Here is a 56,937-nt window from a genome sequence, read left to right as displayed (position 1 = left end):
AAAGGATCTAGCATACTTGTCGCTTCATCTAGAATTAAAATTTTAGGATCAAGCACAATTGCTCCTGCAATTGCGACCCGTTGCTTTTGTCCACCAGAAAGACTACTAGGAATCTCGTCTCGATATTCCCACATTCCTACCTTTTCTAACGCCGATTTAACTTTTGGCTTCATCGCTTCTCTTGGAACCGCCCTATTTTCAAGTCCAAACGCAACGTCACTTGCTACCGTGGCACCAACAAATTGATCATCTGGATTTTGAAAAACTAAGCCAATTGCTTTTCTTGTTTCGCGGTCATTACCATGAGAGTCCAACCTGATCCCATCTACCACAATTTCTCCCTCACTAGGAGTTAGAAGACCATCAACCAGTTTGGCAATGGTACTTTTACCACTCCCATTGCGACCGATTAATGAAATATATTCACCTCGTTCGCACTGAAAAGAGACATCATCTAATACCTTATGATCATCTTCATTATTATACCTAAAAGAAAGATTGGAAACATTAATGATTGGATTCATGGAATCAGCTCTCCTATTATTAAAATTATGTATAAAAAAATCACTAAAAGATTAAGGCGCATGGAGTTAACCACATTCAAGCTAGACTTGGAAAATCCATCATCGTAACACTTTATACCTTTAACCTTAGTGATTCCTATAGTGAAATATTTATTATTCTTAACAAATATCGAAATTATTCGACAAATTGCAAGATTACCATTGGTGCACCGTCACCACGACGAGGCATTGTTTTAAGAATACGTGTGTAACCACCGTTTCGGTCCGTATACTTTGGTGCTACTTCGTCAAATAACTTTTGTAATGCACTAGTTACTTTGATACTATCTCCGTCTTCTTTTACATCAGCAATGGTGTTTTGCAAGTAAGCTGCAGCTTGACGACGAGCATTCAAGTCACCCTTCTTGCCCAAGGTAACCATCTTGTCGGCTAATGATCTAACATCCTTAGCGCGAGCTTCTGTTGTTTTGATTTGACCGTTAACAATTAAGTCAGTAGTCAAATTACGAAGCAAAGCACGACGTTGAGCACTCGTACGTTGTAATTTGCGATAACTCATAACCGGATATCCTCCTTTTTAGTCTTCTTTACGTAAAGATAGTCCTAATGCTGCTAATTTTTCTTTAACTTCATCGAGTGACTTACGGCCAAGATTTCTAACCTTCATCATGTCAGCTTCAGACTTATCAGTTAATTCTTGAACAGTATTAATTCCAGCACGTTTCAAACAATTGTAAGAACGAACTGAAAGATCCAATTCTTCAATTGACATTTCAAGCATTTTTTCTTTATGGCTTTCTTCCTTCTCAACCATAACATTGGCATTCTTTGCTCTGTCAGTTAAATCAATAAATAATTGGAAATGTTGATTTAAGATCTTAGCTGCCAAACTAATTGCATCAGAAGGTGTAATTGAACCATTAGTCCAAACGTCTAACGTCAATTTGTCGTAATCATCACGTTGACCAACACGTGCATCTTCTACTTGATAATTAACACGTTCGATTGGGGTATAAATAGAATCAACTGGTAGAACACCAATTGGCATACCATCGTTTTTGGCTTTGTTTTCTTCAGCAGAAACGTAGCCGCGACCTTTGTTGGCAGTCATGTTCATGTGGAATGTAGTTCCGTCAGCAACCGTTGCAATGTGCAAATCCGGATTTAAAATTTCAACATCACTATCAGTTACGATATCACCTGCGGTTACATCGGCTGGTCCAGTTACATTAATACTCATTGACTTTGTTTCATTGTCATCTGAGTTAATTTTCAAATTAATCTTTTTAACGTTTAAGATAATTTGAGTAACATCTTCAACTACACCCTTTACAGTTGAAAATTCGTGTAGAACACCATCAATTTGGATGCTAGTAACCGCAGCTCCTGGTAATGAAGCCAACAAGACACGTCTAAGTGAATTGCCTAAAGTGGTACCATATCCTCTTTCGAGTGGTTCTACAACTATTTCACCATAGTTGTCTGTTTCTTCAATTTTGTGAATGTTTGGCTTTTCAAATTCAATCATTGTAGTCTCTACCCCTTTCAAAACGCATTGAGTAATTTAAAACTTTAACGTTCATTAAATATTAAACTCTACGACGTTTTGGAGGACGAGAACCATTGTGTGGAACTGGAGTTACATCACGAATTGCAGCAACTTCCAAACCAGTACTTTGTAAAGCACGAATAGCTGACTCACGACCAGATCCAGGACCCTTAACAGCAACTTCTACTGATTTCATTCCATGTTCCATTGCAGTCTTAGCAGCTGCTTCAGCAGCCATTTGAGCAGCAAATGGGGTAGACTTACGACTTCCACGGAATCCCAATGCACCAGCTGATGACCAAGCAATAGCATTCCCTTGAACATCGGTAATCATAACCAAAGTGTTATTAAAGGTTGAGTGAATGTGTGCTACACCAGACTCAACGTTTTTTCTTGCTTTACGCTTACGAGTATTTTTAGTTTTAGCCATAGAAACTGATAGCCTCCTTCTTTATTATTTTTTACCAGCGATTGTGGTTTTCTTACCTTTTCTTGTACGTGCGTTATTTTTCGTGTGTTGACCTCTAACAGGTAAACCGCGACGATGACGCATCCCACGATATGAACCGATTTCTTGAAGAGTCTTGATACTCATAGTAACTTCTCTACGTAAGTCACCTTCGATTGTGTAACCATCAAGAGCTTCTCTGATCTTATCTTCTTGATCAGGTGTTAAATCACGTACACGAACGTCTTCTGATACCCCAGCTTTTTTCAAAACTTGCTGAGCAGTTGTGTTTCCAACACCATAAATGTATGTTAACGCAATAACAATTCGCTTATCACGTGGTAAATCAACTCCGGCAATACGAGCCATTAAAGTCCACCTCCTATAATTTTAATTTATTTATTTTCCTTGTCTTTGCTTGTGCTTAGGGTTTACAGGGCAAACCACCATCACACGGCCTTTTCTCTTAATAATCTTACAATGTTCACACATTTTTTTTACTGATGGACGTACTTTCATTTTTTATAACCTCCTATATGAAGGGTTTACTTAAATCGATAAGTAATTCGACCCTTTGTTAAATCATACGGTGACATTTCAACGGTTACACGATCTCCTGGTAGGATCCGAATGTAATGCATTCTGATCTTGCCAGAAACGTGTGCCAAAATTTCATGACCATTTTCAAGCTCGACCTTAAACATTGCATTAGGTAAAGTCTCTGAAACCTTACCCTCAACTTCAATTACATTATTTTTAGACACGAATAATCCTCCAAAATTACTAAACTCGTAAGTATCACTTACAAATAGACATACAAACTATAATATACCACATCACTGACATTCCAGCAATCAAACGACAATTTACTAATTTAAATTGCTTAGAATTTTCTCAATGTCGTTACTAACGTCTGCAATATCTCGATCACCCTTAACTGAATGCAAAATGCCGCGATCCTTGTAAAAGTCAATTAAAGGAGCATTACTCTTTTCATTGATTTTCAGACGATTCTTGACAGTTTCAGGTTTATCATCACTTCTTTGATAGAAGACGTGAGCACCGCAAACATCACAAGTACCATCAACTATAGGTTTTTTATATAATTTATGATAAGTTGCGCCACAGTTTTTGCAGATGAAACGACCCGACAAACGTTTGATTAAAACACTTGGATCGACTTCAATATTAATAACTGCATTCAACTCTTTGCTCATTTTCCTAGTCATTTCCTCAAGGCTTTTAGCCTGATCAATGTTTCTAGGAAAACCATCTAACAAATAACCTTTGTCAGTATCAGGTTGTTTAAGACGATCCTCAACAATCCCACAGGTAACATCATTAGGAACTAATTCACCCTTATCGATGTATTGTTGAGCCTTAATTCCCATGGGAGTTTTGTTTTTCATTGCTGCCCTAAATATGTCTCCAGTTGAAATATGTGGAATCCCATATTTTTCAACAATGAATTCAGCTTGAGTACCTTTTCCAGCTCCTGGAAGACCCATTAGTAATAAATTCATTGACATTTAAATTCCTCCACTACTTGTTATCATCCGGAGTACTTTGAATAAATCCAACGTACTCTTTTCTCATCATTAATCCTCTAATTTGTTGAATGGTTTCAATAGCAACTCCAACGATAATCAAGAGGTTAGTACCACCTAGTCCAATTGATTCGTTTAAGTTCCAAACATTTTGTGCAATCAATGGGATTAGAGAAACAATACCCAAGAACAAAGCACCAACGGTACTAAGTCTCATCAACAATCGAGAAATATATAACTGAGTTTCACGACCAGGCCATACTCCCGGAATGTAGCTACCTTGTTTTTGTAAGTTTTCCGACAATTTCTGTGGATTAACTTGAACAAACGCATAGAAGAAAGTAAATACAACAATTAAGAAGGTGTAAAACGCAGCTCCAAGTGGGGTCTGCATGTTAAACAACTTACTTAAAAATTCATACCATCCGGATCCTTGAAAGTTTTTGGTGAAAAACATCAAAATCGTTTGAGGAGTGGAAATAAATGCACTTGCGAAAATAACTGGAATAACTCCAGCGACGTTAACCTTCAAGGGAAGGTAACTGCTGTCTGGTGAACCTGATGTTCTTCTAGTATATTGAATTGGAATTCTACGTTCAGCTTGTTGTACCCAAGTAACAAAGGTAACAATAATCAAAATTACAATAATCAAGGCAATAATGAAAAGAGCTGGCTTCCAAATTTCATTCATTGGTGTACCTTCAACGTATTGACGATAAACACTCATAATTCCACTTGGCATTTCAGCAACAATTCCAGCAAAGATGATCATTGAAACTCCCTGACCAATTCCTTTGTCAGTAATCATGTCGCCCATCCACGTAGTGAGCATTGTACCAGCAGTCAAAATTAAACCAATACTAATGTAAGTTCCCATTCCAGGGTTCTTAACTAAATGAAGACTACTCAAAGCATTAAATCCAGCAGTAATACCAATTGATTGGACAAATGCTAAAACAATCGTTAACCATCTTGTTACCTGATCCAATTTTTGCCTTCCGACTTCACCTTGTTTCCCCCATTCAACGAATCGAGGAACGATATCCATCTGAAGTAACTGAACAACAATTTGTGCAGTAATGTATGGTGAAACTCCCATTGCAAATAATGAGTAATTAGTTAATCCACCACCACTAAACATATTCAATACATTAACTAAACCTGAGGATGCAACACTTTGCAAAGCTTCCGCATTGATTCCAGGCACAGTAATGTAAGCACCTAAACGGAAAACTGCCAATATAAAAAGGGTAAATAAAATCCTTTTTCTAATATCTTTTTCTTCAAAGGCATTCTTTAAGGTAGTGAACATTAAATCACCTCAGCTTTACCGCCGGCATCTTCAATTGCTTTTTCAGCACTCTTTGAGAATTTGTTAGCTTTAACAGTGAGCTTCTTAGTTAACTTGCCATCTGCAAGAACTTTAACGCCATCATTTGAGCCCTTAATCATTCCAGCTTGAATCAATACATCTGGAGTTACTTCTGAGCCATCATCAAAATTATCTAAATCAGCTAAGTTAACGATCGCTAAAACTTTTCTGTTGAAGTTGGTAAATCCACGTTTTGGAATTTGACGGTATAAAGGCATTTGGCCACCTTCAAAACCAACACGAGTTTTGCCACGAGCCTTTTGACCTTTTTGGCCACGACCTGAAGTCTTACCTTTACTACCAAGACCACGACCTAAACGAGTTCTTGATGAACGTGAACCGTTAGCAGCTTTTAATTCATTTAACTTCATTGAATTGCACCTCCCTATCTTTTAAAGAATATTAATCAACTTGTTCAACCTTAATTAAATGAGCAATCTTGAATAGAGCTCCACGAGTTGCTTCATTATCAGGTTTAATAACACTACTATTTACTCGTCCCAATCCAAGGGCCTTAACAATCTTACGTTGTTTAGGGAGACGGTGAGCAGCACTATGAACTAAAGTAATCTTTAATTGAGCCATCTTCTAACCCCTCCTTATTATTCGGTTAAGTGATCTGATGAGACACCACGTAATGATGAAATTTCTTCAGCATTCTTAAGTTCCTTAAGACCTTCAAAAGTTGCACGAATTACGTTTACTGGTGTATCAGAGCCTAAACGCTTACTAGTAACATCGTTTACACCAGCTAATTCCATAACTGAGCGAACGGCACCACCGGCAGCAACTCCGGAACCTTCTTCAGCAGGCTTCAACATAATCTTTCCACCGCCAAAACGACCGATAACTTCGTGAGGGATAGTAGTTCCAACGATTGGAACTTCAATTAAGTTCTTTTGGGCACTATCAACGGCTTTTCTGATCGCTTCAGGAACTTCTTGAGCTTTACCAGTACCAAAGCCAACGTGGCCATTCTTGTCACCAACAACAACTAATGCAGCAAAACGTAGTCGACGACCACCCTTAACAACCTTAGTAATTCGGTTGATAGCAACAACGTTATCTTCTAAGTCCAGTTTGTCTGGATTAATAAACTTTGCCATGTGCGTTATATTCCTCCTTTTTTAAAATTCAAGTCCATTTTCACGTGCTGCATCTGCAAGGGCTTGTACACGTCCGTGATATAAGTATCCACCACGATCAAAAACAACATTCTTAACATTCTTTTCAACTGCACGCTTAGCAACTAAAGCACCAACGCTTGCGGCTTGTTCTGATTTGTTGTCTCCGGAAACTTCCTTGTCAACAGTTGAGGCACTAGCTAGCGTTACACCCTTTACGTCATCAATAACTTGAGCGTAAATGTTTTTATTAGAACGGAAAACGTTCAAACGTGGGCACTCAGCAGTACCAGAAATTTTACTTCTAACACGATTATGACGAACTTTACGTGTTTTATTCTTGTCTGGTTTGGAAATCAAAATAGTCACCTCTTATTTTTTATATTGTTAAATTACTTACCAGTCTTACCTTCCTTGAGGGTAATATGTTCATTTTCATATCTAATTCCTTTACCCTTGTAAGGTTCTGGTGAACGGTATGAACGAACTTCGGCAGCAAAATCACCAACATGTTGCTTGTTGATCCCACTAATGTTAATAGTAGTGTTATCTGGAACAGCTACGGTAAGATCTTCTGGAACTTGAACTTCAACGGGGTTTGAGTAACCAACGTTTAGAGTCAAAGTACTACCTTTTAATTGAGCACGATATCCAACTCCAACTAGCTTAAGTGTCTTGTGGAATCCATTTGTAACACCTTCAACCATGTTATTGAAGTTCGCACGTGTTGTACCGTGTAGGGCACGTTCTTTGTTGTCATACTTACCAGTTGGAGTGAAGTTCACTTCGTTACCTTTAACTTGCATTTTAATTTCTGGTGAAATTGTAGCATTTAAAGTACCCTTTGGTCCTTTAACAGTTACGTTAGTACCTCTATGATTTACTTCAACACCGTCTGGAAGATCAACAGTTTTATAACCAATTCTACTCATATTAACACCTCCAATTCTTTTTTAATTTTTACCAAACGTATGCTAATACTTCGCCACCGACTTTTTTGTCTCTAGCTTCTTTATCAGTAATAACACCATCTGAAGTTGAAATGATAGCAATTCCTAAACCGTTTAAAACTTTAGGAACATCATCTGATTTAACATATGAACGTAATCCTGGCTTTGAAATTCGCTTCAAACCAGTGATTACACGTTGATTATCTTTTCCATACTTAAGGTATACACGGATAACACCTTGTTTATCGTCATCGATGTATTCCACATCGCGTACAAAGCCTTCACGCTTCAAAATTTCGGCAATGTTTCTTTTGATTTTTGATGCAGGAACGTCAACTGAATCGTGTCTTGCCATATTGGCATTACGAATTCGAGTTAAAAAGTCTGCAATTGGATCTGTCATGGACATAAACGTGAAACCTCCTTTTCAGTTTTATTATTTTACCAACTAGCTTTTTTCATGCCAGGAATTTGACCCTTATGGGCAAGTTGTCTTAAACAAATTCGGCATAAGTGAAACTTTTGGTAAACCGCACGAGGTCGACCACAACGTTCACAACGAGTGTAATTCTGTGTTGAGAACTTAGCTGGACGTTCACTTTTTTTAATTAATGATTTTTTAGCCAATATTAAACCTCCTATTTAGCGAATGGCATTCCGAATTGAGCTAACAATTCATGTGATTCTTCATCCGTATTAGCGGTTGTTACAAGTACGATATCTAAACCTCTAACACGGTTAACATCATCGTAATTAATTTCTGGGAAAATTAGTTGTTCTTTGATACCCAATGTGTAATTTCCACGACCATCAAATGATTTGTTGCTTACACCGTGGAAATCTCGAACACGTGGCAATGAAACATTAACTAACTTATCCAAGAAGTCATACATTCTTTCTCCTCTTAATGTAACTTTGGCACCAATTGGCATTCCTTCTCTAAGACGGAAACCGGCAATTGATTTTTTAGCCTTAGTTACGATAGGCTTTTGTCCAGAAATTAAACTTAATTCATGAACCGCCTCATCAAGGTTTTTAGAATTTGTTACAGCATCACCAACACCCATGTTTAAAACGATCTTGTCAAGTTTTGGGGCTTCCATAACTGATGAGTAATCAAATTTCTTAACGAGCGTTGGGAGAATATCTTCTTTGTATCTTTCTTCTAAGCGAGCTGCCATGCGATTAATTTCCTCCTTTCAGTTCCAATCTAATCGATTGGTTTTTGTGATTTTTTTGAAATACGAACTTTTTTACCATCTTTAACCACGAAGCTTACTTTTGTAGGTTCGTTAGTAGATGGATCAATTAACATTACATTTGAAGCATCAATTGGAGCATCAACGTCAGCAATTCCACCTTGGGGATTGTCTTGTGAAGCTTTTTGATGTTTCTTGATCTTGTTGATTCCTTCAACAACTACACGGTTCTTAGCAGCAATGGTTTTAACGACTTTGCCGTCTTTACCCTTGTCTTTACCACTAATAACACGAACTTTGTCACCAGTTTTCAAGAACATAATCCTGGCACCTCCTTGTTTTCCAATAGTATTAAAGTACTTCAGGCGCTAATGAAACGATCTTCATAAAATTATTACTACGTAATTCACGAGCTACCGGACCGAAAATACGGGTACCTTTAGGACTCTTATCATCGTTAATCAAAACAGCGGCATTTTCGTCGAAACGAATATATGAACCGTCAGTTCTATGTGCAGCAGACTTAGTTCTGACTACAACGGCTTTAACGACGTCTCCTTTTTTGACAACGCCACCTGGTGTTGCTTGTTTAACAGTAGCAACAATCACATCACCGATACCTGCATATCTAACTCTTGAACCACCTAAAACTTTGATAGTCAAAAGTTCACGTGCACCAGAGTTATCAGCAACCTTTAAACGACTCTCTTGTTGGATCATGGTTAGTGTCCTCCCTTCAACTTAAAATCAGAATACGATAGATAAAAAAGCTAGATAATAACTGCCTTTTCAACAACGTCTACTAGACGGAAGCGCTTAGTCTTAGACAATGGACGAGTTTCCATGATGTCAACAATATCGTTAACTTTTGCTTCGTTATTTTCATCTTGAACTTTATATTTCTTAGAATATTTAATACGTTTCCCGTAAGTTGGATGAGTCTTGTAAGTTTCAACGACAACAGTAATGGTTTTGTCCATCTTATCTGAAACCACACGACCTCTGTAACTTTTACGTTCGTTACGTTCTTCGCTCATAAAGTATTAACCTTCCTTTCTATCGTATTCTATTTCTTCAGTTCTTGTTGTCTAAGTGCTGTCTTGATTCTAGCGATTGTCTTTCTGACAGTCTTCAATCTAGCAGTATTTTCCAATTGACCAGTGGCTAATTGAAAACGAAGATTAAACAATTCTTTCTTGTAATCTTGTTCCTTAGCCCGCATTTCATCAGTGGTTAATTCATTAATTTCTTTAGCCTTCATTTGATTCGCCACCTACTTCCTCACGTTTAATAACTCGGGTTCTAACAGGTAACTTCATTGAAGCTAAACGTAAAGCTTCTTCAGCAGTTTCTTTGGAAACACCACCAACTTCGAAAAGAACCTTTCCGCGCTTGACAGTTGAAACCCAACCAGCTGGGGTACCTTTACCTTTACCCATTCGAACACCGATACCTTTTTCAGTATATGATTTTTGAGGGAAAATTTTGATCCAAACTTTTCCACCACGTTTCATATAACGAGTCATGGCAACACGGCAAGCTTCGATTTGTCGGTTACTGATCCAATGTGAATCAAGTGCTTGCAAACCATAATCACCAAAAGTAACAGTGTTTCCACCCTTTGAGTGACCACGCAACTTACCTCTGTGCTGTCTTCTGAACTTAACACGTTTAGGTACTAGCATGCTTATTTCCCTCCTTTTTCAGTTTTTTCCTCCGGTTTATCGGGCAAAACTTCACCACGGTTGATCCAAGTCTTAACACCGATTTTACCGTAAGTAGTATCTGCTTCATTCCATGAATAGTCAATATCAGCTCTAAGTGTATGAAGTGGAACACTTCCGTCTGAATATCTTTCAATTCGTGTCATATCAGCACCATTTAAACGACCTGAAGATTGAACTTTAACACCCTTAGCTCCAGAACGCATAACTCTTTGCATTGCCTGACGCATTGCACGACGGAATGCTACCCGACCTTCAAGCTGACTTGCAACGTTTTCACCAACAAGATCAGCTTCTAAATCAGGTTTTTTAACTTCAACAATATTGACATGAACCCGACGTCCCGTCAATTTGTTTAATTCTTTACGAAGACTTTCAACTTCTGCTCCACCTTTACCGATAACCATTCCTGGCTTGGCAGTATGGATAGAAACATTAACACGTTTTGCAGCACGCTCAATGTCAACACTTGATACAGAAGCATCAGCGAGTCTCTTTGCTAGATAGTTACGAATTTTTAAATCTTCGTTTAAGTATGAAGCGAATTTATCGTCGTTAGCATACCATTTAGCTTGCCAACCACGGTTAACGCCAATTCGTAAACCATTTGGATTAATTTTTTGACCCACGTTTATCCCTCCTACTTTTCTGACACTACAATTGTAATGTGACTAGTTCTTTTGTTGATTGGTGAAGCAGAACCTTTAGCACGGGGACGGAAACGTTTTAAAGTTGGTCCTTCGTTAACATATGCTTCACTAACAACTAGATCTTGACGATCTAAATCAAAATTATTTTCTGCATTTGCTACAGCTGACATCAAAACCTTTTCTACAACTGGTGAAGCACCTCTAGGGGTGAATTTCAAAATTGCAGTAGCTTCTGATACGCTTTTACCTCTAATAAGATCTACAACAAGGCGAACCTTACGAGCGGCGATACGAACAGTCTTTGCAGTAGCTTTTGCTGATGTAACTTGTTGTTCAGCCATTGGTTATCCTCCTTGCTTAAACTGTTTTTTTATCTGCGTCGCCATTTCCATGTCCATGGAAAGTACGCGTAGGTACGAATTCTCCGAGCTTGTGGCCCACCATGTCTTCTTGAATGTAAACTGGGACATGTTTTCTACCATTGTAAACAGCAATGGTGTATCCAATAAAACTTGGGAAAATGGTTGAACGACGTGACCATGTTTTAATTACCGATTTTTTATCTTGATCTTTTTGTGCATCGATCTTTTTTAATAATGATTGATCGGCAAAAGGTCCCTTTTTTAAACTTCGACTCATTATGAAACCTCCTCTGCGATTACTCAATAAATAAATAATTCAGACTACATCTTTGAACCTTTACGGTGTCTAACAATAAACTTGTTTGAACGTGCTTTCTTTGATCTAGTCTTCTTACCAGTTGTCTTCTTATGCCATGGAGACAATGGACTTGGGTAACCAACTGGAGCTTTACCTTCACCACCACCATGTGGGTGATCGTTAGGGTTCATAACAGATCCACGTACGTGAGGTCTTTGACCACGGTAACGAGTTCTACCAGCTTTACCCCATACAACTAATCCATGTTCATCATTACCAACGCTACCAATAGTAGCTCGGCAAACTGAAAGTACCATTCTAACTTCACCAGATGGTAATTTAACTAATGCATACTTGCCTTCGTTACCAAGTAACTGTGCTGAAGCTCCAGCAGAACGAACAAGTTGTCCACCCTTGCCAGGTTTCAATTCAATGTTGAAGATGGTTGAACCAACAGGAATATCAGCTAATTGAAGGGTGTTACCAGCCTTAATATCAGCATCCTTACCAGATTCAACAACGTCTCCGACTTTTAATCCTTTAGGTGCAATGATGTATGATTTAATTCCGTCTTCATAAACGATTAAAGCAATATTTGCAGTTCTATTTGGATCATATTCGATGGTTTTAACGGTTGCAGGAACACCATCATGATCACGTTTGAAATCAATAAGACGGTATCGATGCTTGTTTCCACCACCACGATGTCTAACAGTCATCTTACCTTGGCTATTACGACCACCGCTATGAGCATTTGACTCAACTAAACTTTTTTCTGGCACGTTAGTAGTAATTTCACTATAGTCAATACTAGTCATATTACGACGGCCATTAGTAGTTGGTTTGTACTTTTTTAGAGCCACGTTATTTCCCTCCTATTCAAAGATTATTCTTCTGAGAAAATCTTGATTTCATCAGAATCGTTGGACAAAGTAACAATAGCCTTACGACGTTTCTTAGTACGTCCAACATATTGACCTTGTCTCTTTTTCTTACCTTTTACATTCATAATATTAACTTTAACAACTTTAACGTTAAAAATCTCTTCAACAGCATTCTTAACTTGAGTCTTAGTTGCTCGTACATCAACATCAAAAGTATATTTTTTGTCGTCCATTACATCAGTTGAAGCTTCAGTAACTACCGGACGTAAAATGATATCTCGTGCTTCCATTATGCGAGCACCTCCTCTACTTGAGAAAGAGCAGCCTTTGTAATAACAACCTTATTGTTGTTTAATACATCAAGTGTGTTAACACCTTTAGCATTAATAACTTGCACATTTTCGATGTTTCTTGCAGAACGTGCAGCATTTTCATTGTTATCTTCCAAAACTACTAATGTTTTAGTTGATGCGTCAAGTTTCTTCAAAAGATCTGATAAATCTTTAGTTTTTGGAGCCTTGTAGTCTAATGAATCTACTACTACTAAATCACCATTAGCAACTTTTTCAGAAAGAACTGACTTAACAGCTAATCTAGTAACCTTCTTTGGAAGGTGATATGCATATGAACGAGTAGTTGGGCCGAAGACAACTCCACCGCCAACCCATTGTGGGGCACGGATAGAACCTTGACGAGCACGACCAGTACCCTTTTGACGCCATGGTTTCTTACCACCACCACGTACTTTACCTCTAGATTTAACACCATTAGTACCTTGGCGTTGTGATGCTCTTTGCATTACGACAGTGTCATAAACAACGTTTTCATTTGGTTCAACGGCAAAAACAGCATCGTTTAAATCAACTGTTCCTTGTTTACTACCATCTTGTTTGTATAATGTTACGCTTGCCATCTACGGTTCCTCCTTTCTTATTTTCTTGATTCAATAACAGATGTTTTAACTGTTACTAATGATTTGTTTGCACCAGGAACGTTACCCTTGATTAATAGTACGTTGTTATCAACGTCAGCGTTAACGATTTCAAGGTCTTGAATGGTAACGCGATTGTTACCCATTCGTCCTGGTAATTTCATTCCTTTAACAACTCGGTTAATAATGACACCTAATGAACCGGGACGACGGTGATATCTTGATCCGTGGGTTTCAGGTCCACGACGTTGTCCATTTTTGTGGATGTTACCTTGGTAACCATGACCTTTAGTAGTACCCGTTACGTCAACGACGTCACCTGGTTGAAATACGTCAGCTTTAACTTCGTCTCCAACTTTGTAATCTCCCAAGTCAACATCTCTGATTTCACGAATGAAGCGCTTAGGAGTAGTTTTTGCTTTTTTAACATGACCTTGTTCAGGTTTGTTGCTTAATACTGGACGCTTGTCATCGAATCCAAGTTGAATTGCATCGTAACCATCTGATTTGCTGTTCTTAACCTGTAAGACAACATTAGGAGTTACATCAACAACAGTAACTGGAACGAGTTCTCCGTTATCAGTAAAAACTTGAGTCATTCCGACTTTTTTACCTAAGATTCCTTTTTTAGCCATGAGTACACCTCCGATATTCTGTAATTATTATAGTTTGATCTCGATGTCAACACCACTTGGCAAGTCTAACTTCATTAATGAATCAACAGTTTTAGGTGTTGGATTCAAAATATCAATCAAACGCTTGTGAGTTAACATTTCAAATTGTTCTTGAGCTTTACTGTACTTAAATGGTGATGCCAATACGGTATATAGAGTTCTGTCCGTTGGTAATGGAATTGGACCAGAAATAGTAGCACCAGTACGTTGTGCGGTTGCCACAATCTTGTCAGCAGCTTGATCTAAAATACGGTGTTCATAAGCTTTCAAACGAATACGAATCTTCTCTTTTGCCATGTTTTTCCCTCCTTCGTCTATTTTCAAAATAAGACTAGCTCCGTGGAAATTACCGGCACATCCTCGCATGGCAAAGCGGCCGGGTGTGTCGCAACCTCCCACATCAAAGCTAAATGTTGTACTAATTTTGGACAGTCTATCCCCCCAAAACCGAGTACTTAACTATCATACCCGATATTCTCTTATTTTTCAAGGCTTCTCATCACATTAAGTATAAAAAAAGTTCCAGAAACTTTTTCAATTTCTAGAACTTTTACAAAAAATTACTTTTCTTCTTTACTATTTCCACCATTTTTCTTAATGATGTCTTCTTGGATGCTCTTAGGAACAGCACTGTAATGATCAAAACTCATAACAAATGTTCCACGTCCCTGAGAAGCAGAACGTAAATCGGTAGCATAACCAAACATTTCTGATAGTGGAACCATTGCATGAATGTTTTGTGCCTTGTCTTGAGCTTCCATACCTTCAACGTTTCCACGTCGTGCGGTAACTTGTCCCATGACGTCACCCATGTATTCTTCTGGAACACGAATATCAACTTTCATGATTGGTTCAAGAATAACTGGATCAGCCTTCTTAGCAGCTTCCCTCAAAGCAATGGAAGCAGCGATCTTAAAGGCAGCTTCACTTGAATCGACTTCATGATAACTACCATCATATAATTTAGCTTTCAAATCAATCAATGGATATCCGGCTAATACACCATTTTCCATGGCTTCTTTTAGACCTTGTTCAACTGAAGGAATGAATTCTCTTGGAACAACTCCACCAACGATGGCGTCTTCAAATTCGAATCCTTTTCCTTCGTCATTTGGTGTAAATTCAATCCAAACATCACCATATTGACCTTTACCACCAGACTGACGAATAAACTTACCTTCGGCCTTAACTGGTTTAGTAAATGCTTCACGGTAGGCAACTTGGGGAGCACCAATGTTAGCTTCAACATTAAATTCACGTCTCATCCGTTCAATCAAAATGTTTAACTGAAGTTCACCCATTCCGGCAATCAAAGTTTGTCCAGTTTCTGGATTAGTTTCAGCTCTAAAAGTTGGATCTTCTTCAGATAACTTTTGCAAAGCATCATTCATCTTATCCTGATCAGCCTTAGTCTTAGGTTCAACGGCAACTTGGATAACTGGTTCTGGGAATTCCATTGATTCAAGACGTAATGGATGGTCTGGATCGGTTAAAGAATCACCAGTAGTGGTATTCTTCAAACCAATTGCAGCTGCAATATCACCTGAGAATACTTCTGGGATTTCTTGACGATTATTGGAGTGCATTTGTAGTAAACGACCAACACGTTCACGTTTGCCATTCGTAGCATTCAAAACGTATGAACCAGCCTTTAAGGTACCACGATAGACACGAATATAAGTTAAACGACCAACGTATGGATCGGTAGCAATCTTAAATGCTAATGAAGCAAATGGTTCCTTATCGTTAGCACGGATGTCAACTTGTTTGTCGTCATCATCTGGGTCAGTAGCAGTGTAAGGACGAACATCAAGTGGTGATGGTAAGTAGTCAACCACTCCATCCATCAACATCTGAACACCCTTGTTCTTGAAAGCTGAACCAGCAAATACTGGGTAAAAATCAAGATTCAAAGTTGCTCGACGAATACCCGCTTTAAGGTCTTCTTGTGAAATTTCTTTACCGTCAAGGAACTTTTCCATCACAGCGTCATCAACGTCTGCAACGGCTTCAATCAAAGCATCGTGACGCTTTTGAGCTTCCTCTTGCATGTCAGCTGGAATCTCATCAACATCCCATTCTGAACCTTCTTTATCTTCATCATAAACATAGGCTTGCATGGTAATTAAATCAATCACACCAGCAAAGTCAGCTTCAGCACCAATTGGCATCTGAACGGCCTGGGCGTTAGCACCTAAACGGTCATGCAAACTTTTAACTGACATATCAAAGTCAGCACCAACTTTATCCATCTTATTAATGAAGACAATTCGTGGAACAGCAAAGTCTGATGACTGACGCCATACGGTTTCAGTCTGTGGTTCAACACCGGCTTGACCATCCAAAACAACAATACCACCATCTAGCACACGTAATGAACGTTCAACTTCGGCAGTAAAATCAACGTGTCCTGGGGTATCAATGATGTTAACACGGTAACCCTTCCATTCAGCAGTGGTAGCAGCTGAAGTAATAGTAATTCCACGTTCTTTTTCTTCTTCCATCCAGTCCATTTGTGAATCCCCTTCATGGGTTTCACCAATTTTGTGGATACGACCGGTATAGTACAAGATACGTTCAGTAGTAGTAGTTTTACCGGCATCAATATGGGCAACAATACCAATATTACGAGTTTTGTCTAACGGAAATTCTCGCTTGTTAGCCATTATTTAACTCCTCTCAATCATTCACAATTTCATTATTTTAAAAAAGTGGCTAAATCGCTTTAGCCACCCACTTACAGTTAAAAACTAAAAGCTGATTACCAACGATAATGCGCAAAGGCACGGTTAGCTTCGGCCATTTTGTGAGTATCCTCACGCTTCTTAACTGCTGCACCGGTGTTATTTGAAGCATCGATGATTTCTTTTGCAAGACGTTCAGTCATGGTGTGTTCACCACGAAGTCTTGCATAGTTAACAATCCAACGTAAGCCTAAAGTAGTTCTTCGATCAGGACGAACTTCGATTGGAACTTGGTAGTTAGATCCACCAACACGACGGGCCTTAACTTCAAGAACTGGCATAACATTTTTCATTGCTTCTTCAAATACATCAACTGGATCGTTACCAGTTTGTTCTTTGATCATATCAAAGGCACCATATAAAATTTCTGATGCAGTCCCTCTTTTACCATCTAACATCAAATGGTTAATTAATTTAGAAACCAATTTTGAGTTGTAGATTGGATCAGGAAGGATTTCTCTTTTTTGCACTTTTCCTTTTCTAGGCATGTAAAAGTCCTCCTCAATAATAACTTAATTAATTGTCTATTCCTTAGGTTTCTTAGTACCGTATTTAGAACGACCTTGGCGACGATCACTTACACCCGCAGTATCTAATGCACCACGAACAACATGATATCTAACACCAGGCAAATCCTTAACACGTCCACCACGAATTAAAACAACACTATGTTCTTGCAAGTTATGTCCAATTCCGGGAATGTATGCAGTAACTTCAATCAAGTTAGAAAGTCTAACACGAGCATACTTACGTAAAGCTGAGTTAGGCTTTTTAGGAGTCATAGTACCAACACGAGTTGCAACTCCACGTTTCTGAGGTGCAGGGTTCTGTGTGTTTTTCTTTTTGTAACTGTTATATCCGAAGCCTAAAGCTGGGGATTTTGATTTAGAAGTTCTAGATTTACGACCTTTACGAACCAATTGGTTAATTGTAGGCATCTAAAAAGTCCTCCCTTTCCTAATATAATATATTTTTTAAGTCCACACATCCAGGCGGTTCTTTTTTGAAGTTAAAAAAATCGCTTAGTTGTTTATAAGCACAATAAGTAGAATACCACGTAGAAAAAGACGTGTCAACAAGACTTCAATTAATTTCCGTACTTTTTGGTGGAGGTTTTGTTGATGATCATTTATTGGTTTATTGTAGGTAGCATTGTTGGATCTTTTATAAACGTTATGGTTGATCGAACCATTACGCACGAAAACTTTGTCTTCGGTCATTCTAAGTGTAGTAACTGTGGCAAGTTTCTAAAGTGGTACGAACTCATCCCGATTGTGAGTTACATGATTCAATTCGGAAGGTGTCGGACATGTTCAACTCGATTACCACTTTATTTACTGTATTTTGAAGTAACCGGAGCCACCGCTTTTACTATATTTCCACCTGTTTGTTTAGATAACCTCGAAAATTTATCGCTACTTTTACTCATGCAGGTTATGGCAACTTTTGATTTATTAACCTACCATTTCCCTACGGCATATTCACTGATTGCAGTAATGATAGCTCTTATAATTTCTAATCCTCTAACAAAGACAACTGGAATTTATATTATTGGATATTTAATATTGATAATAATAAATCATTACTTCCATTTCATTGGCAACGGGGATTTGGATCTCTTCTTAATCCTTTTAATTGCATACGGAATTACGGTTACCAATCTAGTCGTTTTAACCGGGTCAATCATAGCGATCATTTATGCCATCTTATTTAAAAAACGTGCGATTGCTTTTATTCCATTCATTTACATTGCCACTCTAATTATATTAATTTGGTTTGCTTAAAGTTAGAAATTAAATTATGATTAACGTAATAAGTGAAGCTCTAATATATAATCGTAATGGGTCGACAGTCTCTACTTGGAACCATAATTCCAAACTATTAGGAAAAAAGACCCTAAACTTCTATATTAGGGTCTTTTTAAATGGGAGAGTAATCATGAAAGAATTAGAAGAAGCAATCAAAAATAAAGGCCAAGTCCTTCCTGGAAATATTTTAAAGGTCAACTCGTTTTTAAATCATCAAATTGATCCTAATTTGATGTACGAAGTTGGCAAAGAATTCGTCAAACGCTTCTCAAACGATAATATTACTAAAGTCATCACGGTTGAATCATCTGGAATTGCCCCAGCCGTTATGACTGGCTTAGTATTGGGTGTTCCCGTCGTTTTTGCGCGAAAGAAAAAGCCATCAACTTTAAACGATGCAGCCTATTCGGCTGACGTATATTCATACACCAAACAAAAAACTAACCGCATTTTTATTGAGAAAAAATTCCTTTCACCTGACGATAACGTCTTAATCATTGATGATTTCTTAGCAAATGGCGAAGCCACTAAAGGGATGATTAAGATCGTTGAAGCAGCTCAAGCCAATCTAGTTGGAGTCGGCATTGTAATTGAAAAATCATTTCAACCGGGCGCTAAGTGGATCAAGGATCATGGAATCCACTTAGAATCGCTTGCTCGTATTTCATCCCTTGATAATAATGAAGTAAGTTTTAAAAAAGATTGATTAATATGTATCAAAAAGGGAGTTCATCATTGATGAACTCCCTTTTTAGTTTAATAACTAGTTTTTACTTGAATCCTTTTGTTGCATTTCTTTTTCGACATCACTTAATGAAGTAACACCCTTGGTATCAGTCTTACCCTCTTCTTCTGGTTCAATGTTTTCATATTTCCCAACACCAGTACCAGCAGGTAATAACTTACCAATGATAACATTTTCCTTCAAACCAACTAATGGATCAACTTTACCACGAATTGCGGCATCAGTAAGAACACGAGTGGTTTCCTGGAATGATGCAGCAGACAAGAAACTGTTAGTCTCAAGTGCAGCCTTAGTAATTCCAAGTAATACCGGACGGGCCGTTGCGGGTGTTTTACCACTAATCACAGCATCCTTATTACGATCCTTGAAATCATCAATATCCATCAAAGTACCAGGGAGGATGTCAGTGTCACCTGGGTCCATAACACGAACCTTACGCAACATCTGTCTTACCATGATCTCGGCATGCTTATCGTTAACTTCAACACCCTGTCTTCTATAAACTTCTTGAACCGCAGTTAACAAGTAAGTTTCAGTTGACAAAACATCTCGAACTTTAAGCAATTCCTTAGGATCAATTGAACCTTCGTTCAAAGCATCACCACGACGAACCTGATCGCCTTCTGAAACCTTCATTCGGGCCTTAATTGGAACCTTATATTTACGAGTATCGGACTTCCCTTTAATGGTAACTTCCTTGATACCTTCAGCAGGATCTTCTTCAATTAATTCAACCGTACCAGTAACTTCACTGATGATTGCCTTACCTTTAGGATTACGTGCTTCCATAATTTCCTGAACACGAGGAAGTCCTTGGGTAATATCTGAACTACTTGCAACACCACCGGTATGGAAAGTACGAAGAGTTAACTGAGTACCTGGTTCACCAATTGATTGGGCCGCAATGGTACCAACAGCTTCACCAACCTCAACTTCGTCACCAGTAGCAAGGTTTCGACCATAACACTTCTCACAAACACCATGAGCAGTATTGCATGTGAAGGCGGAACGAATTTCAACTGAATCAATTCCAGCGTCCACAATTTCTTGAGCAACGTCTTCATCGATCATTTCATTCTTTTTAACAATCACTTTACCAGTCTTAGGGTTCTTAACGGTCTTCATTGCGTTACGACCAAGGATTCGGTCATACAATGGTTCGATCATTTCGTCCCCTTCGGTAATGGCACGAACAACAAGACCACGGTCAGTTCCACAGTCTTCTTCTCTAACAATGACATCTTGGGCAACATCAACAAGTCGACGAGTCAAGTAACCAGAGTTAGCAGTCTTAAGTGCCGTATCGGTCATACCCTTACGAGCACCGTGGGTTGAAATGAACATTTCCAAGACTGAAAGTCCTTCTTTAAAGTTAGAGGTAATTGGAAGTTCCATGATTTCACCATTAGGTGAAGCCATCAAACCACGCATCCCAGCTAACTGAGTAAAGTTCGAAATGTTACCACGAGCACCAGAGTCACTCATCATAAAGATTGGGTTCTGGGGATCGAAGTTTTTCATTAATTTGTTTTGAATTTCGTCTTTGGCATCATTCCAAACACTAACAACTCGTTCATAACGTTCTTGGTTAGTAATTAAACCACGACGGAATTGTTTAGTGATGGTATCAACTTTCTTATGGGCGTTAGCAACAATTTCTGGCTTTTCCTTTAAATCAGTAATGTCAGAGATACCAACAGTCAAACCAGATTTAGTTGATTTATCATTACCTAAATCTTTGATTCGATCAAGAAGTTCTGAAGTTTCAGTAACTTGGTATTGACTGTAAACTTCAGCAATGATGTCACTTAAAAATCCCTTCTTAAACGGTTTAACCAATTCAGCGTTCTTCAAGTGTTCATGAATGTCTTCACCAGGCTTCAAGAAATACTTGTCAGGAACATATCCGTGCAAGTTAGTTGAAGTTGGTTCGTTCAAATAGGTAAATTTCTTTGGAAGAATCCCATTGAAAATAACCTTTCCAACCGTCGTTACTAAAATCTTATCTTTTTGATCGTCAGTAAACGGTTTGTCTGGGAAGGCGCTCGCTGGAATACCAATTCTGGTATGCCAATGAACCTTTCCATCACGGTAAGCTAATTCAACTTCATCAGGATCGTTGAATACCATTCCTTCACCTTCAGCCCCTGCTTCTTCAAGGGTTAAATAGTAGTTACCAATAACCATATCCTGTGAAGGAGTAACAACTGGTTTACCATCTTTAGGAGCCAAAATGTGTCCAGCAGCAGCCATCAATAATCTTGATTCAGCTTGAGCCTCATCAGATAGTGGAACGTGAATGGCCATTTGGTCACCATCAAAGTCAGCATTATACGCAGCACAAACTAATGGATGCAAACGCATTGATTTCCCACTAACCAAAACTGGTTCAAAAGCCTGAATTCCAAGTCGATGCAAAGTAGGAGCACGGTTCAAAAGAACTGGATGTTCCTTAATGACATCAGGGAGAACTTCAAAGACAGCGTCGTCTTGACGTTCGATCTGACGTTTAGCGTTTTTAATGTTAGAAGCTAGACCACGTTTAACTAGCGCATGCATAATGAAGGGTTTAAATAATTCCAATGCCATTGATACTGGAAGCCCCATCTGACTTAGTTTTAAATTAGGACCAACGTCAATAACTGAACGACCAGAATAATCAACACGCTTACCTAACAAGTTCTGTCTGAATCGACCTTGTTTACCCTTTAATAGGTGAGAAAGTGATTTAAGGGGACGGTTACCAGGTCCTGCAACAGGACGACCACGACGACCATTATCAATCAAAGCGTCGACAGCTTCCTGGAGCATTCTCTTTTCGTTTTGAACAATAATGCCAGGAGCGTTCAGGTCTAACAATCGTTTTAATCGGTTATTTCGGTTAATAACCCGACGATATAAATCATTTAAATCAGAAGTAGCAAAACGACCACCTTCAAGTTGAACCATTGGTCGCAAGTCAGGCGGCATAACTGGAATTGCATCCATTACCATCCATGACAACTGATTGCCAGAAGTAGCAAAGGCCTCAAGAATATCTAGACGACGAACTGCACGAGTTCGCTTTTGTCCCGTTGCTTTCTTAAGCGTATCTTTTAACTCTTTGACTTCTTTATCGATGTCAACGTCGTTTAATAAAGTTCTGATGGCTTCCGCACCAATTTCAGCGTGGAAACGATTGCCGTATTCACGCTTTTTGTCACGGTATTCTTGTTCTGAAAGCAACTGCTTCTTCTCCATTGGTGTGTTACCTGGATCGGTAACAACGTATGAAGCAAAGTAGATAATTTCTTCAAGAGCCCGTGGACTCATGTCAAGAACTAGTCCCATTCGACTAGGGATTCCCTTGAAATACCAAATGTGGGTTACAGGAGCTGCTAATTCGATGTGTCCCATTCGTTCACGTCTAACTTTTGAACGAGTGACTTCAACACCACAGCGATCACAAACGATGCCCTTATATCTGACACCCTTGTATTTTCCACAGGCACATTTCCAGTCCTTAGTTGGGCCAAAAATTCTTTCATCAAACAATCCATCCTTTTCAGGTTTTAAAGTTCGATAGTTAATCGTTTCAGGTTTTTTAACTTCTCCATATGACCAACTACGAATGGTCTCAGGTGAAGCTAAACCAATTTGCATACTTTTGAATTTATTAACATCAACCATTGGCGTACCCTCCTTTATTATTTATTGTCGTCATTTGTATCATTTTTTGAGTCGGCATCAGATGAAGTTGGAGCTTGTTTCTCATTTTCATCTTTCTTTTCTTTATCCTTCTCATTTTTATCATCTTGTTTTTGAGCAAACTTACTCAATGCGTTCACGTTAACAACGTCTTCGTCATCGTCCATGTCACGCAAATCAATTTGTTTGTTTTCGGCATCGAGAACCTTCATGTCCAGTCCCAATGCTTGTAATTCTTTAACTAATACTCGGAATGACTCAGGAACACCTGGTTTAGGAATTGGATCACCTTTGACAATTGCTTCGTAGGTTTTAACCCGTCCGACAACATCATCTGACTTGTAAGTCAAGATTTCTTGGAGGGTGTGTGCGGCACCATAAGCTTCAAGAGCCCAAACTTCCATTTCACCAAAACGCTGTCCACCAAATTGAGCTTTACCACCAAGTGGTTGTTGCGTAACTAGTGAGTATGGTCCAATGGCTCTTGCATGAATCTTGTCTTCAGCCATATGGTTAAGTTTCAAGTAACCCATAACTCCAACAGCAATTCGTTTGTCAAATGGTTCACCGGTTCTACCATCATACAGAACCGTCTTACCATCAGCTGGCATACCAGCTTCCTTTAAAGCGTCGGTAATATCTTCACTACGAGCACCATCAAAAACTGGGGTGGCAACGTGAATTCCAAGCTTCTTAGCAGCCATTCCAAGATGCAATTCAAGCACCTGTCCAATGTTCATCCGTGATGGAACACCCATGGGGCTCAATAAGATGTCGATTGGGGTACCATCTGGCATATATGGCATGTCTTCTTCAGGAATAATGACGGAAACAGTACCTTTATTACCATGTTTTCCAGCCATCTTATCTCCAACTTGAAGTTTACGTTTCTGGGCAATGTAAACTCGAACCATCTTATTTACACCAGGCTTTAATTCATCGCCGTTTTCCCTAGTAAAGACTTTAACGTCTTGAACAATTCCACCGGCACCATGAGGTACTCGAAGTGACGTGTCACGAACTTCTCGAGCCTTTTCACCAAAGATAGCGTGAAGTAGTCGCTCTTCAGAAGATAATTCAGTAACACCTTTAGGGGTTACCTTACCAACCAAAATATCGTTGTCATGAACTTCGGCACCGACTCTAATAATTCCATCTTCGTCAAGATCCTTTAGAGCATCTTCACCAACGTTAGGAATTTCTCTAGTCATTTCTTCAGGTCCCAGTTTGGTATCTCTAGTTTCTGACTCATACTCTTCAATGTGAATTGAAGTGTAAGCATCATCTTTAACTAGTCGTTCGGAAATAGCAATGGCATCTTCAAAGTTATAACCCTGCCATGTCATAAAGGCAACGGTTGGGTTTTGACCTAAGGCCAATTCACCATTTTCCATTGCTGGGCCATCAGCGATAATTTCATCAGCATCAACATGATCTCCAATTTTTACAATTGGAGTTTGGTTATAGTTTTTACCACCGTTAGAACGCATAAACTTCATCAATTTGTACGTATCTAAAGTGCCATTATCACGTCTTACCCGAATTTCTCTTGCATCAACATACTCAACGGTTCCAGGATACTTAGCAATCTTAGCAACTCCAGAATCATGAGCAGCTTGATATTCCATCCCAGTTCCAACAAGTGGTGCGTGTGGTCTGATCAAAGGAACAGCCTGACGCTGCATGTTAGCACCCATTAGGGCCCGGTTTGAGTCATCATTTTCTAGGAACGGAATACATGCCGTTGCCACCGCAACAACTTGCTTTGGTGAAACGTCCATGTAGTCAACGTTCTTTGAATTAGTTTCAACGTATTGGGACTTATCACGTGCCATAACCTGATCGTCTTGAAAGGTTGCGTCTTCATTTAATGGAGAGTTCGCCTGTGCAATCACGTATTTATCTTCATCGTTAGCAGTTAGGTAATCAATCTTGTCGGTAACCTTATGAGTAGTCCAATCAACACGACGGTATGGGGTTTCGATAAATCCATACTTGTTAACCCGAGCATAACTTGAAAGTGAGTTAATCAATCCAATGTTAGGACCTTCGGGAGTTTCAATTGGACAAATTCGACCATAGTGAGTGTAGTTAACATCACGAACTTCATATCCAGCACGGTCTCTAGTGATACCACCAGGTCCTAAAGCAGATAAACGACGTTTGTGGGTCAATTCACCTAACGGGTTAGTCTGATCCATGAATTGTGAAAGCTGTGATGAACCAAAGAATTCTTTAACAGAGGCCACCACTGGTCTAATATTAATTAGTTGTTGTGGTGTTACCGTTGAAGCATCCTGAATGGACATTCTTTCTCTAACAACTCGTTCCATCCGTGAAAGACCAATTCGGAATTGGTTTTGCAGTAATTCACCAACTGATCGAACACGACGGTTCCCCAAGTGATCAATATCATCAACAGATCCAATTCCCTCTTGAAGATCCAAGAAGTAATTGATTTCAGCCAAGATATCCGCTGGGGTAATGTGTTTATAGTCCAGATCAATATTGTCATTACCAATTACTGGAACGACTTTGTCTGGATCTGTATTTGAATATACTTTAATTACTTGAACAGTAACTGGATCAGTTACGACAGCTTGATCGGAAGGATTAAAGGTGTAAGCTTTAAAATCTTTGTTAGCCAAGTACGGCTTCAACTTTTCCACCAATTCTTTGTCAATCACATCACCCTTGTTAGCAATGATTTCACCAGTATCTGGGTCAGCAAGGGTTTCGGCCAAAGCTAATCCCATTAAACGAGTCTTCATGCTCAGTTTTTGGTTCGTCTTGTAACGACCAACTGGTGCCATGTCGTAACGTTTTGGATCAAAGAATCTTTGGGTTAACAAGTTTCTTGCTGACTCAGCTGTCTTTGGTTCACCCGGACGCAAGCGTTCGTAAATATCCTTTAATGATTCTTCAACACGAGAATCATCTGCATCCTTATGGACGTCTTTTTCAAGGGTAAGTGAGAGACTATCATTAGTATTTCCAAAAATCTCAGTAATTTCATCATCTGAGCCAAAACCAAGGGCACGAACTAATTCAGTCAAAGGAATCTTTCTAGTACGATCAATTCGAACGTATGAGATATTCTTTGCATCAGTCTCAAATTCCATCCAAGCACCACGGTTAGGAATCACAGTTGAACTGTAAATTTCACGACCATTTTTGTCGAGATCTTTATGGTAATAAACACCTGGTGATCGCACTAATTGAGAAACGATAACACGTTCTGCACCGTTAATGATGAAAGTTCCTTGGTCAGTCATAAGTGGAAAGTCACCAAAGAAAACATCTTGAGTCTTAATCTCACCGGTTTCATGGTTGGTTAACTTGAGAGTGACGTGTAATGGGGCTGAATAATTTGCCTCATGAGCACGTGCTTCATCAACCGTGTACTTAGGTTCCAATAGTTTATAATCAACGAAATCTAGTGAAAGCTTTCCCTGAAAATCCTCAATTGGCATAATATCTTTAAACATTTGACGCAAACCTTCGTCTAAGAACCAGTTATAAGAATTAGTTTGAATCTCAATCAAATTTGGAAGATCCAATACCTTCTTAATTCTGGAATAACTTCTACGGGTTCTGTGTTTTCCATACTTTACAATGTGTCCTGCCAAGTTATTCACCTCTCCCTAAAATTCCACGAAAAAGAAATGTTACATTTCTGTTACAAAAAGCCATATTTCTGGTTTTTGAGCAAAAAAAATCCAAAAATAAGATCTAAATCTTACTTTTGGTTCTTATAAACGCCATCACGGACAATAGATCGCAACGACTCATTTCAATTCCCAGTTACATACTCTACATATAGTACAAAGAATCAAAGTAAAAGTCAATCAATATGCACAAAAACTCACAGTAAAATTTTACTGTGAGTTTTAACGTTATTTACTTAGAATTTCTTCTTTGGGATTCTTAACTTCACGTCTATTAATCGTAATCTTGTTTTTATGCGCACCGATCGTAATCTGATCACCAGGTTTGAACTTACCCGCTAGTAAGTCTTCACTCAGTGGATCTTCAACCTTATCCTGTAAAGCTCTTCGAATTGGTCTTGCACCATAAGTTGGATTGTAGCCAACTTCAGCAACTAAATCAATGGCAGCTGGAGTCATTCTAACTTTGTAACCCAATCCATTGGCACGATCAATCAGTTCTTGTGACATTAACTTAACGATTCGGTGTAATTCCGACTTAGTCAAGGAATGGAAGATCACCGTATCATCAATTCGGTTCAAGAATTCTGGTTTAAAGAATTTCTTCAACTGTTCTTGAATCGTGGCCTTCATAGCATCGTAGTTATCATCATTACCGGATTTTTCAGCGGCAAATCCAACGGTGTTCTTGTATTGCAGCTCTGTAGCACCAATGTTGGAAGTCATAATGATGACAGTATTTCGAAAGTCTACTTTTCGGCCCTTGGCATCAGTTAAGTACCCATCATCTAGAACTTGAAGTAGCAAGTTAAAGACGTCAGGATGAGCCTTTTCAACTTCATCAAGTAAAACAACTGAATATGGATGCTTTCGAACTTTTTCGGTCAGTTGACCACCTTCATCGTAGCCAACGTAACCAGGGGCAGAACCGACCATTCGGCTAGTCGAATACTTCTCCATGAATTCACTCATGTCAACTCTGATCATGTCATCTTCTGAGCCAAACATTGCTTTTGCCAAATCTTTGGCAAGTTCAGTTTTACCAACTCCAGTTGGACCAAGAAACATGAACGATCCAATGGGACGATTGGGATCCTTAAGTCCACTTCGTGCCCGACGAATTGCTCTTGCAACTGCCGAAACAGCTTCATCTTGTCCCACAACTCGTTCGTGTAAAATCTTTTCCAAGTTTACCAAACGCTTCTTGTCAGACTGTTTCAAATGAGTAACGGGAATCCCGGTCCATTCAGAAACAATTTGAGCAATATCTTCAGCATTTTCTTTTAATTGATAATTATGGGTCTTGTTAGCGTCATTTTCTTTAATGCGCTGTTTTTGGGTTAAATCAGCAATCTCTTTTTGTAACTTTTGTTCTTGCTTACGAATTGAAACCGCATCTTCAAAGCGCTGTTCCTCAATGGCTTTGTCCTTATCATTTTTAACGGAACTAAGTTTTGATTCAGCGCTTGCTAACTTGTCATCTTTTCCAGTTGAATCCAGTCTAACTTTAGCGGCACCTTCGTCCATCAAGTCAATTGCCTTGTCAGGAAGGTAACGATCACTAATGTAACGACTAGATAAATCAACGGCTGCATTAATGGCATCATCGGTGATTTGAACGTGATGGTGTTCTTCGTATTTGGGACGTAATCCCTTAAGAATCTTCCGTGATTCATCCTTACTTGGTTCTTCAACTTCAACCGTTGCAAAACGACGTTCTAACGCTTCATCAGATTCAATGTACTTCTGATATTCATCTAAGGTAGTAGCCCCAATGACTTGAACCTGACCACGAGCAAGAGATGGCTTTAAAATATTTGAAGCATCAACTGATCCCTCAGTTCCACCAGCGCCAATCAAGGTATGCAACTCATCAATAAAGAGAATGACATTTCCACTATCTTCGACTTCTTTTAAGACCTTCTTTAAACGATCTTCAAATTGGCCACGATACTTGGTACCAGCAACCAGTGATCCCATGTCTAATTCCATTACCCGCTTATTTTGCATATCAGCAGGAACGGATTTATTCACAATTTTTTCCGCTAAACCTTCGGCAATGGCAGTCTTACCAACACCAGGTTCACCAATTAAAACTGGATTATTTTTAGTTCTTCGGCTTAAAACCTGGATGACACGACGAACTTCAGCGGTGCGTCCAACCACTGGATCGAGCTGATTATCTCGAGCAGCTTTAGTCAAATCACGTGCCAGTGAATCTAAAGTTGGAGTTTCACTTTGTTCTGACTCACCATTCGAATTATTTTCAGAAGCCATATTAGTATCTGCAACCCCCATCTTTCGGATCGTTACTTTTCGGACTTGTTCTGGGCTAACTCCCAAGTTAGTCAAAATTCTTGAAGAGAGCATCGCATCATCACTAGTTAAAGCTAGCAAAATGTGCTCAGTACCCACTTTAGTTGATCCATACTGCTTGGCAATCTTTCCAGCTAAAGCTAAAATTTCTTTCATCTTTGGAGAATACGGCAGATACGTGTTTCCATCGACCTTTAAATTACCGTATCCAGCCAACTGCTCAATTTCTTCTCTAACGTCCGCCTCGCTGACGGCAAGTTGTTGGAGAGTTTGATAAGCAATCCCATTCTTCTCAATGGTAAGTGCCAGTAACATGTGTTCGGTTCCGACAGCTTGATGCTGGAAACTCTTAGCTTGTTCTTGGGCAATTACCAAAACGTTTTTTGCACTAGGGGTAAATAAATTATGCATATGCAAATCTCCCTTCATTTCTCTTTAAATCATAATCCATAATCAAACTAACACTCATATTTAAGCCGGTAAAGTAAAGCCTCTAAAACACTCGCTCTAACCTGATATTCCATTGCTTGATCAGGCAGTCTAATTGCCTCTTTCTTTAAAATAGCAGCAATCATGTTCTCCTCTTTCTCGGTAATGACTCCATTAGCATATAAGGTGGTTAAAATTGATTCTTCATCCTTTTCGGAAATTTCATCACCAATTGAATCAATCAAACTGTCTAGGACATCCGAATTATCCATTAAGTTGATTTTTTCAATCCTGATGTAACCACCACCACCACGTTTGCTCTCAACTAAATAACCATTACGCAACGTAAAACGTGTTTTAATTACATAGTTAATTTGCGAGGGCACCACGTCAAAATGATTGGCAATGTCTGATCGACGAATTTCGACTCGTTCTTGATCATTATCACCTAGCATATCCTTCAAATAATCTTCAATAATGTCCGATATATTACGGCTTGCCATAAACTCATCTCATCTCTGACTAATGTTGACTATTATTATACAAAGAAGATTTGTAAATTCCAAGTAAATACTCTTGGAAACCAAGGTAATAAAAAAATCGGGAAAACAAGATTCGAACTTGCGACCTCCACGTCCCGAACGTGGCGCTCTACCAAGCTGAGCTATTTCCCGATGCTTAAATATTAAAAAGTATATAAAAATCGGGAAGACAGGATTCGAACCTGCGACCCCCTGGTCCCAAACCAGGTGCTCTACCAAGCTGAGCTACTTCCCGATGAATGCACCTAGTAGGAGTCGAACCTACAACCTTCTGATTCGTAGTCAGACACTCTATCCAATTGCGCTATAGGTGCATATAAGCATTAAACGTTCACATTCATCAGCGAACATATATTATTATACCAGAAGTATCCGATTTTGGAAAAGAAATATAAAAAAATAACCAGAAACATCTGGTTATTTTCACCACCACAATAGCACGCCCACTACTACGATAATCGTAACGACTAGAATCGAAACATAAAGCCACTCGTTTTTTAATTTGGAATCGTTTTTAACGTTAATCCGAATGTCATGACGTTTAGAAACGTGCTTTTTATTATTTAATTTGGGATCATCGATAATCTTTAAGAAGGTCTGTTGGGCGGGCTTCCCTTTAGGATGCTTGAATTTAAAGTACTCTCCATCAGGCTTTAAAAAGCTCCCATCCACATCATCTTGAGCGTAAATGTCGATGATGTTTAAAAGCTGTTGTTTTAGTTTTGGATCGAGAATTGGCGCCGCTAGCTCGACACGGTTATCCATGTTTCTTGTCATTAAATCAGCAGAAGATATCCACAATTTAGAATCATCCTGAGTGAAGAATCCATAAATTCGACTATGTTCCAAAAACTCACCAACAATGCTTGAAACCACGATTTTTTCTCTCTTCCCGCAAATTCCAAGTTTAAGACAGCAAGCTCCTCTAACAACGAGCCTAAATGGTACACCCACTCTGGCTGCATCATAAATGGCTGAAATCACTTCTACATCAGTCAACGAGTTAATCTTTAAAAAGACTGCTCCTTTGCCGGTTCTTAAATAACTTTCTTTAACTTCCTGGATCCCATCAATCACTTGATCTTGAATTTGATGGGGAGAAGCTGATAAAACCTGATAACTGGGTTGAGCGGCATCTGGAGCTTGCAAGTAATCGAAAAATTTTGATAGATCTTGAACATAATCATCCTTACTGGTAAAGAAACTGAGATCAACAAATCCCTTCGCGGTTTGCATGTTGTAGTTTCCCGTTCCAACCTGGATATAGCCCTTGGGGTGATTGCCCTCTTTTGTTAACACCAAACAAGTTTTACTATGAACTTTCATGTCTTTTTTCCCAAAAATAACATGAACACCAGCATTCTTCAATTTTTCAGTTACTTTCAAGTTGTTCTTTTCATCAAAACGAGCTCTTAATTCAACCACAACGGTGGTTTTAATTCCCTTTTGAGCGGCTTTTGCTAGTAAATCAACCACTTCAGAGTGTTTTGAAACCCGATACAGGGTTTGTTTAATCGCAACTGTTTTAGGATTTTCGACCGCTTCTTTTAAGAACTGCAAAAACTGACTAAACGAATCATATGGATATTGGATAAGGAGATCCTTTTGATCCAAGTACGAAAGGATTGAGGCGGAAGTCGGCCAAGTTCGAGGATTAAATTTTGCGTAACAATATTCTGGATAATCAGGTGAATACTTACTGACGATCTCAAATAGATAAGTTAAATCAACCGGACCAGGAATCTTAAAAATAGCATTCTTTTCAATCTTAAACTTGTCAATAAAATCATTTAAGAAATCATCGTCAGTATTACCATCAAATTCCTCAACTTCAAATCGGGTTACCTTTCCTTTTTCCCGGTCAACAAGATACTGACGCATCCGAGAAATTGTTTCAAAATTATTATCCTCTTTTTCAACATCTAAGGTGGCATCAAGGTCTCTCGTGACTCTAAAGACGACCGTTCCAGTAATTTCTTTTCCATTAAAGAGACGCTTGAGGTTATGATTAATCAAATCTTCAAGTAAGATATACTTATCAATCCCGTTCGATTTAACCGAAAGCAAGCGGTCAAACTTAGAAGGAATGGGGATAATCCGAATGGCTTTTTTATCATCACCCTTGACTAAGACGCCAATCGCAATTTGCTTGTTAGAAAGAAACTTTAAATCATAATTTCCATCAAACTCTTTAAAGGAAAGTGATGGTTGAATCTTCTTAATAAAGTATTGATTGACTTGATCCTTTTGTTTGTCATTAAGGTCTGCATAAGACTCAATCGAACAAACATCTCTCTCCTTTAATTCTTGATTTAATTTATCGTAATCATTGTATTGGATCTTAAAATTTTCATCATTACGATCATGAATCTGATCCAGGATCTGACTATAGTGAAATCCAGACTTTTTTTCAATCCCATTATCACTAAGCTCCATTTGCCCTTGAACGCTTGGAACCCTGACACTATAAAACTCATCTAAATTATTTGACCCAATTGCTAAAAACTTCAGCTTTTCCAAAAACGGAGTGAACGATTCAGTGGCTAGATTAATCACTCTTCGATTAAATAAAGTCCAACTCAAATCCCGGTTATAGCATGAGTCAACGTACTCTTCATTTCTCTTCATGTTATTTCAAATCCTTAATAAACGTATCATAATCAATCTCAACTTGTTTCATGTATTCATTAGCGAACTCAATGAATGACTTTTTGACCTTGTCGCTATTTTTTAGGTACCCGATAATCATCGGAAACGTTGGTGATTGACTGTGTGCCCGTGCAAGTAATATCACACAAACTAACACGTAATCCTTAAAAGCGTCTAAATCCAACTTATTAAGATTTACGGAACCTTTCATATCTTTAAACTGACGAACGTAGTAACTCTTATTACTAGTATTAAACCACCCTAAAAACGGATCCGAGGCAGTTTGAAGAATCAGCTGACAATCAACAATATTTTCACCCAGTGAATCATTTTTATTCATACCAATAACGTTATTTTTATAAATTGGAAGTGCTTGTTTAATCTGCAAAACCAAGTAATTATTGTTAGCGTCCTCTAGTAAAACTAAAAAGCAAAGGGTTCCAACACTTCCCACTCCAACACTGTGTCTTACAATATCAACGATCTGGAAGTTAGAGAGAAAGAAACGGATATCACTTTTAGTATGATTGTAGTAACGATCGAGTCCATCACTAATTTTTTGATAATCTTTTTTCCCAATGTGAACCGTAACCGGTTCATTATCAATAAAGCGCCGTTCCCCGTTTTTAAGAACGGTTGTATACTTTTCCACAGCGTAGTCAGAAGTACTTCTAAGGGCCTTGTTAATACTCTTAGCGGTAATTTTTTGAAACGATTTTTTAAAATGCTTCTCACCGTCTTTTAATGTACCAAAAATCTTAGAAATATTTCTGATGGAATTAGGCAATGTCAGTTTATCCATGGCTGGAATCTCCGTCATCCTGACCAAGGCACTACGATAAGCCTCCAAGACATCCCTTAAAAACGGATTAACTTCATTTGTGATGTCAAATCCTTGTTGCTTCGCGACCAATAAAGCACTTACTAGAAAACGTAATAAGTCATCTTCAAAGTGACCTACGTGAGATTCGTCAAAATCATTTAAATCGAACAAAAGTTGATGCTCTGGAGAACCATAAAAACCAAAGTTGCCAAGGTGAGCATCACCCGCAATCAACAGATTGATATCACTCATGGGAATGGTACCTAAATCATGATTCATTAGCTCAACGCTTCCCCGATAAAAAGAAAATGGATTTTTGGCCATTCGTTCTCGTTTTAATCCTAGAAGTCCACTAAGTAGCAGTGAATCACGCTCAGTCAAAATTGGTTTAATGTCCCGCTTTCTAGCTTTGAAATTCCGCATGGCTTCCATGTTGGCATCATTACTCATCTTCTCACCAACATGAATTAATTGATCATCATTCATTGAAACGTCATTAAGTAAAGCACTTACGTTATTAAGCCCATAAGGCGATTTTTTCTCGAGTTTCATATCGTTTCTCCTTTATTTGATCAATCATCTTGTTATCGTAATTCTAACTTGTCATGTAACTGGAAATCAACTTATTACCCACATCACAACATCAATTTAACTCTATGATAGCGCTGTCTGACCCGTATTTCTACCTTGAATCGATATTTTAAATAAAAAGAGAGTCCTATTACTAGGGCTCTCTTACTGTTTTAAATTTTAAATGCCGGGGACCGGGATCGAACCGGTACGGTCATCACTGACCGCAGGATTTTAAGTCCTGTGCGTCTGCCAATTCCGCCACTCCGGCATGATGATAACAAAAAAGCGGAAGACGGGATTCGAACCCGCGACCTCCACCATGGCAAGGTGGCGTTCTACCACTGAACTACTTCCGCATATGCCGACTATAGGATTCGAACCTACGACCTCTTCATTACTAGTGAAGCGCTCTAGCCAACTGAGCTAAGTCGGCGAAAAATCAATGCGGGCGAAGGGATTCGAACCCCCACGTCCTAAGACACTAGAACCTAAATCTAGCGCGTCTGCCAGTTCCGCCACGCCCGCATAATAATGTGTTACTGGCAATGAGCCGTGGCGGGTTCGAACCGCCGACCCTCTGATTAAAAGTCAGATGCTCTACCAACTGAGCTAACGGCTCAAATGGAGGATACAGGGATCGAACCTGTGACCTCCTGCTTGTAAGGCAGATGCTCTCCCAGCTGAGCTAATCCTCCATTGATAGATATCATTGCGATAAAGCGCAACGACAACTATTAAATAATATCATTTTGATGTTTAAGCGTCAAGAACAAATTGGTTACGCTTCAACGATCAATTCTTCTCAAGCCAGTCATACAACAAATATTATTATACCGGAATGTCTTATTGATTTCTACTATTTTTGTTAAAATTTTTCATTTTTTACAATCTTCTTCATCCCATGCATATAAGGTTGAAGAACTTCGGGCACATTCACCGTTCCATCTTCATTTTGATAGTTTTCAAGGATAGCGGCAACCGTTCTACCAACGGCTAAGCCAGAACCATTTAACGTATGAACGTACTGCAATTTACCGTTCTCATCTCTGTATTGGATGTGAGCTCGTCTTGCCTGAAAATCAAGCGTGTTAGAACAACTTGAAATTTCGCGGTACCGATTTTGAGCTGGCATCCAAACTTCAAGATCATGGGTTTCGGCGGCAGTGAAGCTCATGTCACTTGATGTTAGCGTGATGACATGATAAGGCAGACCGAGTTTCTGAAGTAATGTCTCTGCTTGATGAGTAATTTCCTTTAAAGCATCCCAAGACTCCTCGGGCTTAGTAAACTGAACCATTTCAACTTTGTTAAACTGATGCAATCGAATTAAGCCCCGGGTATCTTTTCCGGCACTTCCTGCTTCTGATCTAAACGCTGGGGTCAAAGCTGTGAATTTCACTGGTAACTTCTCTTCAGAAATGACTTCGTCGCGATAGAAATTAACCAGTGGAACTTCAGCAGTCGGAATCATGGTCAAGTCACTATCTTTAATCTCAAATCCAGCCTTATTTTCTAGGAATTTAGGAAACTGCCCGGTCCCAAACATTGAATCAGAATTAACCATGTATGGGGGTAAGACTTCGGTGTATCCAGCATCGGTGTTTTGATCCAAATAGAAATTATATACCGCACGTTCTAATTTGGCTCCTGCACCTAGATAGTATACGAAACGACTTCCTGATACCTTAGCACTTCGCTTGAAATCTAAAATATCTAAGTCTTCGCCAATTTCCCAGTGGGGTTTAGGGGTGAAATCAAACTTCCGTGGTTCACCAATTCGTCTTAACTCTTTTGAACCCTCTTCGGTGAGACTAACGGGAACTTCATCAGCAGGAACATTGGGTAAATGAGCCTCAATATCATGTTGTTCAGCTTTGATAGTTTCTAGCTTTTCATCCAGCGCCTTGATCTCTTTTCCAACTTCACGCATTCTGGTAATTTGATCATTTGCGTCCTCTTTATTGCGCTTGAGCTGTGAAATTTTCTCAGATACCTCATTTCGTTCCGCTTTAAGCGACTCACTTTTAACGATTAGATCACGCCGTTCTGAATCTTTTCTAAGTAAATTGTCAATCACTTCGCCAGGCACATTTCGCTCGGCTAGCTTTCCTTTATACCAGTCTGGATTACTTCTAATCAACTTCATATCTAACATTTTAATTTCCTCCCTTAAAAGACACAAAAAGACCCTCGTCATATTGGGACGAAAGTCTTTTCGCGGTACCACCCAAGTTCCAATTAAGGCACTCGATTAATTAATAACGGTAATTGCCGTGCGGGATTGGCCGCCCGAAATACGTGCTGGAATTTTCAAATGACAATTTTCACCAACATTGTCTCTCTGTAATTCTACTTAATGGGCACGTCACGTTTATTTGTTGCGTTAATTATACAATAATCTCTGAAATTATCCTAATACTTCTTGAATTTTGTCAGAAAGTCTCTTTAAAACTTTGTTTCTGGCGTCCGCATCTTCGACAAAATCATACTTATCCCCGTTAATCCTAATCTTGGGAGACAAGTTATAATCCTCGTACCATTTTGAATATCTCTGGTTTAATTCACGATAATATTCATACAAACTACCGTCATTATCGATTTGTTCGTATTTTCTTCCACGCTTTTTAATTCTTTTAAGCATCGTATCAAAAGAAATATCAATATAAATCAGTAGGTCCGGTATTTTCTTATATTTACCGTTAGGGATCGGTTCCATCATGTTCTTTAATAAAGAATCATAAATTTGAACTTCTGTTTCAGTTGCTCGACCAAGGTCAGCATTTAGATGAAACAGTAATGAATCTTCAAAGATTGAACGATCCATCACACTGTACTTATCAGAAGAAGCTTCCTTAATGCTGTCCAAACGTTTATTTAAAAAATAAATCTGAAGCAAAAAAGCATACTTTTTTGGGTCTTTGTAAAACAACGGAAGAATCTTATTATCATCAACGGACTCATAATAGGCTGGTGAGTTTAATTTCTCAGCCAATAATGTCGTTAACGTGGTCTTCCCTGCTCCAATAGTTCCTGATAATACAATCATTTATTTGATCCCCTTAGACTAATTTAAAGAATTTGCAATTGTAATTGTACCATTTAAAAATCATGAATTTAAGACTAGCTTTCATTCTTTTTAATTTCATCCGTATAATCTTCTGAAGGCGAGACATCCACTTGATCGAGGGGAATGATATGGGTATGATGAACAAATTTGTACCCAAAATACAAGATGATAACCAACGGAACACTCATATACGTGACCGCAATCTCAAATAAGTTGAAGTGAGCAAAGGCACCAATATCTTGACCACAAATAACAACGATACACAGGATTAAAGTGATAATTGGACCAACCGGGAACCAAGTCGCATGGTATTTAAGTTCCGAAACTTTGTGTCCTTGTTTTATAAACGCCCTTCTAAATCGATAATGTGAAAGAGCAATCCCGAACCAAGCAATAAATCCAGTCAACCCGGAAGCAGCCACTAACCACATGTAAATCTTAGATCCAAAGATACTGGTCATAAAAGTCAACAACGAAATCACCATGGTTGCTAGGAGCGCTAATACCGGAATTCCACGCTTAGATACTTTGCCAAAAACTTTTGGAGCATAACCTTCATCGGCCATCGAATACAACATTCGCGTTGAGGCATACATCCCAGAGTTGGCTGAAGAAATCACGGAGGTCAAGATGACCGCGTTCATAATACTTGCAGCTCCAGCTAATCCGGCACGTTCAAACACAATCGTGAACGGACTAATGGCAACATCTGAAGCACTTGATCCCAACAAATCGGGACTAGTATATGGAATAATTGCAGCAATCACAACAATTGCCAGAATATAGAATAAAATGATGCGCCAAAATACTTCATGAATCGCTTTTGGAACAGTCTCCCGCGGGTTTTCTGACTCTCCAGCTGTAATTCCAACTAACTCAGTTCCTTGAAATGAGAATCCAGCAATTACGAAAACACTCAGAATGCCGGGAATCCCGTTTACGAAGGGAGCCTGCTTATAGGTAAAGTTCCTCATTCCAATAAAGTGACCACCCATAATTCCAAAAATGGTCAAAATTCCGACGGCTAGAAAGATAAAAATCGTGATCACTTTGATCAAAGACATCCAGAACTCAGTTTCTCCAAACGCCTTGACGGATAAGATGTTAATCAACAAAATCAGTGACAGAGCCGCTAAACTCCAAATCCAACTCGGAAAATGTGGCAGCCAGAATTGCATGACGATTGCCACCGTACTAACGTCAACCGCCACCGTAATTGCCCAGTTAAACCAGTAGTTCCAACCCATTGCAAACCCTAAAGCTGGATCAACGTACTTAGCTGAATATGTAGCAAATGATCCAGAGACTGGCATATTAGTGGCCATTTCTCCCAAACTAGTCATCAAAAAATAAACCATGATTCCCATACATACATATGCTACTAACGCACCACCGGGACCAGCATTGTGAATTGCTCCACCACTAGTCACAAAAAGACCGGTTCCAATACAACCACCAAGGGCGATCATAGACACATGACGAGACTTTAATCCCCGCTTCACCTGTCCGTTTCCATTTTTTTCAGACATAAATTCTCCTCCTAAATAATTAAGAAGAAACCCAATAACAAAACGACAAAGAAAAAGACCCTCTTGAATAACTTCCAAAAGAGTCCACAAATTCTTACTAATCGTAATCTTAGAAAGCTCTCCGTGCAACACACGACAGTCCTTGACTTATTAAATCAAAACCCAACCAATCATTTACCACGTGATCAGTTTCGGCAACTTTCCCTTTCATAAGCCCTCATCGATTAAGTGAATCTCTGGCAAATTACTGATAAAAGTCGCGCCTCTTCTTAGAATTCATATTTCATTATAAGTAAAGTATAAGTGATAAGTTAACGATTATCAATCACTTTCATGAAATTAGTAAATTGTATTCTGAAAAATCTTTGTTGTACTTAGCTCCTTGGCCCACTTTACGTACCCATGTTCACAAACTTGAAGCCATGTGTAAGCAATTAAGGCGGCACCAACGGTATCTGAAGGAAAATGGGCATTCAGATAAACCCGTGAGATCATCACTAGGAAAAGAACAATTGCTAAAATAGTTCTAATAATCCATTTAGTTGATTGTCGATTAATCATTGGAACCACTATGATCCACAGGACGCTAATCACTAGAAAAGCTCCTAAAACATGTCCACTAGGATAACTAAAGCCAGTGTCCCCCGGCAAATGCATTGAAGGACGGGGCTTGGCTACGATGTGTTTAATCACAAATCCAATGGCATCTCCACCAAAAACCAGTACCAACGAAAAGAATGCCGGTATTTTATACTTAAACCACCACAACAAAACAGCAATTATAAGTATCCACACAATATCCATCTTGGGACTCGCGACAAAACTAATCATTGAGAAAATGGTTTCTTCAAATGAAGACGGGTACCCTTGAATGGTTCCAATTATCATTGAATCTAAAAAGTCAACGTAGCCAAAACTCATTTTGACTCCAATCGTCAGGATTAACGATAAGAGAAACGCAATTGTTAATTTGTACGGACGACTAACGTCCCTTCCAATCATCATAAACGCCATACCTCCAAGAATTCATATAAAAAAAGTATAACATAATATCGATTAGCCGATTGAGAGAAGCACCAAAATCGCCGTGATTAGTGTGATATAATTGCACCATGAATTTTACAGATTGGAGTTTTATTAATGATTCATAGCCTTATTATCATGTTACTGGTAGGAGTTTTTGCGGGTGTTCTGGGTTCAATCCTAGGAATCGGTGGTGGGATGATCATTACACCGGTTTTAACCATCGGATTTAATCTTGACATTAAGTATGCGATTGGTGCAAGTATCATTGCCGTGATTGCTACCAGTTCAGGAGCAACGATCGCCTATCTAAAAGACAACGTCTTAAACTTACGGGTAGCCATGTTTCTAGAAATTGCTACTTCCATTGGGGCCGTTGCTGGTGCTTTACTAACTGGAGTGATCAATCCAATCTTTCTCTACATTTTGTTTGGCCTGTTACTCTTCTTTTCCGGTCTAAATATGGTTAAAAAGATTTGGGGCAAACAGGTTCAAACGAATACAACCAGTGAAGATAAAATTGCAAAAGAACTCAAACTAAATGGTTCTTACTACGATAAAAACCTAAAAAAGCAGATTGACTATAAGGTAACAAACGTTCCAGCTGGTTTAACCGTAATGTTTGGTGCCGGAATTGCCAGTGGTTTACTGGGAATTGGATCCGGTGCCTTTAAGGTGATTGCGATGGACACTTTTATGAAAATGCCACTCAAACCATCGAGTTCCACCAGTAATTTAATGATGGGGGTCACGGCAGCAGCGAGTGCCACCATTTACTTTTTTAACGGATCAATTTTGCCTCAGATTGCCGTCCCACTGGCGCTCGGAATTATCGTTGGAGCAACCGTCGGGTCACGTGTGATGCAAATCATGCCTTCCAAATTAATTAGAATTATTTTTATTCCCATCCTAATTTACCTTGGCGTTCAAATGATTCTTAAAGGATTTGGGGTGAACTTCTTATCATGAGCACTCAAAATAATGTAAATCAAAGTGAAAAAAATCAAGAAGCTGAAAATATTCGAATCGAAAAACTTATCGGAAAAATCATGCGTATTGGGGTGATTGTTTCCGTCATCATCATGATCTTTGGACTTTTCTTGTACCTTGTTACCGGAACAACGGGGTTTGGCAGTCACTATTACCTAACCTCCTTTGGTCAACTGCTAAAGGGAATCATTCAATTAAAACCCTATTCCATCATGATGTTAGGCGTTTTTGCTTTGATCCTAACGCCAGTTCTAAGGGTGGTCGTATCAATCTATTCATTCTATAAAGAACACGATAAGATGTACGTCATCATTACTACCATCGTCTTCATCATCTTGATGATTAGTTTTTTCCTTGGAACTTACCTGCATCTTTAAACAATTTTAAACAAAAGCGGAATTAGACATTTGTCTAATTCCGCTTTTTTAATAATTACGTTAACTTAAATAATTTTCCATCCGACTTAGTGCTTCCTTTAAATCGTCACTAGAAGCAGCGTAGGAAATCCGAACGTGGCCTTTACCACCGTCACCAAACGCTGATCCGGGAATTACCCCAACTTTAGCGTTTTGCGCTAAATCCTTGGCAAAACGAACGTCATCATTTCCATAATTTGCTGGAATTTTTACGAAAATATAAAACGCTCCGGTAGGATCAATCGGATCAAGCCCCATCTTCTTTAGCCGGAAAATGGCCTCATCCCGATTCTTTTGGTATTCATCTCGCATCGGAAAAGCATCATCCATCCCATTCTTAAGTGCCTCAAGTGCACCGTACTGAGCAGGGTCTGATGGTGAAGAAACTAAATAACCATGCATCTTATTAGCCTGAGTGATAAATTCAGCGGGACCAACCGTGAACCCCAGTCGATAACCAGTCATTGCGTGAGATTTAGACACTCCATTAATTACAATCGTTTGATCAGGTAAATACTCTGCCAGTGAATGATGTTTAATACCATAGGTTAACTCACTATAGATCTCATCGGTAATCACAAAGAGTGAATGTTGTTTCAGAATTGGGACAAGGGCTTTTAACTGCTCTGGTGTGTATTCAACCCCCGTTGGATTATTTGGATAATTTAAGATCAACGCTTTAGCACTGGGATGATTTGAGAGTGCCTCATCCAATTCTTTAGGTGTTAAAACAAAATCAGAAGTGGACGTATCAATAAACACGGGTTTCCCACCAGCAAAACGTACTAATGACTCGTATAGGGGATAGAAAGGTGCTGGAATAAAAACTTCATCGCCAAGATTAACCGTGGAAAGAATCGACGAGGCAAGCGCTTCGGTTGCTCCCATATTAACCATTACTTCAGTATCAGGATCATACTTTAAATTATATTTCTTTGCCATAAAGTTGCTGATGGCATCTCTTAAGGATTTGATTCCCTTATGAGGAGAATAATGCGAGTGGTTATCTTCAATACTCTTCATCATTGCTTTTTTAACGTGTTCAGGGGTGTTAAATCCTGGTTCTCCCACCGATAGCATAATCAACCCGTCAATATCAGATATCGACTCCGAAAAAGCTCGAATTGCTGATGGTTGCAGTTGAGTTAAATTCTTGTTAAACCGATTTTGCAAGTTTTCATTTAAAGTAGGCATGTTAATCCTCTTCCTTATCATCATCGTCAAGAGATTTAATCATTAAATTAAATCTCTTTTAACTAATTCTTCGCCAATTTCAACCGTATTTAGTGCAGCACCCTTTAATAAATTGTCGGATACTACCCACATATTATAGGCATCACCATTTTCTTGATCCGGTCGAACTCTTCCGACATATGTATCTTCTTTGCCAGCAGCGTCGATTGGTTGTGGGTAGAGTTGTTTTTTGGGATCATCTTTAAGAGTTACTCCCGGAGCATCATTTAAAATCATTTGGATCTTTTCACGACTGGCGGCTTTTTCATCCTTGACCGTGAAATAAACTGACTCACCGTGACAAATCTCCACTGGAACTCTGACACAGGTAGCAGTCACCTTAATATCTCCAGAATCCATATCATTCAGCATGATTTTCTTCGTTTCGTGAATCATCTTCCACTCTTCGTGAGTATAACCGTCTTTTTCAAACACATCGATTTGGGGTAAAAGGTTAAACGCTAGCGGATAATGTTCCTTTTCACCTTTGACTGGGAAAATGTGAGCATCCATCTTTTTGCCATCAAGGTGTTCTTGCGCTTCATCTTTTAATTCATCAAGTCCACTCTGACCGGCACCTGAAGCAGCTTGATAAGTAGAAACAATAATTTGTTTCAACCCAAACTGCTTTCTAATCGGCTCTAACGCTACTACCATTTGAATGGTGGAACAGTTTGGATTGGCAATGATCCCATGATGATTCTCTAAAGCATCTGGGTTCACTTCTGGCACAACCAGGGGAACATCCGGGTCCATTCGAAACGCACTCGTGTTGTCAACCGCAACGGCACCACGCTTCACGGCTTCCGGTAACAATTTTTTGGAAACCGAACCGCCAGCTGAAGCAAGGACTAAATCAACACCGTTAAATGAGTCGGGAGTAGCCTCTTCGACGGTTAACTCGTCACCTTGATACTCGAGCTTTTTCCCAGCGGATCTTTTAGAAGCCAACAATTTCAGACTTTTAACCGGGATACTTGATTCAGCTAACTTATCCATGAGACGTGTTCCAACGGCGCCAGTGGCACCTAAAATTGCGACATTATACTCTTTCATTACTACTTGCCCCTCTATAAAATATTTTCTAATCCAACAACTAACCCATCTAAACCGTCAACTCTCTCAATGGCAACCCTTAAACCATTCATAAATGAATCACGATCAAAAGAATCTTGACGAATAGTGAGCGCTTCACCATCTCCGCCAAACAGCACCTGTTCATGAGCAACATATCCGGGAAGTCGAACGGAATGAATCGGAACTCCATCATACTCAGCTCCGCGAGCACCCTTTAGGGTTTCCTCAGTGGATAAAGCTTTGGGTCGTTTCTTTCTTCCCTCACTGATTAACTTTGCGGTATTAATGGCGGTCCCAGACGGAGCATCTTTTTTATCCTGATGATGCATCTCGATCACCTCTGCATTAGGGAAATACTGAGCTGCCTCTTTAGCAAATTTCATTAACAATACCGCTGAAATTCCAAAGTTCGGTGCAATAATCCCACTCACATTTTCATTGTCCGCTAATTTTTGCAATTCAGCTAGTTGATCATCACTTAACCCACTGGTTCCAATAACCGGATGAATCCCATGATCCAAGGCAAATTTAGTGTTTGGATAAGCTGCTTTTGGAACCGTAAAATCAACCCAAACGTCTACATCTGGTCCCTTAATCTGATCAAAATCGTTATAAACTTTTACGTCTTTTGGTAAATCATAACTTTCAGGACTCAAATCGTTCGCTTTCGGGTCATATACGCCTATCAAATTAAAATCACCATTCTTTTCAATCATCTTAACGGCCTTTTGGCCCATTGAGCCACGAAAGCCTGCTACTAATACTTTAATCATTTAAAATGTCTCCTAAAGAATCAACGTCTAGTGCTTTTGCCAATTCTTTTTTCTCATCTTGATTTAGGGTTGCAATTGGTAAACGACAACCACCCACATTTAAACCATTAGCATTTAAAGCGGCTTTAGTTGGTGACGGGGAAGGATACATAAATAACGCCTGCATCTTTGGTGTTAACCAACGTTGAAGCTTGCCAGCTGCTTTGTAATCCCCCTGATCTAAATCATCGTACATTCCCCTTAATTGCTTACCATAGACATGGGAAGCAACCGAAATCACTCCATCACCACCAAGCATCTTAGTTGCTAGTGCTTGAGGATCTTCACCACTGTAAACCAGAAAATCATCTGGAGTGTTGGAAATGATGTATTCCATATCAGGAAGTGAGCCGCACTGCTTAACTCCAGCAATGTTATTGTATTCGGATAATTCCACGACCGTTTCTTTATTCATGTTCACACCCGTTCGTCCAGGAATGTTATAGATGATGATTGGTTTATCTGAATGATCGGCAACGTACTTAAAGTGTTTCTTCATGCCCCGTTGGTCGGGTTTGTTGTAATAAGGCACAACCACCAAGCCATAATCAATCCCATCTAATTGCATCACTTTCTGGTTAAACTCAGCCGTTTGTCGGGTATTGTTTGAGCCAGTCCCTGCAATTACCGGATACTGATCGCCCACAATCTTGCCAAATTCACCGTACAGTTTTAATTTTTCGTCTTCAGATAATGTCGGAGTTTCACCAGTCGTTCCGCCGACCACAAATCCATTGGTCCCCGTATCAACCAAATGTTTAATCAGCTTCTTAAGCCGTGTAATATCAACCTCACCGTCATTGCCAAACGGGGTGACGATGGCCGTTAATAAATCTGCTTTTTCTACCATGATTATGATCTCCCCTATTTTTTTGTTCCTTGTTGCATTCGATAATTCAAAAATCCGATAATGGCTCTACTTCCAATCGCAATTGCCTTTGGATTGGGGGTAAGCGTCGCCTCATGAAGCTGAGACTTTGGGTCACCAATTCCCAACCAAAACATTGTTCCGGGGATTTTTGACAACAAATAACCAAAATCTTCTCCCGTCATTGCGGGCATCGTGTTAATAAAATCAACGTTTTTTTGTTTTTCCATGTAATCAATAAAATTACTGGTTAACTTCGGATTATTCTCGACTGGCAAATAACCGCCCTGATTCAGGTTGAGTTTAACCTGGCAGTCGTAACTCACTGAAATCCCATTAGCGACTTCTTTTAACCGCTTATCAATCAACTCAATCATTTTCTGGGTCAGACCCCGAATCGTTCCTTCAATTCGAGCATGACCAGCGATCACATTTCGAATGGTACCGGCTTCCATTTTTCCAAAGGTAACAACCCCGCCTTCAATCGGATCAACACTCCTTGATACAATCGTCTGAACCTGATTAATAAACTGACTGGCGGCCACAATCATGTCGTTTGCATCCTGCGGATAAGCAGCATGACCACTTTTTCCGATCAGGTCAACGTTGACCTCGGTTGTCCCAGCGAACAGTGTACCCATCCGACAACCGATTGCCCCAACAGGAAGCTGGGGGTTGTCATGTAGACCATAAAATTCATCTGGATGCCACTTCCCGGTAAAAATACCATCCTCGTATGCCACCTTACCGCCATTTTCACTTTCTTCAGCTGGTTGAAAAAAAACTAACAAATTATCTTGGGGCTGATGAGCAGCATAGTAATTCAAGATACTCAACGCAACCGTCATGTGGATATCATGACCACACGCATGCATCACACCATCATTTTTTGACACAAACGTTAAATTCGTTTTTTCCTTAACTGGTAACGCATCAATATCCGTTCGGTATCCAATGGTACGCTTGGGATCAGTTCCATGGACCAGCACCAAAATCGCAGTTGGTAACTTTTCTGGTACATTAACTTCCATATAGTCCGTTTTAAACTTATCAATGACTTCTTTTAGATATTCATGGGTCTGAAACTCATGCATTGCTAATTCTGGGATTTGGTGAAGATGACGATAAATTTCAAGGAGATCATCGTCACTCAACTTGGTCGGGTTATCTGACACATTCATCACTTCCTTAAGTCGTCTTCAAGTTTAGTCTTAGACTTGGTCTGAGTGTCGATGTCCTTGATCTTTTTAGCAGGAACCCCGGCTACCATGGTATTAGGTTCAACATCATGCAAAACCACTGAGCCAGCAGCAATCACTGCACCCTCACCAACATGAACGCCTTCAATCACAACCGCATTAGCACCAACTAAGACGTTATCGTCAATTCGAACCGGTTTAGCACTAGCTGGTTCAATCACACCGGCCAAAACAGCACCAGCACCGATGTGACAATGCTTTCCAACGATCGCACGACCACCCAGGATGGTCCCCATGTCAATCATAGAATCATCACCAATCTCAGCTCCAATGTTGATTAAAGCTCCCATCATTATGACAACATGCTTTCCAATTGAGACCTGATCACGAATAATAGCACCAGGTTCGATCCGAGCGTCTAGGTTCTTGGTATCAAGTAATGGAACGGCAGAATTTCGTGCATCACTTTCAATTTCATAACTACTGATTAATTTTTTATTCTTTTTAAGAAATTTAGAAACGTTAGCCCAGTCGCCAAAAATGACACCAGTTTTGTTAGTGGTAAAATTCTCAATTCCCTTAGGAAATTTGATTTTTCCTAACTTACCTTTCAAATAAACCTTGACTGGGGTCTTTTTGTCTGAGTTAGAAATAAATTTAATGATTGATTGTGCATCTAATTGTGCCATCTTCTAGTTCTCCTTTAATTTCTTATCTAAGTGGATCAGGTCCGCATAACTCTCTCGTTGGACCGCTAATTGTGCTTTCCCATTTTCAACAAACACAACGGCTGGCCGTGGATTTCGATTATAGTTGGAAGCCATTGAGTAGCCATAAGCCCCGGTGTTAAAGATTACAAAAACATCGCCCGGTTTGCTCTTTGGGAGCGGTTGATTCTTAATCAAGATATCACCTGATTCACAGTACTTCCCGGCAATTCGGACGGTTTCAACCGGCTTTCCATCAACATTGCCTGCAAGAGCGCCTTCATAGTCTGCTTCATATAAAGCTGGCCGAATGTTATCACCCATCCCACCATCAACGGAAACGTACGACTTAATCCCGGGGACATCTTTTCTGGAACCAATCGTGTACAAACTATAACCCGCTGACCCGACGATTGAACGTCCCGGTTCAATCCAAATTGATGGAGTTGGTAAATCAGCCTCAGTTGTTTTTTGTTTAATCTCATCCACAATGGCTGAGACGAAGTCCTCTGGGGCGACGGGATGTTCTTCATCGGTGTATTGAATACCAAAACCACCACCAACGTTGATTACCTTCGCCGTGTAATCAAAATTGTCATGCCAGTGCTTCATTACATCAACAAGTTTATCGGCCGCTCCCACAAAGCCTTCGGGTGAAAAAATCTGAGACCCAATGTGAGCATGAACCCCTTTCATATTCATTCGCTTCTCAGAAAGGACCTTTTGTAAAGCTTCATCAGCTTGTCCTGATGCCAGATCGAATCCAAACTTACTGTCGACCTGACCCGTTTGGATGTACTCATGAGTATGAGCTGAAATACCAGGGGTAATCCGTAACATCACGTCGATGTTTTTATCTTGCTCTTCTAGCACGTCGTGGAGTAACTCAATTTCATGGAAATTATCCAACATAATCGTTCCCACTCCGTTTTTGACAGCCATCGTTAGTTCGTCTTTTGATTTATTGTTGCCGTGAAAACTGACCCGTGCCATCGGAAAATCAGCTTGAAGCGCAGTGTACAACTCACCACCGGAAACTACGTCAATTCCAGCTCCCTCTTGCTTCACAATTTGATACATTCCAACCGTGGCAAACGCCTTACTAGCATAATTAACCGAGTATTTAACTTTACGGTCCTCAAAAACCCGTTTAAATTTTTCAATTTGACTCTTGATCTTACTAACGTCATAAACCTCTAGGGGTGTTCCATATTCTTTTGCTAAATCACTGGCTTTGATCCCACCAATGTACAAATCATGATTTCTTATATCTTGCTTATCAATAACCGACTTCATCTCGCACCTCTTAAATAATTTATAAAAAAAGATCTTTTTGCTCAGGAGTTGAACAAAAAGATCTAAAAATAATTAATTTGACATTATTTGATCAAATATTCTTGAATAGCTCCCCGCAGAATATCTGCGACAGTCCGCGATTTATTAAATCACGTCCCAGCACCAGTGCCACTACTCTGACAGAGTGCTTCGGCAAACAACCCTTTCACTAACTTCTTCGACGAGTAAATCTCCATTAGCTAATCTTGTTACCTGCAACCTCTATTTAAATTTGTTAAAAATATAACCCATTTTGACCTGTTCGTCAATTAATATCATCTAAATTAATAACTATTTCACATATTTTGGATTCCAAGATTGATAAATTAAAAATTAATGCTACAATTCAATTTAATTAAATTCTTAAGGATGAATAATTCATGAAAGTAACCAAATTCGGTGGGAGCTCACTAGCTAACGGAGCCCAATTTCAAAAGGTAATTAATATCATCAAATCAGATCCAGATCGGAAGGCAGTCGTTGTTTCTGCTCCCGGAACTCGCTTCAAAGGTGACGTGAAAGTTACCGACTTATTAATCGAGTATGCTAACAAAGTTCTTGACCATGAAGACTTTTCTGACATTCTTAATCAAATTATTGATCGCTATCAAGAAATTGGTGAATCATTTAACGTTCAGACGAAACAGATTACCCAAATTGTCTCACAGTTAAGAGAATTACCTAATCAATCGTTTCCGGATTCTGCTCATCTAATGAGTACCTTTAAAGCTCAGGGAGAATACCTCAACGCGCAAATGTTGACGATGATTCTAAACCAACTTAAAATTCCCGCAAGGTTTATGGATCCAAAAGAAATTGGTTTTAAAGTCACCGGCGACGTTGCCGATGCGCAAATCAATCCAGTTACCTACGGAAACATCAGAAGATTTCGTGACGTTAAAGAAAAAATGATCTTTCCAGGATTTTTTGGGGTCAATGATGATAATCAAATCGCTACCTTTTCAAGGGGTGGTTCCGATATTACCGGCTCAATCGTAGCTCGTGGGCTTCAAGCTGATCTATACGAAAACTTTACCGATGTCAACGCGATCTATTCGGTTGACCCGCGGGTGGTTAAAAACCCGAAAGCTATCGACGTAATGACTTATAGAGAAATGAGAGAACTCTCGTATGCTGGTTTCTCAGTCTTTCATGATGAAGCCATCATTCCAGCGATTCAGGTCGGAATTCCCATCAACGTGAAAAATACATCAGCCCCTGATTTACCCGGAACCCTGATTGTTCCTGAAAATAAATTTCAACCAACTCGCGTAATTACCGGGGTAGCCAGTGCCAAGCACTTCTCAGCACTGTACATTCATCGCTACCTGCTTAACAAACAAGTGGGTTTTACCCTTAAGATTCTCAAAATTCTGTACAAATACAACGTGTCGTACGAACACATGCCTTCTGGAATCGATGACCTGACCATTATCTTTGATAAGGCCCAACTAAATGACCATATCGTCAAAGAAATCACGAGAGAAATCAAAGATGCCCTTCATCCCGATCAAATTCGTTGGATTAATGACTATGCCATCATTATGATCGTTGGCGAGGGAATGCAGTCTGATAATCACACCATTGAAAAAATCATTCGGCCCCTAACCGACAATGGCATCTCCATTCATATGATTAATCAAGGAGCTTCCAAGATTTCCGTGATGCTTGGAACTGACATTAAAGATTCAGATAAAGCCGTCAAGCTAATTTACAGAAACTTCTTTGACAACAACCGACTAATTTATTAGGAGACTAAATTATGACTAAATTACTTAAAGTACACGGATCCGAAAATCAATTCTTTATTTTGGATCAAACCGAATTAGACCAAAAACTAACTGACGCGGAACTTAAAAAACTTGCTCAAACCATTTCAGACCCCAAAAATCACATTTTAAACGGCGCTGATGGGGTCCTGGTGGTTGATTCATCAAACCACCCCAATGCACTGGGAAAAATGCGAGTCTTTAACGCCGATGGTAGTGAAGCTTCAATGTGTGGAAACGGACTTCGGACCGTTTCTCGGTACTTGTCACAAAAGTTTGGTCAGGATGCTTTTAAGGTTGAAACCAACGATGCAGATCTAGATGTGACAAAAGAAAGTGACATTGCACCTGGGGTTCCCGCCTTTAGTGTCCAGATCTCACCAATTTCATTTGACGCTAAGAGTCTGCCCCTTGAAAATATCAAAACCCCACTGTTAGATCAGCCTGTCAATGATTTCATTTCGGGATTAGATTATTCAGCGGTCGCAGTGCCTAATCCCCACCTCATTAGCTTTATGAGTATGGATCAAGTTAAATCAGACGATTTAGTTAAGCTAGGCAAAATGCTAAATGGAAAAAACAAGTACTTTACGGACGGTGTTAACGTTAGTTTTGCTAACGTTATGGATCAAAATGAACTTTTCGTTCGAACCTTCGAACGGGGTGTAGGTCTTACAAATGCCTGTGGGACTGGAATGACGGCCACTAGTCTAATTTACGAAATCTTAACTCATGATTCGGACTTTGACGAAACCGTCAATATTTATAATCCAGGTGGGATGGTAAAAACTCACATAAAACGCAGTGGGGTTCACTACGATCTTCATTTGATTGGAAATGCGACTTTTACTAATGAGTTAAATATTAGTGAAAGTGACCTAAGAAATGCCAACCTCGATAATATTCAAATCACCGATACCGGTGAGGAGCAGGATTATCAAGACTTTGTCAAACAGCTTCAAACTAACTAAAAACCACATTGGCCGCTTGTCAATGTGGTTTTTAGTTTCAATTAAGATACGATTCCCTTCAAAAGATGGGTGATGTGAAAGAACAGTTGAATCGCCAACTCAGCTAGTAAGAACCCAATTGCCAACGCTCCTGCAATCATCGCGACTTGCATTAAGTAAACAAACGCTAAGTGCGTGTTGCCCGTTGCAATGTATTTCATAACTTCATACGCCTGTCCACCGGGAACAAGCGGAACTAACGCTGGAATGTTAAAAACGATGATTGGCATTTTTTTGTACCGAGCTGCCAGCATTCCCAAGATCCCAATCGTAAACGCTCCAAAGACGTTTCCACCAACGTAACCACCAAAAATCGAATTGTAGGTTAGGTACACTAAATAGCTGGCAACCCCCACCAATCCACCTAGATTAAGAGCACGCGGTGGCACGTTGATCAAAATTGCAAAACAAAGGGTGGCAACGTAAACTCCAATTATTTTCACTAAAATTTCAATCATAAACACCCCTATCCAAACCACTTCAAAGCAAGTGCCACTCCAAATCCTAAAGCACAAGCTCCCATAATGGCTTCCATTGCTCTAGCTGGTCCACTAACAAGGTTGCCAGACATTAAATCTCGGACCGCATTAGTAATTTGGACGCCAGGAACAAGCGGCATCACACTCCCAATAATCATATTATCCACACCACTTCCAAGTCCCAACTTTCGGGCTAGCATGGCTAACATGCCAATTGAAATGGCCGCAGTAAATTCGTTTATAAACTCAACTTTCACGATACGATTCAAATAGTCAAAAATAATCCAACCTAACATCCCAATCAGACAAGTAATAAAGAATACCGAATAATCACCACGAAAAACCACTTCAATGGATCCTGAAAGGACCGCAGCAGCTAACATTTTCATCCAGTACGGAAAATAAGTATCCAGATCACTAACGTGTTGCAATTCTTGATAGAACTGCTCTAACGTTGTCTTGTGTTCCGCAAAGCGTCGCGATAAATCGTTCACAGCCGTGATTTTTCTTAAGTCAAAAGCCCGCTTATCAATTTCAGTAATCTGAGTTTCTGAATTATCATTAACGGAAATCATAATTCCAGTAATCGTAATGTAAGTCTTCAAGTTTGGCATCCCAGCATTTCGTGCGATTCGCTTAATGGTGTCATTAACTCGTGTCATTTCTGACCCATTCTCAATCATGATTTTACCCGCCAACATACAGGTCTTAATGACCAAATCACTATAATTACGAAAACGCGAATCCGGATCCAGTTGATTCTTCCCAAACATGCGACTCACCCCTTTTCTTTAATATTTCTAGCATATCAAAATATAAGTAAAAAATCTCATTGAGTTTTCGTTACAAAAAACTATTTTACGAATGGTATCCAGACAGATATAATTAAATTAGATTTGTAACGGTATCATACAGGAGGAAAAATATGAGTGACAATGTAAAGTTTAGTGATTTAAGTGAGCAGGCACAAAAAAAGGTTGTTAACGATTTTGTTCCTTTCTACATCAAACTATTTAGGAACAACAACCTGGAAGTTATGAGTACTTTTGACGGTGAATCTGGTGTAATTGCTGATTTAAACCGTGAAATCGTCACTCTGAGTAATAATAGTCCACGAGACGTTGTCGCTGACATCATTGAACTTGACTATGGTGATTTCGCAATCCTTTTAAGTAAATTAAGTCAGACTTACTTTGAAAACGGTAACCCCACCACTGATTGGTCAGAATGGTATGTTAACGAAACCAATAAATTAGATCCAGACAGCACTTTATAGATCACTTTAAAATCACAAAAAAACAGTTTCTTTCTCTAGTAGAAAGAAACTGTTTTTTTATATGTCTTTGCCGTTATCGTAAAATAAATCATCATGTCTTCCCCGGTCAACTTCTGGTTGAATCGTGACATGGTCAATGTGATACTTACTCTTCAATAATTTATTAATCTTATCGTAAATTAATTGGACCTGATCTAAGGGCATATTTTTCATATTAACGTGAGCCGAAAAAACGATGCTGTTTTCATCCACCATCATCGCATGCACGTGGTGAACACCAGTCACCCCATCAATTTTTAATAGATCTTTTTTAATGGCAGCGTAATTCAGTTTGGGTGCACTTTCCATCAAAATCCCCACCGTTTTCCTAATGATGGGCCAACTCTCCCACATAATGTAAAGTGCCACTAGGATGGTCACAATTGGATCCACAATTGTCCAATTCAAGAAAGCAATTAAGATTCCACCAATGATAATTCCAAGCGATGACAACGAATCACTCAACAAGTGGAGGTAGGTGGCTCTCATGTTCAAGTTGTGCTTAGCGCCTTTATTTAACAAAAAAGCAGAAAAGAAGTTGGCCACAGTTCCGACAACTGCAACCACCAGCATTACTGGCCCATTAATTGTTTCTGGATGTGAAATTCGCTTAACAGCTTCAATAATCAAAAAAAGCGAAATTAAAATCAAAAACAATGAATTCAAGAACGCCGAAATAATTTCAGCTCGTTTAAAGCCATAAGTGTTCTGTTTGGTTTGTTGTTTTTTGCTTATTCGATGAGCAATATAGCTCAATACAATTGAAATGGAATCCCCCAAATTATGGAAGGCGTCCGAAAGAAGTGACAAACTTCCCGAAAAGATCCCACCCAAAAATTCAAGAATCGTAATGACTGCATTTAATACCGTTACTTCGAAAAATCTCATTCCAGATAATTGATCATTATTCATAATCTTTCTCCTTTAATTCGACTTAAAAAATGTTCCCTGTATAGTGACTCTCTGGCATCTTAGTAAAATCATAAGCCTGGAGTTGCTCGCCATTTTTCAGGTAAGCATGCAAACTTTCCGAGATCATTAGGTTAAGTGGTTCATCCTTCTGCTGAAAAACCACAACAGGCTTTCCCATTTGAACGCCTGCACCAATCTCATAGGCTGTCCCACTATCAACATTACTACCACCAAAATCAACCACAGCCACCACTGCTTTAGCTGCTTCTAGATTTTCCATGTCACGATGATAGATCTCGTTCGCCCATGGAAGGGTAAACTGCTCATTTTCAGCGTCCTGATGTTTACGTGGCGAATAAAAATCAGTCACCGTTGGATTTGCCTCTAATGCGTGTTCAACAACTTCAATTCTTTGAATTTGTTCGTTACTAAAAAATGGACTTGCTAAATAAATTTGAGCCATGTTAACTCTCCTATTTTCTGTTTAGTCTTCTACCATTCGCCATTCACCCTCGCCAGCTTTTGAAATTAAATTCAAAAAGTGAAGAGCTTCTTTCGCTTGGTCCTGATCGTGTTTATATAATTCGTTTAATCCGGCACCCGTATTAACTGGTCGTGACAGATCAAACTGACCTTTTTTACCAGACTGACCAGTTGCCATTGCTACCACAATCTCGCCACTATTAACCCTGGTGACAATGAAGAAAATGGTAAAATCATCGTCTTTTTTCATGTAAGCAGGCATTGCCCAAATGTCGTCAGCAATTTGCTGCATCTCATAATCTTTGAACTTATAGTCAAGGTGATTCTTCTCATTCACCGGCTTATTAAGTACAAACATCATTTTATCAAAGGATTTTTCACCTAACTGGATGTTATCTTCCACGGAACATTCTCCTTACTTTACTAACTTTATTGTAGCAAATTTTAAAAAATTTACATACTAATTTTTGGAAATTACCTTTTCCATATCATCAGGCAACTTGGCTTCAAAATTTAACTGCCGTCCTTGAAACGGATCAAAGAAAAAAAGCGTAAAAGCATGTAACGCCTGGCGTTTAATTCCCCGATCAAGTGGACCATGATAAAGTTCATCACCAAGCAGCCGGTGACCAATCGATGTCATGTGAACCCGAATCTGATGGGTACGCCCAGTGTGAAGTTTAATTTCTAATAGTGATGCATCACTTAAGTCTTTTTTAACCCAGTATTCCGTCTGTGCGGCCTTTCCCGACGTAGTCACTTGTCTCGCAAAGTTATCACCAATTCGCCCAATTGGCTGGTCAATGATTCCGTGCTTTTGTGTCATTTTGCCAGAAACGATTGCTAGGTATCGCTTATCAATTTCATGACGATTCAGCTCTTCATTGGCATAACTATTTGCCAAACGATTTTTAGCAACTAAGACCACTCCACTAGTAAACCGATCCAAACGTGTAATAATGTGCGGTCGTAAATTTGCGGCCTCTTCGTTTATTAAATGGCCTTTAATCCGATTCACCAGTGTATCGGATTGGTTGCTTGGGCCTGGAACCGACGTTAACCCAGCTTCTTTATTAACCACTAGCCAATTCTCATCTTCGTAAATTACATTAATTGGTTCAAAACTAACCGCAATTCGTGGATCAGATAATTCATTTGGGAGAAAAACAGAGACGACATCATCAAAAGCAACGTTAACCGATGGCTTGACGGCCTTAGCATTAATCTTAAAAGCATTTTTCGCTCGCTTTAAGTCTGCATACATCCGATGACTAATCCCATGTTGACTCAAAAAGGCCTTGAGCGATATGGGACTAGTATGAGAACTTTTAAAATTAACTTTCATGGTTTTTTGCTCCTTTGACCAAAATAAATAAGGCGATGCATCAAATGCACTGCCCTAATTAAATATTTTTCTGCGTAAAAATTTAATATCCCATACACCAACGGCTCCCATAGCTAGTAGAATAATTCCACAAACTACAAAGGTTAATGCGGGCTTATTGGAACTAAATACCGAATCAATCCCACCTAAAGCAATCGGCGCTAAAAAGATTCCACAATTACTACCAATCAACAAGATTGAAGTGGTTAAGTTCAAAGTTCCTTTGGATGAAATTTCAGTTGCAATGTTTAAAATGTAGGAAACCACAATCGCATCAAGAAAAGTTACTAGGAAAAAGCCAAGCGCCGCACTAAAGAACGAGTGTGATAACCCAATCCATAGCTGACAAAATCCACTAGCAATAATTCCGACAGGCAATAAATATTTCTTCAACTTCATCAGTGCCATACTGAAGACTATACCACCAACTAAACCAAAGATTGGGGCAATACTGATAACAACCGCTGACTGTTGCGTGGAACCAATCCCGGTTCCTTCAATAAATTCAGCAATTCGAACGGTGGCACCCACATACGTAATTTGATATCCAGCAAGTAGCATGGTCCAGAAAAGAACATCAGTATTAATCTTTGGAAAGTATTTGTTTTTTCGTTCCGCTTGATAATGTTCCACTTTTGGTGGTGACGGAACAAAGAAGAAAAACAAGATGGCAACCGGAAATGCCAAGGTATAAATTAGAAAAGCACTATGCCAACCAAAATCAACTAGTAATGCACCAGCAACGTACGCTGAAATGGCATTACCCAACATCTCAAATCCACTTCTAACTCCCATCAGTTGATTCTTTTCTTTTCCCTTAAAGAAGGTTCCAATCAGACTAACGGCCAGTCCATTCAACAAACCAAGTCCAATTCCAAAAGCAAATCGTGAAATAAGCATTACATAATAATTAGTAACAAAAATGGGAATCACTCCAGCGATTCCGCTGACCAGCAACCCGAGTATAACGGTTCTTTTGGCACCAATCTTTTTAGCAATCCAACTACTTCCAAGCAGGAAGATGATCACTGCTAAAGCTGGCATGGTGGCAATTAACTCAATACTTGAATATGAATGCCCTGGAAATGCACGCTGCCATTGTGGTACTT

The 56,937-nt window shown here is 39.3% G+C and carries 64 protein-coding genes, 9 tRNA genes and 3 riboswitches (2 of these 76 only partly in view); of the genes, 7 read left to right on the top strand and 66 right to left on the bottom strand.

Annotation, left to right across the window (positions count from 1 at the left end; all coding sequences use genetic code 11):
* The 33 genes from AC6UDF_RS01770 to rpsL all read right to left on the bottom strand — a co-directional run.
* Nucleotides 1-524: the 5' portion of an energy-coupling factor transporter ATPase gene (locus tag AC6UDF_RS01770; protein ID WP_500693562.1), read on the bottom strand. It extends 310 nt beyond the left edge of the window; only the first 524 of its 834 coding nucleotides appear in the window; the start codon lies at nt 522-524; its stop codon lies off the left edge, out of view.
* Between the two features lie 175 nt (nt 525-699).
* Nucleotides 700-1,083 carry a 50S ribosomal protein L17 gene (gene rplQ / locus AC6UDF_RS01765; protein ID WP_500693561.1) on the bottom strand — a complete coding sequence of 128 codons (384 nt, stop codon included), beginning with the start codon at nt 1,081-1,083 and terminating at the stop codon, nt 700-702.
* An 18-nt stretch (nt 1,084-1,101) separates the two neighbouring features.
* Complete coding sequence (locus AC6UDF_RS01760) at nt 1,102-2,052, bottom strand: DNA-directed RNA polymerase subunit alpha (protein WP_500693560.1); 951 nt, start codon at nt 2,050-2,052, stop codon at nt 1,102-1,104.
* Between the two features lie 61 nt (nt 2,053-2,113).
* Nucleotides 2,114-2,503 carry a 30S ribosomal protein S11 gene (rpsK, locus tag AC6UDF_RS01755; protein WP_010022745.1) on the bottom strand — a complete coding sequence of 130 codons (390 nt, stop codon included), beginning with the start codon at nt 2,501-2,503 and terminating at the stop codon, nt 2,114-2,116.
* 24 nt (nt 2,504-2,527) lie between these two features.
* Nucleotides 2,528-2,890, bottom strand: coding sequence for a 30S ribosomal protein S13 (gene rpsM / locus AC6UDF_RS01750; protein WP_500693559.1), 363 nt, complete (start codon nt 2,888-2,890; stop codon nt 2,528-2,530).
* Between the two features lie 30 nt (nt 2,891-2,920).
* The gene (gene rpmJ, locus AC6UDF_RS01745; protein WP_010022743.1) at nt 2,921-3,040 is read right to left on the bottom strand and encodes a 50S ribosomal protein L36; all 120 of its coding nucleotides are present in this window, start codon (nt 3,038-3,040) and stop codon (nt 2,921-2,923) included.
* Between the two features lie 26 nt (nt 3,041-3,066).
* The gene (gene infA / locus AC6UDF_RS01740) at nt 3,067-3,285 is read right to left on the bottom strand and encodes a translation initiation factor IF-1 (protein WP_010022742.1); all 219 of its coding nucleotides are present in this window, start codon (nt 3,283-3,285) and stop codon (nt 3,067-3,069) included.
* Nucleotides 3,286-3,390: 105 nt separating this feature from the next.
* Complete coding sequence (locus AC6UDF_RS01735; RefSeq protein ID WP_500693558.1) at nt 3,391-4,050, bottom strand: adenylate kinase; 660 nt, start codon at nt 4,048-4,050, stop codon at nt 3,391-3,393.
* Between the two features lie 13 nt (nt 4,051-4,063).
* A complete protein-coding gene (secY, locus tag AC6UDF_RS01730) occupies nt 4,064-5,380 on the bottom strand; it encodes a preprotein translocase subunit SecY (RefSeq protein WP_500693557.1) in 1,317 nt (438 codons plus the stop codon).
* Nucleotides 5,380-5,811, bottom strand: a complete 432-nt coding sequence (gene rplO, locus AC6UDF_RS01725; RefSeq protein WP_500693556.1) for a 50S ribosomal protein L15 — start codon at nt 5,809-5,811, stop codon at nt 5,380-5,382. Before rplO ends, secY begins: the two co-directional genes overlap by 1 nt.
* A gap of 31 nt (nt 5,812-5,842) precedes the next feature.
* Complete coding sequence (gene rpmD / locus AC6UDF_RS01720; RefSeq protein WP_500693555.1) at nt 5,843-6,025, bottom strand: 50S ribosomal protein L30; 183 nt, start codon at nt 6,023-6,025, stop codon at nt 5,843-5,845.
* A gap of 17 nt (nt 6,026-6,042) precedes the next feature.
* The gene (gene rpsE, locus AC6UDF_RS01715) at nt 6,043-6,546 is read right to left on the bottom strand and encodes a 30S ribosomal protein S5 (protein WP_500693554.1); all 504 of its coding nucleotides are present in this window, start codon (nt 6,544-6,546) and stop codon (nt 6,043-6,045) included.
* 21 nt (nt 6,547-6,567) lie between these two features.
* Nucleotides 6,568-6,924: a 50S ribosomal protein L18 gene (gene rplR / locus AC6UDF_RS01710; protein WP_500693553.1), complete on the bottom strand. Its 357-nt coding sequence runs from the start codon at nt 6,922-6,924 to the stop codon at nt 6,568-6,570.
* 32 nt (nt 6,925-6,956) lie between these two features.
* A complete protein-coding gene (rplF, locus tag AC6UDF_RS01705; protein WP_500693552.1) occupies nt 6,957-7,496 on the bottom strand; it encodes a 50S ribosomal protein L6 in 540 nt (179 codons plus the stop codon).
* Between the two features lie 28 nt (nt 7,497-7,524).
* Nucleotides 7,525-7,923: a 30S ribosomal protein S8 gene (gene rpsH, locus AC6UDF_RS01700; RefSeq protein ID WP_010022729.1), complete on the bottom strand. Its 399-nt coding sequence runs from the start codon at nt 7,921-7,923 to the stop codon at nt 7,525-7,527.
* A 32-nt stretch (nt 7,924-7,955) separates the two neighbouring features.
* Nucleotides 7,956-8,141, bottom strand: a complete 186-nt coding sequence (locus tag AC6UDF_RS01695) for a type Z 30S ribosomal protein S14 (RefSeq protein ID WP_010022727.1) — start codon at nt 8,139-8,141, stop codon at nt 7,956-7,958.
* An 11-nt stretch (nt 8,142-8,152) separates the two neighbouring features.
* A complete protein-coding gene (gene rplE / locus AC6UDF_RS01690) occupies nt 8,153-8,695 on the bottom strand; it encodes a 50S ribosomal protein L5 (protein WP_500693551.1) in 543 nt (180 codons plus the stop codon).
* 29 nt (nt 8,696-8,724) lie between these two features.
* Nucleotides 8,725-9,033, bottom strand: a complete 309-nt coding sequence (gene rplX / locus AC6UDF_RS01685; RefSeq protein WP_500693550.1) for a 50S ribosomal protein L24 — start codon at nt 9,031-9,033, stop codon at nt 8,725-8,727.
* A gap of 31 nt (nt 9,034-9,064) precedes the next feature.
* The gene (gene rplN / locus AC6UDF_RS01680; protein ID WP_039144780.1) at nt 9,065-9,433 is read right to left on the bottom strand and encodes a 50S ribosomal protein L14; all 369 of its coding nucleotides are present in this window, start codon (nt 9,431-9,433) and stop codon (nt 9,065-9,067) included.
* A 50-nt stretch (nt 9,434-9,483) separates the two neighbouring features.
* A complete protein-coding gene (rpsQ, locus tag AC6UDF_RS01675) occupies nt 9,484-9,750 on the bottom strand; it encodes a 30S ribosomal protein S17 (protein WP_039144781.1) in 267 nt (88 codons plus the stop codon).
* 29 nt (nt 9,751-9,779) lie between these two features.
* Nucleotides 9,780-9,974: a 50S ribosomal protein L29 gene (gene rpmC, locus AC6UDF_RS01670; protein WP_010022719.1), complete on the bottom strand. Its 195-nt coding sequence runs from the start codon at nt 9,972-9,974 to the stop codon at nt 9,780-9,782.
* A complete protein-coding gene (rplP, locus tag AC6UDF_RS01665) occupies nt 9,964-10,398 on the bottom strand; it encodes a 50S ribosomal protein L16 (RefSeq protein ID WP_500693549.1) in 435 nt (144 codons plus the stop codon). The genes rpmC and rplP overlap by 11 nt, the downstream gene beginning before the upstream one ends.
* A gap of 2 nt (nt 10,399-10,400) precedes the next feature.
* Entirely contained in the window at nt 10,401-11,066 is a 666-nt protein-coding gene (rpsC, locus tag AC6UDF_RS01660) for a 30S ribosomal protein S3 (protein WP_500693548.1), read from the bottom strand.
* 11 nt (nt 11,067-11,077) lie between these two features.
* A complete protein-coding gene (rplV, locus tag AC6UDF_RS01655; RefSeq protein ID WP_010022715.1) occupies nt 11,078-11,428 on the bottom strand; it encodes a 50S ribosomal protein L22 in 351 nt (116 codons plus the stop codon).
* A gap of 16 nt (nt 11,429-11,444) precedes the next feature.
* Nucleotides 11,445-11,726 carry a 30S ribosomal protein S19 gene (gene rpsS, locus AC6UDF_RS01650; RefSeq protein WP_010022714.1) on the bottom strand — a complete coding sequence of 94 codons (282 nt, stop codon included), beginning with the start codon at nt 11,724-11,726 and terminating at the stop codon, nt 11,445-11,447.
* 44 nt (nt 11,727-11,770) lie between these two features.
* Complete coding sequence (gene rplB, locus AC6UDF_RS01645) at nt 11,771-12,610, bottom strand: 50S ribosomal protein L2 (RefSeq protein WP_500693547.1); 840 nt, start codon at nt 12,608-12,610, stop codon at nt 11,771-11,773.
* A 23-nt stretch (nt 12,611-12,633) separates the two neighbouring features.
* The gene (rplW, locus tag AC6UDF_RS01640) at nt 12,634-12,921 is read right to left on the bottom strand and encodes a 50S ribosomal protein L23 (protein WP_500693546.1); all 288 of its coding nucleotides are present in this window, start codon (nt 12,919-12,921) and stop codon (nt 12,634-12,636) included.
* Nucleotides 12,921-13,544, bottom strand: coding sequence for a 50S ribosomal protein L4 (gene rplD / locus AC6UDF_RS01635; RefSeq protein ID WP_500693545.1), 624 nt, complete (start codon nt 13,542-13,544; stop codon nt 12,921-12,923). The genes rplW and rplD overlap by 1 nt, the downstream gene beginning before the upstream one ends.
* 17 nt (nt 13,545-13,561) lie before the next feature.
* Nucleotides 13,562-14,197: a 50S ribosomal protein L3 gene (gene rplC / locus AC6UDF_RS01630; protein WP_500693544.1), complete on the bottom strand. Its 636-nt coding sequence runs from the start codon at nt 14,195-14,197 to the stop codon at nt 13,562-13,564.
* Between the two features lie 27 nt (nt 14,198-14,224).
* Nucleotides 14,225-14,533: a 30S ribosomal protein S10 gene (rpsJ, locus tag AC6UDF_RS01625; RefSeq protein WP_500693543.1), complete on the bottom strand. Its 309-nt coding sequence runs from the start codon at nt 14,531-14,533 to the stop codon at nt 14,225-14,227.
* A 263-nt stretch (nt 14,534-14,796) separates the two neighbouring features.
* Nucleotides 14,797-16,902, bottom strand: coding sequence for an elongation factor G (fusA, locus tag AC6UDF_RS01620; protein WP_500693542.1), 2,106 nt, complete (start codon nt 16,900-16,902; stop codon nt 14,797-14,799).
* 95 nt (nt 16,903-16,997) lie between these two features.
* The gene (gene rpsG, locus AC6UDF_RS01615) at nt 16,998-17,468 is read right to left on the bottom strand and encodes a 30S ribosomal protein S7 (protein WP_500693541.1); all 471 of its coding nucleotides are present in this window, start codon (nt 17,466-17,468) and stop codon (nt 16,998-17,000) included.
* A gap of 36 nt (nt 17,469-17,504) precedes the next feature.
* On the bottom strand, nt 17,505-17,918 hold the full coding sequence (gene rpsL / locus AC6UDF_RS01610; protein WP_010022704.1) for a 30S ribosomal protein S12: 414 nt from the start codon (nt 17,916-17,918) through the stop codon (nt 17,505-17,507).
* Between the two features lie 183 nt (nt 17,919-18,101).
* Between rpsL and AC6UDF_RS01605 the strand changes: the two genes are divergently transcribed.
* Together AC6UDF_RS01605 and AC6UDF_RS01600 are read left to right on the top strand one after the other, a co-directional pair.
* Nucleotides 18,102-18,764, top strand: a complete 663-nt coding sequence (locus tag AC6UDF_RS01605; RefSeq protein WP_500693540.1) for a prepilin peptidase — start codon at nt 18,102-18,104, stop codon at nt 18,762-18,764.
* A 21-nt stretch (nt 18,765-18,785) separates the two neighbouring features.
* Nucleotides 18,786-18,881: riboswitch (purine riboswitch) on the top strand.
* Nucleotides 18,882-18,918: 37 nt separating this feature from the next.
* A complete protein-coding gene (locus tag AC6UDF_RS01600; RefSeq protein ID WP_500693539.1) occupies nt 18,919-19,494 on the top strand; it encodes a xanthine phosphoribosyltransferase in 576 nt (191 codons plus the stop codon).
* Nucleotides 19,495-19,551: 57 nt separating this feature from the next.
* Here the strand turns inward: AC6UDF_RS01600 and rpoC are convergent, their stop codons facing one another.
* The 19 genes from rpoC to AC6UDF_RS01505 form a co-directional block, all read right to left on the bottom strand.
* Entirely contained in the window at nt 19,552-23,202 is a 3,651-nt protein-coding gene (gene rpoC / locus AC6UDF_RS01595) for a DNA-directed RNA polymerase subunit beta' (RefSeq protein ID WP_500693538.1), read from the bottom strand.
* A gap of 17 nt (nt 23,203-23,219) precedes the next feature.
* Complete coding sequence (rpoB, locus tag AC6UDF_RS01590) at nt 23,220-26,858, bottom strand: DNA-directed RNA polymerase subunit beta (RefSeq protein WP_500693537.1); 3,639 nt, start codon at nt 26,856-26,858, stop codon at nt 23,220-23,222.
* 258 nt (nt 26,859-27,116) lie between these two features.
* A complete protein-coding gene (locus tag AC6UDF_RS01585) occupies nt 27,117-29,615 on the bottom strand; it encodes an ATP-dependent Clp protease ATP-binding subunit (protein ID WP_500693536.1) in 2,499 nt (832 codons plus the stop codon).
* A gap of 47 nt (nt 29,616-29,662) precedes the next feature.
* Nucleotides 29,663-30,136: a CtsR family transcriptional regulator gene (locus AC6UDF_RS01580; protein WP_500693535.1), complete on the bottom strand. Its 474-nt coding sequence runs from the start codon at nt 30,134-30,136 to the stop codon at nt 29,663-29,665.
* 97 nt (nt 30,137-30,233) lie between these two features.
* Nucleotides 30,234-30,307 (bottom strand) — tRNA-Pro (locus AC6UDF_RS01575).
* Nucleotides 30,308-30,336: 29 nt separating this feature from the next.
* Nucleotides 30,337-30,410, bottom strand: a tRNA-Pro gene (locus AC6UDF_RS01570).
* Between the two features lie 5 nt (nt 30,411-30,415).
* Nucleotides 30,416-30,489, bottom strand: a tRNA-Arg gene (locus AC6UDF_RS01565).
* A 109-nt stretch (nt 30,490-30,598) separates the two neighbouring features.
* The gene (ppk1, locus tag AC6UDF_RS01560; protein WP_500693534.1) at nt 30,599-32,803 is read right to left on the bottom strand and encodes a polyphosphate kinase 1; all 2,205 of its coding nucleotides are present in this window, start codon (nt 32,801-32,803) and stop codon (nt 30,599-30,601) included.
* A gap of 1 nt (nt 32,804) precedes the next feature.
* Nucleotides 32,805-34,199 (bottom strand): DUF2252 domain-containing protein, encoded by a 1,395-nt coding sequence (locus AC6UDF_RS01555; RefSeq protein ID WP_500693533.1) that lies wholly within the window; start codon nt 34,197-34,199, stop codon nt 32,805-32,807.
* 203 nt (nt 34,200-34,402) lie between these two features.
* Nucleotides 34,403-34,488: transfer RNA gene (locus AC6UDF_RS01550), tRNA-Leu, on the bottom strand.
* A 16-nt stretch (nt 34,489-34,504) separates the two neighbouring features.
* A tRNA-Gly gene (locus tag AC6UDF_RS01545) sits at nt 34,505-34,576 on the bottom strand.
* Nucleotides 34,577-34,579: 3 nt separating this feature from the next.
* Nucleotides 34,580-34,653 (bottom strand) — tRNA-Thr (locus AC6UDF_RS01540).
* A 10-nt stretch (nt 34,654-34,663) separates the two neighbouring features.
* Nucleotides 34,664-34,745: transfer RNA gene (locus tag AC6UDF_RS01535), tRNA-Leu, on the bottom strand.
* A gap of 21 nt (nt 34,746-34,766) precedes the next feature.
* Nucleotides 34,767-34,839 (bottom strand) — tRNA-Lys (locus AC6UDF_RS01530).
* A gap of 3 nt (nt 34,840-34,842) precedes the next feature.
* A tRNA-Val gene (locus AC6UDF_RS01525) sits at nt 34,843-34,915 on the bottom strand.
* A 170-nt stretch (nt 34,916-35,085) separates the two neighbouring features.
* Nucleotides 35,086-36,375 (bottom strand): serine--tRNA ligase, encoded by a 1,290-nt coding sequence (gene serS / locus AC6UDF_RS01520; RefSeq protein WP_500693532.1) that lies wholly within the window; start codon nt 36,373-36,375, stop codon nt 35,086-35,088.
* A gap of 252 nt (nt 36,376-36,627) precedes the next feature.
* On the bottom strand, nt 36,628-37,266 hold the full coding sequence (locus tag AC6UDF_RS01515) for a deoxynucleoside kinase (RefSeq protein WP_500693531.1): 639 nt from the start codon (nt 37,264-37,266) through the stop codon (nt 36,628-36,630).
* A 74-nt stretch (nt 37,267-37,340) separates the two neighbouring features.
* Nucleotides 37,341-38,816 (bottom strand): amino acid permease, encoded by a 1,476-nt coding sequence (locus AC6UDF_RS01510; protein WP_500693530.1) that lies wholly within the window; start codon nt 38,814-38,816, stop codon nt 37,341-37,343.
* Between the two features lie 106 nt (nt 38,817-38,922).
* Nucleotides 38,923-39,092, bottom strand: a riboswitch (Lysine riboswitch).
* A gap of 63 nt (nt 39,093-39,155) precedes the next feature.
* Nucleotides 39,156-39,821, bottom strand: a complete 666-nt coding sequence (locus AC6UDF_RS01505) for a phosphatase PAP2 family protein (protein WP_500693529.1) — start codon at nt 39,819-39,821, stop codon at nt 39,156-39,158.
* Between the two features lie 135 nt (nt 39,822-39,956).
* On the opposite strand from AC6UDF_RS01505, the gene AC6UDF_RS01500 reads away from it, so the two are divergent.
* Together AC6UDF_RS01500 and AC6UDF_RS01495 are read left to right on the top strand one after the other, a co-directional pair.
* Complete coding sequence (locus AC6UDF_RS01500; protein ID WP_500693528.1) at nt 39,957-40,808, top strand: sulfite exporter TauE/SafE family protein; 852 nt, start codon at nt 39,957-39,959, stop codon at nt 40,806-40,808.
* Nucleotides 40,805-41,206, top strand: coding sequence for a DUF1634 domain-containing protein (locus tag AC6UDF_RS01495; RefSeq protein ID WP_500693527.1), 402 nt, complete (start codon nt 40,805-40,807; stop codon nt 41,204-41,206). Before AC6UDF_RS01500 ends, AC6UDF_RS01495 begins: the two co-directional genes overlap by 4 nt.
* A 60-nt stretch (nt 41,207-41,266) precedes the next feature.
* On the opposite strand, the gene AC6UDF_RS01490 is transcribed toward AC6UDF_RS01495, so the two are convergent.
* From AC6UDF_RS01490 to lysA, 7 genes are read right to left on the bottom strand one after another with little or no spacing between them, the layout of a single operon-like run.
* Nucleotides 41,267-42,439 carry an aminotransferase class I/II-fold pyridoxal phosphate-dependent enzyme gene (locus AC6UDF_RS01490; RefSeq protein WP_500693526.1) on the bottom strand — a complete coding sequence of 391 codons (1,173 nt, stop codon included), beginning with the start codon at nt 42,437-42,439 and terminating at the stop codon, nt 41,267-41,269.
* Between the two features lie 42 nt (nt 42,440-42,481).
* Complete coding sequence (locus AC6UDF_RS01485) at nt 42,482-43,534, bottom strand: aspartate-semialdehyde dehydrogenase (RefSeq protein WP_500693525.1); 1,053 nt, start codon at nt 43,532-43,534, stop codon at nt 42,482-42,484.
* A gap of 14 nt (nt 43,535-43,548) precedes the next feature.
* A complete protein-coding gene (dapB, locus tag AC6UDF_RS01480; protein WP_500693524.1) occupies nt 43,549-44,328 on the bottom strand; it encodes a 4-hydroxy-tetrahydrodipicolinate reductase in 780 nt (259 codons plus the stop codon).
* Complete coding sequence (gene dapA / locus AC6UDF_RS01475; RefSeq protein ID WP_500693523.1) at nt 44,321-45,217, bottom strand: 4-hydroxy-tetrahydrodipicolinate synthase; 897 nt, start codon at nt 45,215-45,217, stop codon at nt 44,321-44,323. Before dapA ends, dapB begins: the two co-directional genes overlap by 8 nt.
* Before the next feature lie 14 nt (nt 45,218-45,231).
* The gene (locus AC6UDF_RS01470) at nt 45,232-46,416 is read right to left on the bottom strand and encodes an N-acetyldiaminopimelate deacetylase (RefSeq protein WP_500693522.1); all 1,185 of its coding nucleotides are present in this window, start codon (nt 46,414-46,416) and stop codon (nt 45,232-45,234) included.
* Entirely contained in the window at nt 46,416-47,123 is a 708-nt protein-coding gene (gene dapD / locus AC6UDF_RS01465; RefSeq protein WP_500693521.1) for a 2,3,4,5-tetrahydropyridine-2,6-dicarboxylate N-acetyltransferase, read from the bottom strand. The genes AC6UDF_RS01470 and dapD overlap by 1 nt, the downstream gene beginning before the upstream one ends.
* A 3-nt stretch (nt 47,124-47,126) precedes the next feature.
* Nucleotides 47,127-48,437, bottom strand: a complete 1,311-nt coding sequence (gene lysA / locus AC6UDF_RS01460; RefSeq protein ID WP_500693520.1) for a diaminopimelate decarboxylase — start codon at nt 48,435-48,437, stop codon at nt 47,127-47,129.
* Nucleotides 48,438-48,535: 98 nt separating this feature from the next.
* Nucleotides 48,536-48,709: riboswitch (Lysine riboswitch) on the bottom strand.
* Nucleotides 48,710-48,856: 147 nt separating this feature from the next.
* Here lysA and AC6UDF_RS01455 point away from each other — a divergent pair.
* Entirely contained in the window at nt 48,857-50,227 is a 1,371-nt protein-coding gene (locus tag AC6UDF_RS01455) for an aspartate kinase (protein WP_500693519.1), read from the top strand.
* 11 nt (nt 50,228-50,238) lie between these two features.
* Nucleotides 50,239-51,216, top strand: a complete 978-nt coding sequence (dapF, locus tag AC6UDF_RS01450) for a diaminopimelate epimerase (RefSeq protein ID WP_500693518.1) — start codon at nt 50,239-50,241, stop codon at nt 51,214-51,216.
* A 41-nt stretch (nt 51,217-51,257) separates the two neighbouring features.
* Here the strand turns inward: dapF and AC6UDF_RS01445 are convergent, their stop codons facing one another.
* Nucleotides 51,258-51,713, bottom strand: coding sequence for a threonine/serine exporter family protein (locus AC6UDF_RS01445; protein WP_500693517.1), 456 nt, complete (start codon nt 51,711-51,713; stop codon nt 51,258-51,260).
* A gap of 8 nt (nt 51,714-51,721) precedes the next feature.
* Complete coding sequence (locus AC6UDF_RS01440) at nt 51,722-52,507, bottom strand: threonine/serine exporter family protein (RefSeq protein WP_500693516.1); 786 nt, start codon at nt 52,505-52,507, stop codon at nt 51,722-51,724.
* 152 nt (nt 52,508-52,659) lie between these two features.
* On the opposite strand from AC6UDF_RS01440, the gene AC6UDF_RS01435 reads away from it, so the two are divergent.
* Complete coding sequence (locus tag AC6UDF_RS01435) at nt 52,660-53,010, top strand: hypothetical protein (RefSeq protein WP_500693515.1); 351 nt, start codon at nt 52,660-52,662, stop codon at nt 53,008-53,010.
* A 57-nt stretch (nt 53,011-53,067) separates the two neighbouring features.
* On the opposite strand, the gene AC6UDF_RS01430 is transcribed toward AC6UDF_RS01435, so the two are convergent.
* The 5 genes in view from AC6UDF_RS01430 to AC6UDF_RS01410 are tightly spaced (at most 57 nt apart) and all read right to left on the bottom strand, a layout consistent with a single transcriptional unit that may run on beyond the window.
* Nucleotides 53,068-53,961: a cation diffusion facilitator family transporter gene (locus AC6UDF_RS01430; protein WP_500693514.1), complete on the bottom strand. Its 894-nt coding sequence runs from the start codon at nt 53,959-53,961 to the stop codon at nt 53,068-53,070.
* Nucleotides 53,962-53,983: 22 nt separating this feature from the next.
* Nucleotides 53,984-54,424: a nucleoside 2-deoxyribosyltransferase gene (locus AC6UDF_RS01425; RefSeq protein WP_500693513.1), complete on the bottom strand. Its 441-nt coding sequence runs from the start codon at nt 54,422-54,424 to the stop codon at nt 53,984-53,986.
* A 21-nt stretch (nt 54,425-54,445) separates the two neighbouring features.
* A complete protein-coding gene (locus tag AC6UDF_RS01420; RefSeq protein ID WP_500693512.1) occupies nt 54,446-54,847 on the bottom strand; it encodes a hypothetical protein in 402 nt (133 codons plus the stop codon).
* A gap of 57 nt (nt 54,848-54,904) precedes the next feature.
* Nucleotides 54,905-55,789, bottom strand: a complete 885-nt coding sequence (locus tag AC6UDF_RS01415) for an RluA family pseudouridine synthase (RefSeq protein ID WP_500693511.1) — start codon at nt 55,787-55,789, stop codon at nt 54,905-54,907.
* 54 nt (nt 55,790-55,843) lie between these two features.
* Nucleotides 55,844-56,937, bottom strand: the 3' portion of a protein-coding gene (locus tag AC6UDF_RS01410) for an MFS transporter (RefSeq protein ID WP_500693510.1). 94 nt of this gene lie beyond the right edge of the window; the window shows 1,094 of its 1,188 coding nt (coding positions 95-1,188); its start codon lies beyond the right edge, outside the window — the gene reads right to left on this strand; the stop codon is at nt 55,844-55,846.

It is taken from the genome of Fructilactobacillus sp. X2R6C1 (genome assembly GCF_059901295.1).
This window is presented reverse-complemented; position numbering and strand designations above follow the sequence as displayed.

Bases quoted from the DNA above. Each gene is read 5' to 3' on its own strand.
- rpsH (WP_010022729.1), bottom strand. From the start codon at position 7,923: ATGTCCATGACAGATCCAATTGCAGACTTTTTAACTCGAATTCGTAAT.
- AC6UDF_RS01505 (WP_500693529.1), bottom strand. From the start codon at position 39,821: ATGATGATTGGAAGGGACGTTAGTCGTCCGTACAAATTAACAATTGCG.
- AC6UDF_RS01470 (WP_500693522.1), bottom strand. From the start codon at position 46,416: ATGAATGTGTCAGATAACCCGACCAAGTTGAGTGACGATGATCTCCTT.
- rplC (WP_500693544.1), bottom strand. From the start codon at position 14,197: ATGGCTAAAAAAGGAATCTTAGGTAAAAAAGTCGGAATGACTCAAGTT.
- secY (WP_500693557.1), bottom strand. From the start codon at position 5,380: ATGTTCACTACCTTAAAGAATGCCTTTGAAGAAAAAGATATTAGAAAA.
- rpsG (WP_500693541.1), bottom strand. From the start codon at position 17,468: ATGCCTAGAAAAGGAAAAGTGCAAAAAAGAGAAATCCTTCCTGATCCA.
- dapA (WP_500693523.1), bottom strand. From the start codon at position 45,217: ATGGTAGAAAAAGCAGATTTATTAACGGCCATCGTCACCCCGTTTGGC.
- ppk1 (WP_500693534.1), bottom strand. From the start codon at position 32,803: ATGAAGAGAAATGAAGAGTACGTTGACTCATGCTATAACCGGGATTTG.
- rpmC (WP_010022719.1), bottom strand. From the start codon at position 9,974: ATGAAGGCTAAAGAAATTAATGAATTAACCACTGATGAAATGCGGGCT.
- AC6UDF_RS01735 (WP_500693558.1), bottom strand. From the start codon at position 4,050: ATGTCAATGAATTTATTACTAATGGGTCTTCCAGGAGCTGGAAAAGGT.
- AC6UDF_RS01430 (WP_500693514.1), bottom strand. From the start codon at position 53,961: ATGAATAATGATCAATTATCTGGAATGAGATTTTTCGAAGTAACGGTA.
- rpsJ (WP_500693543.1), bottom strand. From the start codon at position 14,533: ATGGCAAAAGAGAAGATTCGTATTCGTTTGAAAGCTTATGAACACCGT.
- rplO (WP_500693556.1), bottom strand. From the start codon at position 5,811: ATGAAGTTAAATGAATTAAAAGCTGCTAACGGTTCACGTTCATCAAGA.
- AC6UDF_RS01495 (WP_500693527.1), top strand. From the start codon at position 40,805: ATGAGCACTCAAAATAATGTAAATCAAAGTGAAAAAAATCAAGAAGCT.
- AC6UDF_RS01500 (WP_500693528.1), top strand. From the start codon at position 39,957: ATGATTCATAGCCTTATTATCATGTTACTGGTAGGAGTTTTTGCGGGT.
- serS (WP_500693532.1), bottom strand. From the start codon at position 36,375: ATGTTAGATATGAAGTTGATTAGAAGTAATCCAGACTGGTATAAAGGA.
- AC6UDF_RS01455 (WP_500693519.1), top strand. From the start codon at position 48,857: ATGAAAGTAACCAAATTCGGTGGGAGCTCACTAGCTAACGGAGCCCAA.
- AC6UDF_RS01605 (WP_500693540.1), top strand. From the start codon at position 18,102: ATGATCATTTATTGGTTTATTGTAGGTAGCATTGTTGGATCTTTTATA.
- rpsQ (WP_039144781.1), bottom strand. From the start codon at position 9,750: ATGAGCGAAGAACGTAACGAACGTAAAAGTTACAGAGGTCGTGTGGTT.
- AC6UDF_RS01515 (WP_500693531.1), bottom strand. From the start codon at position 37,266: ATGATTGTATTATCAGGAACTATTGGAGCAGGGAAGACCACGTTAACG.
- AC6UDF_RS01585 (WP_500693536.1), bottom strand. From the start codon at position 29,615: ATGCATAATTTATTTACCCCTAGTGCAAAAAACGTTTTGGTAATTGCC.
- lysA (WP_500693520.1), bottom strand. From the start codon at position 48,437: ATGAAGTCGGTTATTGATAAGCAAGATATAAGAAATCATGATTTGTAC.
- AC6UDF_RS01510 (WP_500693530.1), bottom strand. From the start codon at position 38,816: ATGTCTGAAAAAAATGGAAACGGACAGGTGAAGCGGGGATTAAAGTCT.
- rpsK (WP_010022745.1), bottom strand. From the start codon at position 2,503: ATGGCTAAAACTAAAAATACTCGTAAGCGTAAAGCAAGAAAAAACGTT.
- rplD (WP_500693545.1), bottom strand. From the start codon at position 13,544: ATGGCAAGCGTAACATTATACAAACAAGATGGTAGTAAACAAGGAACA.
- rplN (WP_039144780.1), bottom strand. From the start codon at position 9,433: ATGATCCAACAAGAGAGTCGTTTAAAGGTTGCTGATAACTCTGGTGCA.
- AC6UDF_RS01415 (WP_500693511.1), bottom strand. From the start codon at position 55,789: ATGAAAGTTAATTTTAAAAGTTCTCATACTAGTCCCATATCGCTCAAG.
- rplX (WP_500693550.1), bottom strand. From the start codon at position 9,033: ATGTTCTTGAAAACTGGTGACAAAGTTCGTGTTATTAGTGGTAAAGAC.
- rpsL (WP_010022704.1), bottom strand. From the start codon at position 17,918: ATGCCTACAATTAACCAATTGGTTCGTAAAGGTCGTAAATCTAGAACT.
- AC6UDF_RS01425 (WP_500693513.1), bottom strand. From the start codon at position 54,424: ATGGCTCAAATTTATTTAGCAAGTCCATTTTTTAGTAACGAACAAATT.
- dapB (WP_500693524.1), bottom strand. From the start codon at position 44,328: ATGATTAAAGTATTAGTAGCAGGCTTTCGTGGCTCAATGGGCCAAAAG.
- rplQ (WP_500693561.1), bottom strand. From the start codon at position 1,083: ATGAGTTATCGCAAATTACAACGTACGAGTGCTCAACGTCGTGCTTTG.
- AC6UDF_RS01760 (WP_500693560.1), bottom strand. From the start codon at position 2,052: ATGATTGAATTTGAAAAGCCAAACATTCACAAAATTGAAGAAACAGAC.
- rpmD (WP_500693555.1), bottom strand. From the start codon at position 6,025: ATGGCTCAATTAAAGATTACTTTAGTTCATAGTGCTGCTCACCGTCTC.
- rplF (WP_500693552.1), bottom strand. From the start codon at position 7,496: ATGAGTAGAATTGGTTATAAAACTGTTGATCTTCCAGACGGTGTTGAA.
- AC6UDF_RS01580 (WP_500693535.1), bottom strand. From the start codon at position 30,136: ATGGCAAGCCGTAATATATCGGACATTATTGAAGATTATTTGAAGGAT.
- AC6UDF_RS01440 (WP_500693516.1), bottom strand. From the start codon at position 52,507: ATGTTTGGGAAGAATCAACTGGATCCGGATTCGCGTTTTCGTAATTAT.
- AC6UDF_RS01445 (WP_500693517.1), bottom strand. From the start codon at position 51,713: ATGATTGAAATTTTAGTGAAAATAATTGGAGTTTACGTTGCCACCCTT.
- dapD (WP_500693521.1), bottom strand. From the start codon at position 47,123: ATGGCACAATTAGATGCACAATCAATCATTAAATTTATTTCTAACTCA.
- AC6UDF_RS01600 (WP_500693539.1), top strand. From the start codon at position 18,919: ATGAAAGAATTAGAAGAAGCAATCAAAAATAAAGGCCAAGTCCTTCCT.
- rplW (WP_500693546.1), bottom strand. From the start codon at position 12,921: ATGGAAGCACGAGATATCATTTTACGTCCGGTAGTTACTGAAGCTTCA.
- AC6UDF_RS01490 (WP_500693526.1), bottom strand. From the start codon at position 42,439: ATGCCTACTTTAAATGAAAACTTGCAAAATCGGTTTAACAAGAATTTA.
- rplP (WP_500693549.1), bottom strand. From the start codon at position 10,398: ATGCTAGTACCTAAACGTGTTAAGTTCAGAAGACAGCACAGAGGTAAG.
- rpoC (WP_500693538.1), bottom strand. From the start codon at position 23,202: ATGGTTGATGTTAATAAATTCAAAAGTATGCAAATTGGTTTAGCTTCA.
- AC6UDF_RS01435 (WP_500693515.1), top strand. From the start codon at position 52,660: ATGAGTGACAATGTAAAGTTTAGTGATTTAAGTGAGCAGGCACAAAAA.
- rplV (WP_010022715.1), bottom strand. From the start codon at position 11,428: ATGGCTGAACAACAAGTTACATCAGCAAAAGCTACTGCAAAGACTGTT.
- dapF (WP_500693518.1), top strand. From the start codon at position 50,239: ATGACTAAATTACTTAAAGTACACGGATCCGAAAATCAATTCTTTATT.
- rpsS (WP_010022714.1), bottom strand. From the start codon at position 11,726: ATGAGTCGAAGTTTAAAAAAGGGACCTTTTGCCGATCAATCATTATTA.
- rpmJ (WP_010022743.1), bottom strand. From the start codon at position 3,040: ATGAAAGTACGTCCATCAGTAAAAAAAATGTGTGAACATTGTAAGATT.
- rpsM (WP_500693559.1), bottom strand. From the start codon at position 2,890: ATGGCTCGTATTGCCGGAGTTGATTTACCACGTGATAAGCGAATTGTT.
- fusA (WP_500693542.1), bottom strand. From the start codon at position 16,902: ATGGCTAACAAGCGAGAATTTCCGTTAGACAAAACTCGTAATATTGGT.
- rpsE (WP_500693554.1), bottom strand. From the start codon at position 6,546: ATGGCAAAGTTTATTAATCCAGACAAACTGGACTTAGAAGATAACGTT.
- AC6UDF_RS01485 (WP_500693525.1), bottom strand. From the start codon at position 43,534: ATGAAAGAGTATAATGTCGCAATTTTAGGTGCCACTGGCGCCGTTGGA.
- AC6UDF_RS01555 (WP_500693533.1), bottom strand. From the start codon at position 34,199: ATGAAACTCGAGAAAAAATCGCCTTATGGGCTTAATAACGTAAGTGCT.
- rplE (WP_500693551.1), bottom strand. From the start codon at position 8,695: ATGGCAGCTCGCTTAGAAGAAAGATACAAAGAAGATATTCTCCCAACG.